This is a genomic window from Streptomyces sp. NPDC006602 (genome assembly GCF_042870385.1).
Lineage (GTDB): Bacteria > Actinomycetota > Actinomycetes > Streptomycetales > Streptomycetaceae > Streptomyces.
This window is the reverse complement of record NZ_JBIAHG010000042.1, coordinates 1-56,592: the sequence shown is the minus strand read 5'-3', so window position 1 is coordinate 56,592 and position 56,592 is coordinate 1. Positions and strand designations below refer to the sequence as shown.

Sequence of the window (56,592 nt, the reverse complement as noted above, 5' to 3'; positions counted from 1 at the left end):
ATGGTGAGCGCGGTGAGAGGCAGGGCGAGCAGCAGCCAGATGATTTTCACGGTTCCCCCAGGGGTGCGAAGCGGACGCGCGGTGTGGGGGATGCGGTTCATGGTGGCTTCTTGGCCGGCGGCCGCGAAGTGGACCGCGGAGGTCGATGCCCGCATCAGGGAGCCGCTTCCGGCTCGTCGTTGGTCGGCAGCTCTGATGCACCCGAGGGAACTTTCGTCGGTCGATGGCAAGTGGTCGCGTCCGGCGGTTCGAGAAGGATCTCGGGAAAGGCTCCGGTCAGGTCACCGCCGGCGCGGGAGCGGATCAGCACGCGGCCATCGGCCCACGAGTGCCCGGTAGCCGTCCCACTTGGGCTCAGCCGCGTGATCCGGGGGAAGGGCGGGGTTACAGGTGGGTGTGGCGAGCATCGGATCCGGCAGGGACCAGGGCGAAGGGATGGTGGACGTCTTTTACCGCGTGCCGTGGGTGCGGGCGGTGTCGCCCGGTCAGCGGATCCGCGGCAGGGCCTTGTCCGGGTGCGCGGCGTGTACGTACTTCACGGCGATGCTGGGATGGATGCCGAAGAGGCGGACGAGGTGGACCGGATCGGCGGTCTCCCGGGCCTCGTCCAGGATGCGGCTGCCGTGGCAGCAGCCCGATCTGGTCGAACGCGGCCCGCATCGCGCAGTAGCTGATCTGCGGAGAGGCCGGCACCGGGGCCAGGGTGTGAGCAACGTCCACCCTGCCGACGCTGTGCTGTCGCTGCCGGCGGGCCGGCACTCGACGGGATTACGACGGCTCGCGGTGACCGAAGCCGTCCGCGGCTCGTCCGACCAGGCCCACGATGCAGTGACACGCCGCTGCGGGAACGTGCTCGGCAAGCGCAGACTCGAAGAGCTCGTGGTCGCCGCCGCGCTCGACGTCGACAGCTTCTACCGGACCATGATCCCGGTCCCGTTTCGATGGCCAGTTGCATGGCCTGTTCCTGGTACAGCGCGACGCCGAGGGTCTTTTACAGGGCGCGGCGGGCGAGCGGGTGATGCGGGACGGGGATGTGGTGGAGTTCCGGTTCAACGTGTAGAACTCCACCACATCGCTGACCTGTGGAAATGAGATCTACAGGCAGCAGACACGCGCGGGTCGGCCGGTCGTGGCGGCCAGGTGCTGAGAATCGAGCTCGCGGGGTTCGGCGTCACCGAATCCAGACGGGTGCTCACCGCGCTGGCAGAGGTCGTCGCTCGGCAGTGGCAGTGGGCGCGGCCGCTGGTCGCACAGTGCCTGTACGCGGCTCCGTGGCTGGACGCGCTGGAAGGCCTTGCTGTGGCCGGTCCGTCGGCGTTGGCGGCGATCGCGGAGAGGAGTACAGATGCGGGAACGCGAGACCACAGGACACAGCAGTGGTGTCCGCAGGACGTCGCGCGTTCACACGTCGCTCGACTTGCGGGCATGTGCCCGCAGGCCAGTGAAGCGATCGGCCAACTCCGAGGTCAGTGCCGGCCAGACCACCGGGTCGTGCCCGGGGACGAGACGGTAGCCGCGGTCGGCGGCCAGCCGCTTCAGTCTGCGTATCGGCTCCACGGTCTCGGCCGGGTCGACACCGATGGAGCCTCCGACGGGCAGCTCGTGTTCGATGTTCTCCGTCAGGTCGGCAGCGTCGAAGGCGAAGACGAACCCCCCGCCGCCCACCGACTCGTCAAGCGTCACCACGAAGCTCTGGTGGCCCGGCGTGTGTCCGGCGGTGAGCACCGCGGTCACCCCGGGAGCGATCTCGACGTCGCCGGTGGCGGTGCGCCAGTCGATCCTGGGGTCGTCGAAGTCGATTCGGTAGATGGCGTTCCGCTCCGGCTCCGGGTGGCCGGACAGGCCGTAGTCGAGTTCGGTCTGCTGGACGTGGACGGGTACCCGGCCGGCGAAGTGCTTCAGCCCGCCGGCGTGGTCGTTGTGCAGGTGGCTCAGGCCGACGGCGTGGATCTGGTCCATGTCGATGCCCGCTTCGGCCAGTGCCTCCTCCAGGGGTTCCCCGGGGCCGGGCAGGATGGCCTTGACCGGACCCCCGTGGAAGCGCCGCCGCAGGACGGGATCATTGACCAAGGCCGCGTTGAAGCCGGTGTCCAGGAGCAGCCAGCCGCCGTCGCAGTGCAGCAGCACTCCGGGAACCGGCTCACGCAGCCGCTCGGTGCTCGGCGCGCCGAGCACCGACACCGACTTCGGCAGATCCTCCCAGCCCAGGGTCAGCAGCACGATCTCGCGCACCCCAGTGCCCATCTCTTCCCTCATTTCCGGTGGTGTGCCGGGCGTCCGGCGGGCACCAACGGTGCGCGCCGGACGCCACGGCGTCGTGTGTACGTGGTGGGCCGTCGGTTCAGCCCGCGGACAGCGCGGCCACGCTCAGCGTGAACGGCGCGGTGATCACATGGGCCTCCTTCACGCCCTTCAACCAGGGCTGGGCGACCATGAAGTCGTCCTGGTTGACCAGGTTCTCCCAGCAGCCGGACTGCGCGGCCAGCGTGCCGACCTTGGAGAACACCTCGTCGCTTCCCGTGGCCAGGCCCTGGTGGATCAGTTTCGTGATCTGCGGCGTCGAGCACTGCATGTAGTTCAGCCCGGCGCCCTCCTCGTAGCTGATGTGGGCCCACGTGTAGGGCGCCGCGGCGTCCGGCCAGCCGGTCGACAGCAGCATGTCCGGAGCACCCTTGACGTCGGTCGGCCAGGTGAAGATCTGTGATGTGGGGTACGCCTGGATCTTCACGGTGAGTCCCGCGGAGCTCAGCTGCGCCGAGATCAGGTTCGCCACCGTCTGGTTGTCCGAGGACTGCGAGTCGTAGCCGATGGTGAGCGTGCGCTGGCCCGCGGGCAGGGTGGCCGCGATCTTGCTGAGCACCGAGGGATCGTGGCTGATGCCCTGCTCGGCCTCACCCGTCGGCATCATGCGTGCCGGGTATGCCTGGTCGGCCTTGTCGGCCCGGCCGGTGAACACCGCCTTGTAGAGCGCGTCGGCGTCGATCGCCTGCAGGAGCGCCGAGCGGTTGGCCGGGCTGGTGAGCATGCCGCGGTGCGGGTTGACGTAGAGGAAGTCGGAGTTCATCGACTGCATCGAGTAGTTCTTCAGCGCGGTGTTCTTCCGGTACGACTGCACCGCCGACGCGCTCAGGTCGTGCATGACGATGGCCAGCTGCCCTTTGTTCAGGGCCAGTTGCTGGGCAGAGGGGTCCGTGTACACCGGCATGTCGACGGAGGTGAAATACGGCTTCGGGCCCCACCACCCCGCGAACGCCTTCATCGCGTAGTGGGTGCCCACCCGGGCATCGGTGAGCGTGTAGGGGCCGGTGCCCAGGTCATGTTTGCGCAGATACGTCTGGGCATGGTCCTTGCCGGCGTGGGCGACCAGCCCCGTCGGGCTCATCATCCTCGGCCCGTAGGCCGATGCCAGATAGGCCGGGAACGCGGCGTTGCTGTGCTTCAGCTTGACGGTGACCTCGTAGTCGCCCTGCGTGGTGACCGAGGCGACGTCCGACACCATGTAGGCCGGGCCCTGGTTGACCGCGAGACGGCGGTCGAACGAGGGCTTGACGGCGGCGGCGGTGAACGGCGTCCCGTCGTGGAACTTCACGCCGTGGCGGAGCTGGAACGTGAAGGCCTTGTTGTCCGGTGACGCCTTGAAACTGGTGGCGAGGTCACTGACGATCTCCGGCTTGTCGGTGCCGGGCCGGTACTGCAGCAGCCCCTCGTAGAGGTTGGTGGTGAGCAGCAGACCCTGCCCGGCGTAGTAGATGTCCGGGTCCGGCGGCTGGCCCGGGTCCTGAAGGAAACTGGCATGCAGGACGTGGTCGGTGGGTGCCGCGGCGGCCTTGGCGCCGTTCGACGAGCCGCCGCACCCGGCGAGCAGCCCGGCGCTCACCGCCACCGTCACTGCTGCCCGGGCGCGGTTGTTGCGTCTGAGTCGTCCTGTCATGCGAACTCTCCTTGTACGAGTGCTGACGATGCTGCCGCCTTCGGCCGGCCACCCAGGCCGGCGAAGGCGTCGATGATCTCCGCGGTCGATCGACGGGCACCCGTCTGCAGGTACTCCATCGCGTCCAGTGCCGCGTCGTGTCGGGCCCGGCTGGAGCCGCCGACGCAGTCCTCGACCACGCGGACGTGGTAGTCGCGCTGATGGGCGTCCGCGAACGTGTAGTGGACGCACACATCGGTGAGTCCGCCGATCAGCACCAGCGTCGAGACCCCCAGGCCGCGCAGCAGGATCTCGAATTCGGTGCCGATGAACCCGGAGTAGCGGCGCTTGACGATGTGGGCCTCGCCCGGTTCGGGGCGCAGGGTCGGCCAGAGCTCGGTCGCCTCGTCGCCCTCGATGCAGTGCGGCCCCTCGGCGCCGTCGAGTTCCCGGCCGAAGTCCACGCCGCTGCGCCGGTGCACCTCCTGGAAGAAGACGACCGGCACGCCGGCCTCACGGGCGGCCGCGACAAGCCGTTCGGCCCGTTCGATGCGGTCCTGCCAGCCGGGCATGTGCGCGATGCCGACGACCTCGGGCGGCATGGCTGTGCCGCGCTGGATGTCCACCACGATGAGCGCCGGATCGCCGACGAAGAGGGCGGGTAGGTCCACGGGTACTCCTTTCCTGGCCCGGGGCGGCCACGGTGCCGCGTCCGGTCGGTGTCAGCCGGTCTGTTGGTCCGGGCTGCCGGGCGCCGGCCGGCAGGTCACCGGTGTGCCGGTGCCCGCCGAACGCGGGTCGATGTAGTCGGGAGCGGTCAGCCCGAGCCGCCGCACCGCCGTGCCGGTGAGCGCCTCCAGCAGGCCCGCCTGGCTCCGGCACATCTGGACGGGCCCGGGCGGGCGGGCGGGCTGCCGGTGCGGTGTGCCGGCCGGTCCCCGGCGGGTGCTCAGACATTGATCCTCGGATCCGCGATGCCCTGCAGGAGGTCCACCGTCGTGTTGATCACGACGTAGCCGGCGCCCAGCAGAAGGGTCACCCCGGCGATGGCCGGGAAGTCCCCGACCGGGATGCTCTGCGCCATGTACTGGCCGACGCCCGGCCAGGAGAACACCTGCTCGATGACCAGGACACCGGCGAACATCAGGCCCGCCTGCAGACCGGTCATGGACAACGCGGGGCCCAGGGAGTTGCGGATCACGTGCCGGACCATCACCTGCCGCTCCCGCAGCCCCTTGGCATGGGCCGTGCGCACGTAGTCGCTGCGGATCGTGCCGACGAGACTCGACCGCAGTACCCGGCCGATGGAGACGGCCGGGCCGATCGCGACGGCGAGAGCCGGCAGCACCAGATGGCTCAGGGCGTCGGTGACGACGTCGAACCGCCCGGCCAGCACACCGTCGACCGTGAGCAGGCCCGTCGGACCCGTCGGAGCATCGGCGATGCCGGTCCGCCCGGTCGCCGGCAACCACCCCAGGTGCGCGTAGAACAGCAGGATCCCGGCGATCGCCAGCAGGAACGGCGGAGCCGAGGCACCGACGAACAGGACCAGCCGGAAAACCCTGGCCCCCGGCCAGCGAAGCGTCGTGCCCACAGCGAGCAGCACGGCGAGGACGAGCGCGAACGCCAAGGCGAAGAGCATCAGTTCCACGGTGGCCGGAGCGAACGTCCCCAGGTCGGCGCGCACCGGACTGCGGGTGCGGTACGACTCACCGAGATCGCCCTGGAGCAGAGCGGCGAGATAGTGCCCGAACTGGTCGGGCAGCGGCCGGTCCAGTCCGAGCAGGTGCCGCTGCGCGGCGATCGCCGGGGCCGTCGCGTTGGCACCGAGCATGGCGTGTGCCGGGTCCAGGGGGGAGACCTTCTGCAGTCCGAAAAGCACGGCGGTGAGCACCAAAAGGATCACCACCATGGCGGCCACACGCTTCGCGATGAGCTGGAGCACTGCCGTTCCTTAGGGGGTTGCGACGGGAGAGCTGAGGACGCGTGTGGATGCCCGCCGGGGGCTACCGGTCGTCCATGAGGTTGCGGATGGCATCGCCCGCGACGTTGCCGACCAGGGCCAGGAGCAGTACGGCGAGTCCGGGCATCACCGGGATCCATGAGTACTGGAGGAGGAACTGCAGGTTGCGTGCGGAGTCGGCGCCCAGTTCGGGTGCGGGTGCCGGCTGACCGAGTCCCAGGAATGACAGCCCGGCCAGGGTGAGTACGAGGTTGCCGATGTCCAGGCTCGCGGTGACCACGGCCGCCGGCAGCGCGCCGGGCGCCAGGTGCCGCAGCGCGATGCTGAACGGCCCGGCTCCGGCGAGCCGGGCCGCCTCCACATGCGGCCGGGCCGCCAGCGCTCGTGTCTCACCGCGCACGATGCGTGCGTAGAACGGCCACCACACGATGGCCACGGCCAGCAGTGTGTGGGGGAAGCTCGGCCCCAGCGCGGCCACCACGGCGATGGCCAGCACCGGCGCGGGCAGCGCCAGGAACCCGTCGGTGACGCGCATCAGCACGTCGTCCACAAAGCCGCCCACGGTCCCGGCGACGAGACCGACGGTCCCGCCGACGACCAGACCCGAGGCGATCACCGCCAGGGCCGCGAACCAACTGGTCCGCAACCCGAACAGCACCCGGCTGAGGATGTCCCTGCCGATGCTGTCGCTGCCCAGGAGGAATCCGCCCTGGCCCGGGGAGAGTTGGGGCATGCCGACCGGTTGGAGCGGGTCGTGCGGGGCGATCAGCGGTGCGAGCAGGGCCACCAGGGTGACGACCGCGAGCAGCCCCGCCAACGACCAGTTGATCCATCGGGCGGCGCCTGCGGGAAGAATCCGGCCGCCTCCCCTGCGGCGGGGAGTCGCGGCGGTCACGTGCGGTTCGGCCACGGCCATCTAGATCAACTCCGGTTTGAGACAGGCCACACCGCGCTCGCGGGCGCCCCGTAGGGGGAGGAGCCGAAGCTCCAGGTCCGCGTCGGCGCACACTTCCTCCGCCACCGGGCAGCGGGGATGGAAGGCGCAGCCCGGCGGCGGGGCCAGCGGGCTCGCCGGTTCACCGACCGCCGCCGCCGGGGTGACGCCGAAGTCCGGCACCGCACCGACCAGCGCCTTGGTGTACGGGTGGGCCGGCCGGCTCACCACGTCCTCGACAGGGCCCTGCTCGACGATGGCGCCCAGGTACATCACCGCGATCCGGTCGCCGACGATGCGCGCCACGGACAGGTCGTGTGTCACGAAGACGACAGCCATCCCCAGGTCGCGGCGGAGCCCGGCGATGAGATTGAGCACCGTCGACGCCAGCGACACGTCGAGTGCGCTCGTCGGTTCGTCGCAGAGCAGTACCTCGGGAGGAACCACGGTCGCTCTTGCCAGGGAGACCCGCTGCCGCTGCCCGCCGGACAACTGGGCGGCGCGTGCCTGCGCGACCTCGTCGGGCAGCCCCACCTGGGCGAGTGACGCCGAGATCCGCTCCTCGTGCTCCGCCCGGGGAACGTGCGCGCGCCGGAGCCGTTCGCCGAGCAGGGCCCCGACGGTCAACCAGGGAGTCAGCGAGGCGCCGGCGTCCTGGAAGACCATCTGTGGACGGGAGCGACCGGCCAGGGTCAGTTCGCCGTGGTCGAAAGGCTCCAGTCCGCACATGGCCCGCAGCAGGGTCGACTTGCCCGATCCGCTCTCCCCGACGATCGCCACCGACTCACCCGCTGCCACGTCGAGGTCGACCCCGCGCAGCGCACGCAGTTCACGCCGTCGAAGGGGACCGGTTTTCACCCGGAACGTCTTGGTGAGGTTGCGCACCCGCACGGCAGGCGGGTCGGAGGGCGCACCGTTCGGGGCCGCGAGGGCCACGGCGGGCGGCTGCGGAGCGGAGTCGGTGCTGTCCGGTGCGTCGGCCGCGGAGGCGGGCGGGGCGACCGCTGCCGGGGCCAGCAGGCACGCACTGAGATGACCGGGGGCCACCGGCACCGGGTCCGGGAGAATGCGGGAGCAGTCGTCCACGGCCAGGTCGCATCGCGGCTGGAAGGGGCAACCAGGTGGCGGTGCGGCCGGACTGGGCACCTCGCCCCGGAGTGTGGCAAGCGTCCCGGTCCGTGGCGAGGACAAGGACAGACGTGAGCGCATCAGCCCGATGTTGTACGGGTGGGCGGCGCTGCCCAGCACCGTCTCGGTGGGCCCGAGCTCGACCAGCCGTCCGGCGTACATGACCGCGATGCGGTCGGCGACCTGCGCGGCCACGCCCAGGTCATGGGTGATGAGCAGGAAGCTGCATCCGATGTCACTGACCAACGACCGCAACAGGGCCAGTACCTGCGCCTGCACCATGACGTCCAGAGCGGTCGTGGGTTCGTCGGCGACCACGAGCGACGGGTTGCCGGCCACCGCCATGGCGATCATGACCCGCTGTCGGAGACCACCGGAGAGTTCGTGCGGGAAACTGGACATCCGCCGCTCGGCGTCGGGTATGCCGACCGCCTGCAGCAGCCGCACGGCCTCCTCGACCGAGCCGGCGGCCTCCGTGACCTGCCGGCCCACGCGCATCGTCGGGTTGAGTGAGGTCATGGGGTCCTGGAAGACCGCACCGAGGTGGCTGCGGCGCACCCGCCGCCGGACATCGGGGGAGCCGCGCAACATGTCCTGCCCGGCAACGCTGACCTCGCCGGACGTGTGATCCAACGCGTCTTCCGGAAGCAGCCCGAGCATGGACATGCCCAGCACACTCTTCCCCGAGCCGGATTCCCCGACCAGGCCGAGGATCTCGCCCGGCCGTACATCCAGGCTGATGCCGCGCACTGCGTGAATCCTCCGGCCTCCGCGCCGGAAGGTGACGGCGAGATCCCGGACGTCGGCGACCGGCTCGGCGGAAGCATCGGCCCGGAGCGGTGCCGAGGCGACGGCCGCTGCCGCATCATGACGATTCATCGGCCGGCCCTCTCCCGCAGCGCGCCGCGGTGCACGCGTTCGGCCTCGGAATACGGTGGCCGCACTCGGCGTGCCCCGGACGTCCGGAACCTGGCTGCGGGACCGCAACGGCGGTTCTCGCCCTCGCCGGCCCGCACGTCGCGCCGGCCTGGCCGAGTGCCGGAGCCGAAGGTGAGCCGCTGGCCGGTGTCGCGGGCGGCCGCAGTCGTGTCAGCCGTGGGGCGTGACGCCGGGGAAGGCTCTGCGAGGGTCGGCGCCGTTCGGATGAGAGTTCCTCTCAGCATCCCGCTGTTCCTTTCTTCGTGAGGCTTGCAGAGCTTCGTGAGCTGGTGTGACGTCCTGACGGACCCGACGCAGGAGCCGTGCCGTCCACGGCAGCAGCCGTAGCCGTGATCCGCGCCTCCAGGCGCGGAGGCCGGCGCCGGAGCTCATTCGGTTCACCGACCCCGCAACCGGGGCCGAAGCCCGTTGCCGACGGCGGACTCCGGCGTCCGGGCGCGGCCTGCCGGCATCGTGAGACGAACGCCGAATCCTCGTTCCTGAAGTCCGCTCGCGCGCGATTCAGGTCAGGCGTCCAGTTCCCGGTCGCCTCCCCGGGCGGGGACTGCCGGCTGAGGCATCAGGGCGGGACCATGTCTTCGGCGGTCAGCGGCGGCGACTCCTTGCGCCCGCGTACGACGGTCTCGATGAGCGCGTCGACGATCCTTGTCAGGAGCATCTCGCCGAGGGCGGCGGACGCCTGGGACGGACGGCCTGTCACCCCGTTGCGCGTGACCTGCGCGGCGGGGTAGCTGAACACAAGGTCCGCGGTGCGGTCAGGGTCGTCGGCGCCGCTCGCCGCCGTCCGGTCCACCAGGTGCGGGGCGAGTACGTACATCAACGAGGTCTCGGCCCGGTTTCCGTGCCAGTCGACGGCGTCGCTGCTGACCTCCTGAGCCACGGTCGGATCGACCGCCCACCAGTCACGAAGCCCGATACGCACGTCGGGCAGGGCACACCGGATGTCGTCGATGGCCACCCGCAACACCGCCGTGTTGCCCACATGGCCGTTGACCAGCAGCATCCGCCGGAGTCCCGAGTGGCTCACCCACTCGGCGTAGGAGCCGATGATGGAGCGCAGCATGTCAGGGGTGAACGACAGCGTTCCGGGAAAGTCCGTGCCGTGCCAACGGCTCACCCCGACTCCGATGGCCGGGAGCACGAGCGCGCCCGTGGCCGAGCTCACCCGGTCGCAGACCGCCTGGGCGATGACCGTGTCGGTCGCGACGGGCAGGTGCGGCCCGTGCTGCTCGGTCGCTCCGACCGGCACCAGGGCGACATGACCCGGATCCGCGGCGAGCAGGTCGCCGATGGCGGGACCTGTCAGCTGTCCCCAGAACTGTGCGGCATCCACCGCGTCACCTCACATCTCCGGCTTGTCCGGGCGGTCAGAAGAACTTCAGGTAGCGGTCGCGTTCCCACTGGGACACATGGGTGTGGAACTCCTCCCACTCCCGGAGCTTCTGCTCGGCGAAGGCCCTGTGCATCTGAGGTCCCATGACGTCCAGACACAGCGGATCGTCCTGGAATGCCTCCACGGCCTCCAACAGGGTTCGCGGAAGGGACGAGATCCCGCGGGCCGACAACTCCGCGTCCGACAGCAGGTAGAGGTTGTCCGTGTTGGGCGGGCCGGGATCCAACTGCTCCCGGATGCCCTCGAGTCCGGCTGCGAGCACCACGGCGGCGGCCAGATAGGGGTTCATCGACGAGTCGGCGGCGCGGCACTCGACCCGTCCACCGCCCATCGGGATCCGGACCATGTTCGTGCGGTTGTTGTCGCCGTAGGTTCCGAACACAGGAGCCCAGGTGAACCCGGAGGCACTGCCCGATTTCACGAGGCGCTTGTAGCTGTTGACCGTGGGGGCGATCACCGCGCTGATGCTGCTCGCATGACGCAGGACCCCGGCTGTGAACTGGTATCCGAGGGTGGACAGCCCGCAACCGCGGGGATCGGCACGGTCCTCGAAGAGGTTCACGCCGTGGCTGTCCGCGAGCGACATGTTCATGTGGGCACCGCTGCCGGTCTGGTTGGCGAACGGCTTTGGCATGAATGTGCCGTAGACGCCGTGCCTGCGCGTTATCTCACCCAGCATCAGTTTGAAGAACGTCAGGCGGTCGGCCGAGGCGACCGCGTCGGTGTACGAGAAGTCGATCTCGAACTGGCCGTTGCCGTCCTCGTGGTCGAAGGAGTACACGCCCCAGCCGAGGGCGTTCATGGTGGTGACGAGTTCGTCGACGACAGGGAAGGTCCGCAGCAGGGATCGCAGGTCGTAGCAGGGCTTGGCCAGCGAGTCGGATTCCTCGATCGGCTCCGGACCCTTCTCACCGTCGCGCAGGATGAAGAACTCGGTCTCGACTCCCAGGTTGAACACGAAGCCCAGTTCCGCGGCGTGCGCCACCGAGCGCTTGAGGATCTGGCGGCTGCAGGCCTCGAACGGAGAGCCGTTCAGTTGGAGATCGCTCGGGAACCATGTGACGTCCGGCTGCCACGGCATGGCGATGCCGCCGCCGAGGTCCGGGACGGCCGACACCTCGTCGTCGTTCACCTCCTGCGGTACGGCGTCGAGGGCCGCCCCGGTGAAGAGTTCCGACCCGGACACGGCGGCGCCCAGGTGATCAAGAGGGACGATCTTCGCCTTCGGCTTTCCGTGAACGTCGACGAAGCTGATGGCGGCATACCGGACACCCGCCCCGGCCAGCTCCGACTGCAGGGTACCGACGTCGATCAGTGGCTCGTCGGCCGGTGACGGCTGACGAGCAGTGCTGGTGAGAGTGATGTCCACTTCCGCTGATGCCCTTCGGTACCGGGCCGCCGCCGCTGCGCGCGTGACCTCCCCAGGCGGACGATTCCGAATGAATCAAGCCTCTCGGTCGCCCTTGTGGCTCGAAACGTACGGTTCGCCGGTTTCCCGGGAGTTTCTGTGACGTATCGATTTTCAGTGGAGAGCCGGCCGGAGGCACCGACGGCAGGGCACATCAGACGCCTGCCGCGACCAGGTGCCGGCTACTCGACGGGCGGCATCGCGGGACCGGCGGCTTCGGCCGCCTCGTGGCGGGGGTGGCGAACTGGGCGGCGGCGCCGGTGCGGTGGCGGCATGGACAGGTGCGGACCGGCTCCACCGTGCGGTGGCCTCCGGTGCGGGCGGGGAGCAGGGGCGTCACGCCGCGCGCGAGACACTCGGCGCCGCTGACACGCGAACCGGCGGTTACGGGGCCGCTGCCAATGCGTTCCCTGTCGCCCGCCACTGTCATCGCTGGGCGCCCTACACCCTCGCGTCGCCTTCGGGCGGCGCGTCCTCGTACCGCGTTGCCTGCTGCTGAATGAGCTCGATCTCAGCGGAATCAGCCAGCAGCGACCGGACCGATGTCCAGGCGACGAAATTGGCGTAGTCGGTGGCTTCGTAGTCGCGGTAACGGAAGGGGACGTCTGCGTCGAGACGGTGCCGTGCACGATGGCGGAAGCGTTTCTGCATGCCTTCGTTGAAGGAGAGCAGGCCGAGTGCGCCAAGCTCCGCGTCGACCGGCAGCAACTGCCCCTGTGCGATGCCGTCCTGGATGATTCCGGCCAGACACTGCACCAGTTGCTGGTAGTCGCACCAGAAGTCGGCGAATGCGTCGGGCTGCTTCCCCGCGAGCTGTTCGATCTCATTGAAATCGATTGCGGACAGGCAGAGCTGCAGGGTGTCGTACCGCAGCACACGATAGAGCTTGAGGGCCGGCGAGTTCGGACCGGACGCCAGACTGTCGATGAAATCCAAGGACACCCGGTTGACGGCAAGAGTCGCCTGAAGTATCTGCTCCTTGCGCCCGAACCAGTAGTAGAGCGACTGCTGCTTCAGCCCCGCTTCCCGGGCGATCGCCGTCATGGTGGTACCGGCATATCCCCGCTCGGCGAACAGTCGCGCCGCCACGCCGATGATCACGTCCCGGGGCGGGGAGTCAGGCGACGAGCCGGAGGTCCGAGGACGCCCGACCCGACGTCCAGAGCGGGGCGTCCCGTCGGACCCGTTCTCGCTCTCCGGATTCACTGACGCCTCTCACACCGATTCGGGATTCCGCGTGGCAACGACATACCGAGATCGCACCGAGCCGGACGGGAAATGGATGTCCATGCCGGAGGGCGCTCGCACCGTCCCGGGGTCCGAGCGGTGGCCTCACGGCTACCACGGCATAGTAACCGTTGGGAATGAAGCCCACGTTTCGCCACCTGGTGTCGGGCTTCCGGGACGCGCTCGGACACCAGCTTCAGGCGGCGGATCCCGGGGCCGGGGCGAGGGTGTGGAGGGCGCCCTCGGCTTCGCTGATCTCCCAGCGGCGGACGTACGGCGCGCCGCCGGGGCCGGTGTCACAGGTCAGCAACCTGCTGCTGCCGGCCAGCTCGGGGGCGAGTGACCGGCCCTCGCGGTGCGGGAGCGTTGAGCGTTCAATGATCCAGTGATCGTCCGCGATACAGCCCATGGATATCTCGCAGTCGAGCAGCTCTCGGGCCCTACCGGGGTGCGCGGCCCCCGCGATCAGTTCCGCCAGCGAGCCCCCGGGTGGTAGCGGTTCGCGGCGGCCACGGGCGTAGCCGAACCAGGATCCGGCCCGAACCAACAGAGCACGGCAGCCGGACGGAGGGTGTATCAATTCGACGGCCGCGTAGGGCGGACCGGCTTCCGCGACGGGGTGCCAGTGCTCGACATAGGGCGAGTGCACCCCTTCCTCTACCAGCGTCGAGCCGTGCCGGCTCAGGGTGCCGGCGTCCGGCGAGGAGGCGGGCCCGAAATCAATGGCGTGTTCCCAATGAAAGGCGCCGTCGACGTGGCGCAGCTGACCGGCGAACGCCTCCTGCTCGGCAAGTCCGAGCAACTGCTCGAAGGAGAGATCCTCAAGGCTCTCCGCTGCCCGGGGACGCGGACGGTCGATGCGCTGCCGCAGATCCGCGTAGCGGGTAGGGCCCTGGACCCAGGTGACGGTGCTGGTGGTGTCGCGGCTGCCTTTGTCATCGGCGAGAAGTGAGCGCCGCCAGACGCCGGCCAGATCGGCAACGGCAGGACTGGTCTTCGGCATGGTGTTCCCTGTCGCTGGATGTGGCAGGGGGCCCCGCGGAGGCGGAATCACTCCTGATGGTGCTGCTCGCTGCGCGGGCTCCAGGCCCCTTTTGGCACCAGAGGGCCGGAGTCATCGCCCCAGGACCGGAATGTTGCACCTCGGTAAGTATGACATGAACTTTGCGCGCTGCCCTTATTGCGGCGATCAGGGCGTTCATAGACTGCTCGCCCGTTGGGTGGACCATCTGTCCAAGCGGGGCTCGTGTCACCGTTTCCCTCGTTTCCCTCGCTTCCTTCGATCCGGTTGCTCCCCCTCTGCTCCACCCGTCTCCGCCGCTGAAGGAGTAATCCCCGCTATGCACAGATCCGTTGCACTCCCGACGCCGGCTGGGTCATCTCCATGAAAGGCGGGCCGGTGACGGATGAAAGTCCCGTCCAGGAGCTGCCGCTGCGCCCACGGCTGCCGGAGACCGTGCACGTCCTGCGGGTAATCGCCGTCGGCGTCCTGGGGGAAGTGGCCGTATGACCGCGCATGGTTCCCCGGTCCGAAAGCAGACCTTCGTCTTCTCTCCGACAAGCGGCGTTCCGCCGCAGGTCGGCCCCTTCGCGCACGCCACGTGTTTCGACCGGCTCGTCTTCGTTACCGGCCAAATGCCCACCGACCCCGCGACCGGCCGGCTCGTGGACGGCGACGTGGTGGCGCAGGCCGAGCAGGTGCGGCGGAATCTGGAGGCGGTGCTCGCGCAGTTCGGCCTCACTCTCGATGACGTGCTGATGGTGAGGGTCTACCTCACGTCGTTCGACGACTTCGACAGGTTCAACTCCGCTTACGAGACCTGGTTCCGCGGCCCCCTGCCCAGCCGCACCTGCGTGGGCGTCACCGGTCTTGCTGTCGGCGCCGCAGTGGAAATCGACCTGATCGCCGGAATGCCGGAGCTCCCGTGAGGAACCACTCATGACCTTCACCGTTCTCCAACCGCACCAGGGCCCCATAGCGGGCGACCACTACCTGCCTTCGACCCTCGATACGGTCAGCTGGGGCTGGCTGCCCACGGAGGGGGACGCCTCCGCGGCACAGATGCGCTCCGGCGAGACGATCACCATCGACACCCTCTCCCACGAAGGCCTCCTGGAGGACCAGGGCCGGGACCCGCGCGCGTTCTTCGGGGGGTTCGGTGTAGCGCCGGACGCCGTGCTGCGGGACGCAGCCGACATCGCCGCCGGGCATCCGGTGCGCGACGCGGCGGTCGATGGACCGCACGTCATCACTGGTCCGATCACGGTCTCCGGTTCCCGCCCGGGTGACGTGCTGCGGCTCGACTTCCTTGAGCTCGCCCCACGGGTGCCGTACGGGGTGATCTCCAGTCGGCACGGCTACGGATCCCTGCCCGGGGAGCTTCCCCCCCTTCCGTATCCCGGGTTCGTCTCCGACGCGTCCGACCCCGAGAAGGCGGGCGCCGTCTGTCTGTTCTGCCGAGCCGCTGACGGGGTAGGCCGGCTGGAGGGCTCGGGCGGTAGGGAACTGCGCTTCCCGCTCGGCCCCTTCCTCGGCATCACTGGTGTCATGCCCGGCGGTGGAGCCCGGCTCAACTCGGTGCCCCCCGGCCCGTTCGGCGGAAACATGGACATCAAAGACCTCGTCGTCGGCGCCCGTCTCTACCTGCCCGTCCAGGTGGAGGGGGCCGGACTGTTCGTCGGGGACCCGCATTTCGCCCAGGGACACGGTGAGGTGGCACTGACCGCGCTGGAGGCATCGTTGCGCGCCACTGTGCGGGTGACGCTGCTGCCCGAGCAGGAGAGCCGTAGGTTGCTGGGACAGTTGAGCCGGCCCTTCGCGGAGACGCAGGAGTACTGGACCGCGGTCGGCCTGGACCGGGACCTCGACGAGGCGTTCCGTGCGGCCGTCCGGGAGGCGCTGCGCGTGCTCGCGGACATGTACGACGTCCCCGGCGATGTCGGATACGCGTACCTGAGTGCGGCGGCCGACTTCGTGGTGACCCAGGTGGTGGACGACGTCAAGGGCGTGCACTGCCTCATCCGCAAGGCCGACTTCGCCGCGTGGGTCTGACGCGCAGCCTGTGGGTGCCGACAACCCTGTCCGTCCGGCCGGTTGCGCTCGTCAAGGCGGATCGTCATGTCCCGTTCGGTCTCGAAACCGGCGGGCGCGGTCGTCATGAGGGTGGCGGTGAGGGAAGTGGGTCGCCGCGCCAGGCGCGTACCGGGGCGAAGTCGGTGGTGATGCCGTGCTCCAGGACGCACGTCCGTCCGGCGAAGTCACGCGTCTCCTTGACCGGGGAGGCCATGGCCACCGTGTCGTCGGCCGCGTAACGCCAGGGCAGTCCGCCGCGGGCGACCTGGGTGCCCACCCCCGCCGGCGTGTAGAAGTCGGGGATGCCCGCGCCACCGGCACGCAGCCGCTCGGCGAGCGTGCCCTGCGGCACCAGCTGCTCACTGGTGTACGGCGCCGGCGTCCGGGATCGGCTGCCGGCGTACGGCGTCCGAGATCGGCTTGGCGAGCCGTGCGCGGTCAGTCCGCCGTCCATCGGGATCTCGGCGCCGGTGATGAAGGAGGCGTCGTCGGACAGGAGGAACACCACGAGCGGGGCGACCTCCTCCACACTCCCGGTGCGGCACAGCGGTGTCCCGAGGACGTTCGCCTCGCGGAACGCGGGCGCGGCGGAGGCGGTCATGTCCGTCTCGATGAAGCCGGGGTGGATGATGTTCACGCGGATGCCGCGGGCCCCCAGCTCCATGGCGGCCGTCTGCGACAGACCGGGCAACGCCCACTTGCTGGTCGGGTACGCCACCGGGTAGTGGGCGGTCAGCGCCGCCGACGAACCGACGTTCACGATCGACGCCCCCGGGCCCATCAGGGGCGCCAGGTGCTGGATGCCGAGCAGCGGCCCGATGACGTTGACGGCGTGGACGCGGGCCATGTCCTCGGGCGACACGTCGTCGAGGCGGGCACGCCAGGTGATGCCGGCGTTGTTGACCAGGCCGTGCACCTGCCCGTACGACTCCCGCAGCTCGGCGGCGAGTTCGGCCCAGTCCTCCTCGCTGCCGACGTCGAGGCGGCGGCAGCCGGGTGCCTCGGGCCGGGCTCTCGCCCGCGACGGTGACCCGGCTGACGGAGCAGTGGACCGACGACCACACCGCCTTCCAGGCCCGCGACCTGTCGGATTCCGACTACGTCTACATGTGGGCCGACGGCGTCCACCCCAAGGTCCGCCTCGGCCAGGCCCACTCCTGCGTCCTGGTCCTCATGGGCGTGCGCCCCGAAGGCCGCAAGGAACTCATCGCACTGGCCGAGGGGCTGCGTGAATCGACCGAGTCGTGGGCGGATCTGTTGCGTGACTGCCGCCGACGCTGCATGCGCGATCCCGAACTCGTCGTCGGCGACGGCGCGATGGGCCTGTGGAGAGCCCTCGCAGAGGTATTTCCGCAGGCCAGGCACCAGAGGTGCTGGGTTCACAAGATCCGCAATGTCATGAACGCGCTACCGAAGTCGGCTCAGCCCGGCGCGAAGAAGGCCCTGCAGGAGATCTACAACGCCGAGGACCGCGACCACGCCGAGAAGGCGATCAAGGACTTCGAGCGCGCCTACGGTGTCAAGCGGCCGAAAGCGAGCAAGAAGGTCACCGACGAGGCCGACGAGCTCCTCGCGTTCTACGATTTCCCCGCCGAGCACTGGGTGCACCTGCGCACGACAAATCCCATCGAGAGCACTTTCAGCACCGTGAAGTTGAGGACCAAGGTCACCCGCGGGGCCGGCAGCCCGGCCGCGGTCCTGGCGATGGTGTTCAAGCTCGTCGAGTCCGCCCAGGCCCGCTGGCGCGCGATCACCGCACCCCACCTCGTCGCCCTCGTCCGCAACGGCGCCCGCTTCGATAACGGTCACCTCGTCGAACGCCCCGAAGTCACTGCAGCCTGACCTCACTGAGGTCGGCACCGGCCGAGGGCCGAGCTCTTGCACTGCCGCCACCGGTCGGCGCGCGCTACCCAGAGACCGAGGGATGGGCCTCGCAAAGCGCCGTCTCGACGGCAGCCTGGATGTCGCCGCTCTGGGCGTCCGAGCTCCCCGGGCCGAGGTTCACCATGACCGTGGCCTGCCTGCCGTCGATCGTGGTGCCGGCGGCCGTCTCGTATCCGAGGAAGTCACCGGTGTGTCCCCAATTAAGGCCGCCGCAGGGCAGCGGCTTGCTCTCCAGGCCGAGGCCGTACGCCCGGCCGTCCGAGCTGCCGGTCGGGCGGGTCGTCATCATCTCCTTGAGCTGGGCCGAGTGCAGCAGCTTGCCGCGTACGAGCGCGCCCAGGAACCGGTTGACGTCGGTACCGCTGGAGATCATCCCGCCAGCCGCGCCTCCGACCGAGGGGTTGATTCTGGTGATGTCCATGAGCGGCGCGTCATCGCCCGGTCGCACGTACCCGCGCGGGTGCGGTCCGGGAATCGCCGGGGGTGGCCGGGAGAACCGGCCCTCCTATCCGATAGGGCGCCGGTCACCGACGGCAGGATCGCCCAGCAGATCCTCCAAGCCGGCCGATATCCCGGCGAAGAGATCACGCCGCGGGTCGATGAGCCACTGGAGCTGGAGGCCGTCCCACATCGCGACAAGGGCCGCCGCGATCAGCTCGGGGTTCCTCCGGTTCGAGATACGACCCAGGTCCTGGTCCCTGCGTACCGCGATCGTGAAAGCGGTGACGACCCGCTCGTACCTGTCACGGAACCACTCGTGCGCCGGGTGGTCGGGAGCCGAGGCTTCCGCGGCCATCAAGGCGAGCAGCCGCAGCATCTCCTGTCTTTCCAGGTTGCGGCGAACGTACCGCAGGACCGCGTAGGCCACACCCTTTCCCCGGCTGTCCGACTCGAAGGAGTCGATGCTCGCGGAATCGGCGGTCTCGAGGACGGCCACGAGGAGCGCGCTCTTGCTGGGAAAGTGGTGCACGACGCTGGTCAGGCTGAGGCCGAGTTGCTTGGCGATCTCCCTCAGGGACCCTCCACGGTAACCGCGAGCCGCGAACACGGCGGTCGCTGAGGCGACGATCTCGGCCCTGCGCTGTGCGGTCTTGGCGTATGGGCCTCGGCGAGTGGCCGGACGGGCCGCCGTCTTCTCGGTCATGCCCCCAAGCCTAAGCGGGCGGTGCGGGGCAGTGTCCGGCCGATAATCCGCCAACATCACCCTGACTGAAAGTATGGCACCTGTTCGGTTTTCGTTGTACGGTCTCGCTGTCCCACACCACGACGTGCGGTAGAGCCGCTCACGCATCCACCGGGTGGAGAGGAGACGGACAAGGATGTCCACCTCACATTTGTCGAAAGCACTCATCGGCGGTCTGGCCGCCACACTGGTTCTGGCCGGTTGCGGCCGGTCCGACACGCAAGGCAGCGGGGACGCCAAGGGCGCTCCCATCAGCGACTCGCCCGCCAAGGGCGAGATCAACGTATGGGCCATGGGTACCGAGGGAGAGCGCCTGCCCGAGTTGGCCGCGCGCTTCCGGAAGGCCAACCCGGACGCGAAGGTGAAGGTCACTGCCATCCCGTGGCAGGACTACGCCAAGAAGGTCGAAACGGCGATCGCCTCGCAGGACACGCCGGACGCCACGCTCGTCGGATCCGCCGACCTGACGAACTTCGCCTCGACGGGCGGACTCGAGCAGGTGCCGGCCGGCCTCGTCGACACCTCGTCCTTCTACCGTGGCGCCGCTCAGAGCACCACCTTCGACTCAGGCACGTACGGCGTCCCCTGGTATGTGGACACACGCGTCCTGTTCTACCGAAAGGACCTGGCACAGGCTGCCGGGGTCTCCGCGCCGAAGACCTGGAAGGAGTACGGACCGTTCTTCAAGGCCCTCCAGAAGGAGGGCGCGAAGTGGGGCCTGTCGCTGCCCACCGGCATGGCGGCGAGCTGGCAGGGCGTGCTGCCCTTCATGTGGGAGGCCGGTGCGCGTCTCATGAACGAGAGCAGCACCGAGTTCACCTTCGACACACCCGAGGCACTCAAGGGGCTGGAGTTCTACCAGTCGTTCTTCACGTCGAAGACCGCGACCCGCAACGGGCCGATGAGTCTGGGGGAGATCGAGCCGCAGTTCGTCGCCGGTTCCACCGCCGCACTCATCTCGGGCCCCTGGGAAACGGCACTCCTGAAGGGGGCGGGCGGAGCGGACTTCGTCAAGGACAAGGTGGGGGCCGCCCCGCTCCCGAAGGGTCCGAAGTCCAACGCCAGCTACATCGGGGGAGGGCACTGGACGGTGTTCAAGGACGCGAAGAACCGCGACGGTGCCTGGAAGTTCATCCGGTGGATCTCCCGGCCCGACGTCCAGCAGGACTGGTACGAACTGTCTGGAGACCTTCCCGCCGTGCAGGCGGCCTGGAGTGAGGGGAAGCTCAAGTCGGACCCGACGCTGGCCGTCTTCCGGTCCCAGCTTCAGACCGCGCTGCCCGGCCCGAACGTCACCACGTGGAAGCCGGTCTCGGCGGTCCTCGATGCCGAGATCGAGAAGGTGGCGAAGGGGGTCTCGTCACCGAAGGCGGCCCTGGAACGGATCCAGGCGAAAGCGTCCGCGATCGGAACGGGGCAGTCCCGATGACCACGGCCACCTCCCTGGAACCCGTACGCGAGAGGTCGTCCACCGGGCAGCCGGCTCAGCAGTCGAGGGGCCGTTCCGGAAACCTGCGGCGCACACTGATCGCCTGGGCCTTCTGCTCACCCTTCGTCCTGCTGTTCGCCACCTTCGGCATCTGGCCGGTCTTCTCGTCGCTGTCGATGAGCGTCACCGACATCACCAGCAGGGACGTACAGACGCCCTTCAACGTCAGCTTCGTCGGCCTGGAGAACTACACCGCGCTCTTCGACGATCCCACCTTCGTCCGCGCCGCTTTGAACACGCTCTACTTCGTCGCCGTAGGCATACCACTGACGATGGTGCTCTCCCTCGCCGTCGCTGTCGCACTCAACTCCGGGATCCAGCGTGCGAAGGGCTTCTTCCGGGTCGCCTACTTCGCCCCGGTCGTGACGAGCATCGTGGCGGTGGCGGTCGTGTGGAGGTACCTCTACAAGTCCGACGGGATGATCAACTCGGTCCTGTCCGCCGTGGGAATCTCCGGGCCGGACTGGCTGAACGATCCGAACTGGTCCATGCCCGCCCTCATACTGATGGCGGTCTGGCGGCACTTCGGCATCCCCATGGTGATCTTCCTGGCGGGACTGCAGGCGATACCGCCCGAACTGCACGAGGCGGCCGTTGTGGACGGTGCGTCCCGCTGGCGGGCCTTCCGCAGCGTGACCTTGCCGCTGCTCCGGCCCACCACGCTGGTGGTCGCCGTCCTGCTCAGCATCAGCTACCTCCAGTTCTTCGAGGAACCGTTCGTCATGACGAGCGGTGGCCCCTTGGACAGCACGACGTCGATCAGCTACTACGCCTACCAGCAATTCGGCTTCGGAAACTACGGACTGGCGTCGGCCGCGTCCTATGTGCTGGTCACCGCGATCGCCCTACTGAGCCTTCTTCAGTTCCGCATCTTCCGAGCGAGGGCCTGACATGACCGCCACCACCACAACGACACGACCGGTCTTCCGGGACCGGCGTCCGTTCCGGCGAGTCCCTACGGCTCGTCTCGTTCTCTACGGCGCCCTCGTGCTGGGACTCCTCGCGACGCTGGCGCCTTTCGCCTGGATGTTCCTCGGTTCGGTGAAACCGACGGGTGAGATCGTCGCCCATCCGAGTTCCTGGCTTCCCCGGTCCCCGACCTTCGCCAATTTCGAACGACTGCTGTCGAAGCAGAACTTCGGGCTGTACTTCATGAACAGCACACTTGTCGCGGTGGCTTGTGTGCTGGGAAACCTGCTGTTCTGCTCGATGACCGGATACGCCTTCGCGAAGATCGAGTTCGCGGGGAAGCGTCTGCTGTTCGGCCTCGTCCTCACCATGCTGATCATCCCCGGCGTCACGACCTTCGTCCCGCTGTTCGTGCTCGTCAGCAACATGGGCCTGGGCAACTCCTACCTCGGGCTCATCCTGCCCTTCCTCGTGACACCGTTCGGCGTGTTCATCATGCGGCAGTTCATCCGGGACATCCCGGACGCCCTCGTCGAGGCGGCGCGCCTCGACGGTGCGGGCGAATCCCGGATCTTCCTCAGGGTGATCCTGCCGTTGACACGGCCGGCGCTGGCGACACTGGCGATCCTCACCTTCCTCGCGCAGTGGAACAACTTCCTGTGGCCGCTCGTCATCGCGCAGACCGAGGACCACTACACGCTGCCCGTCGCCCTCGCCCTCTTCTCCACGGGAGCCAACGGCACCAACTACGGCCTGCTGCTGGCCGGGGCGGTCACGGTCGTCACACCGATCATCCTGCTCTTCCTCGCCCTGCAACGACACTTCATCCAGGGCATCGCCAACACCGGCATCAAGTAGACCGGACCGCCGCCCGCCCGGCGGAACCGCTGCCCGTACCGACCGGCCCCCACGGTGCTGACGGCCCCCGGGTGCCCTTCGTCCTTGTCATTTCGACCGCCGCGTCGACAGACGCACACAGAACAGGAGAACCAACCATGCTTCGTCCCCAGGACGGCCCCACTCGTGAACGCCGCTCTCTCGGCGGCCTGTGGAGCTTCCGCCTGGACGCGGAGGGGGTCGGCCGTGCCGAGGGCTGGTGGCGCTCGCAGCTCGCGGGCGCCGTGGACATCCCGGTGCCGGCCAGTTACAACGACATCTTCCCGGACACGACCGTCCGTGACCATGTCGGGGACGTCTGGTACCAGACGCAGGTATGGGTTCCTGCCCGGTGGGCGGGGGAACGCACGGTACTCCGCTTCGACGCCGCGACACATCGCGCCACCGCCTGGGTCAACGAGGTCGAGGTCGCCCGGCACGAAGGCGGTTACACCCCCTTCGAGGCCGACGTCACGGCGCACTTGCTGCCGGGTGCCGAGAACCGTGTCACCGTCGTGGTCAACAACGAACTGACCTGGGAGTCGATACCACCCGGCCGAGTGGAGGAACGAGCGGACGGCCGCCGCGTGCAGCACTACTTCCACGACTTCTTCAACTACGCGGGCCTGCACCGGCCCGTGTGGCTGTACACCACGCCCCCCGTCCACATCTCCGACATCACCGTGACCACCACCGGCCTGAAGGGCACGACCGGCCTCGTCGCCTACCGCGTGGAGAGCACGGCACAAGCCGAAGAGTACGTGGTACGTGTCTCGCTGCGCGATGCCTCCGGGGCCGAGGTCCAAGCCGCCACCGGGGCGGTGGGGACCCTCAGGATCGAGGACGTGCACCCCTGGGCACCCGGAGACGGCTACCTCTACGAACTCGAGGCCACGCTGTGGAGCACCTCCGGCGACCTGGTCGACAGTTACCGGCAGTCCGTGGGGGTGCGCACTGTGGAGGTACGGGGCAAGGAATTCCTGATCAACGGAACCCCGTTCTATTTCAAGGGCTTCGGCAAACACGAGGACGCTGCCGTGCGAGGCAGGGCTCACGACGACATCCTGATGGTGCATGACTTCGCCCTGCTGGAGTGGACCGGCGCGAACTCGATCCGCACCTCGCACTACCCCTATGCCGAGGAGGTGCTGGACTACGCGGACCGACAGGGCGTGGTGGTCATCGACGAGACGGCGGCCGTCGGCCTGAACCTGAACATCGCGGGAGGCGTTTTCGGCTCCGGCCGGAAGGTGTCGACGTTCTCGCCCGACACCGTGGGTGAGAGCACATTGCGCACGCACCTGCAGGCGGTGAGGGAACTCGTGGCGCGCGACAAGAACCATCCGAGTGTCGTGCTGTGGTCCATCGCCAACGAGCCGGACAACGTCCAACCGGAGGCGCGCGACTACTTCGCGCCTCTGGCGGCTGAGGCACGTCGGCTGGATCCGTCACGTCCCGTCGCCTACGTCAACGCGCTCATGGGGAAACCGGACGAGTGCGTGGTCACAGACCTGTTCGACGTCGTGCTCCTCAACCGTTACTACGGCTGGTACTTCGGCCCCGACGACCTGGTGGCGGCCGAAACGGGGCTGGAGGCGGAACTGCGGCAGTGGGCCGCGCACGACAAGCCCATCGTCATCACCGAGTACGGAGCGGACGCCTACCCCGGACTGCGCAGCGTCGTACCCAGTCCGTGGACCGAGGAGTACCAGACCGAACTGCTCGACGTGTACCACCGGGTGTTCGACCGTGTCGACGCGGTCGTCGGCGAGCAGGTCTGGAACTTCGCAGACTTCGCCACGGCGCCCGGTGTCTTCCGTGTCGACGGCAACAAGAAGGGAGTATTCACCCGCGAACGTCGGCCGAAGGGCGCGGCGTTCAGTCTGCGCGCCCGGTGGCGGAAGGCCGACTTCGACGCAACAGACTGAACCCGGCGTACAGCCTGACTCGTCTGCCGCTCTACATTTCCGCAGGTCAGATGCAATGTTTACCTACTGAACAAACCCTTGGGGTCGAATCCGGGTCGAATCCGGGTTACAGGTATCGTCGTTTCTGTCTGCTACCCATGCGGCAAATCCGGGCATTCCGGATGTCGAATGTGGTCCAGTGTTGCTCTGTAGCAGACATCTCGGACCCTGATGCACTCGGAAGTACATGTACGAGGTGTCTTCTTTCTGGCCTGCTGTGGCTGAACTTGAGCACCAATGGCGCGTCCTCCAGCGAGCCGTGTGCGGGCCGCGATGCGTGACGTTGTTCGTGCAGCGTGTCGAGAGAGCTCTCAATGGCGCCTTCTCGGGTGTCGTGGCGACGAGCCGGACTGAACCCCCGTGTGCTGGTGAAGGGTGTCGTGAATGGGCATGGGCGCTTGTCCGCGGCACGGACTTGGTACGGCGGTTGGCTCTCCCTGTGGCCGCCGATACCTGCTGGTCTGGGCTGCTGAGGCCGACGGTCGCGTCCCGTCGGCGGGGCGTCACCGGCCGCGAACGGACGAGTTCGCCCTGCCCGGGCCTCGTGCCGGAGGGAGGACACCCTTTGCTCTGCAGGGTAGTTGGAGTCGATTACCCGCGCGCTTCGAGCGCCCCCGGTTTGCGCCCTGCGCCGGTGTGTCGCGCGCGTCATGGTGGCCGGGGCCGGCGCTCTCTTTGGCCGGTCGCGTCGTGGTGACCGGGCCGGAGCGGGCGATAACGGTGGTCATCATGACCGACGTGACCGACCGGTCGGACCCCGGGCGGCTGCGCCGGGGTCCCCGCCGAGCGGGCCGGGTTCGTCGGCGACACGGTGTGGGACATGTGGGCGGGCAGCCGCGTCGGGGTGCGCTGCCTGGGCGTCCTGTGCGGGGAGATCCCGCGCGGCGATCTGGAGGAGGCGGGCGCGGAGACGGTCTACGACGACCCCGCCCAGTTGCTGGCAGCCCTGGGCGACAGCACCCTGGCTGCCGTGCGGCAAGGGTGACGCGAAACACAACAAAGGACGGCATGCGCGGGGAACACCGATCGGTTTCACCCTGTTGAACCAGGCATGAGCACTGCACAGCACAAGATCGGCTCGGGCTTCGGCGCCGAAAGCACCGCCGACGACGTCCTCCAGGGCATCGACCTCACCGGAAAGCTCGCCATCGTCACCGGCGGCTACTCGGGTCTCGGGCTGGAGACGACACGCGCTCTGACGAAGGCGGGCGCCCGCGTGGTCGTCCCGGCCCGCCGCCCGGACGCCGCCAGGGAGGCGCTCGCCGGGATCGACGGCGTCGAACTGGACGAACTGGACCTCAGCGACCTGGAGAGCGTGCGCGGCTTCGCCGAGCGGTTCCTCGCCTCCGGCCGGACCCTGGACTTCGTCATCGACAACGCCGGGGTCATGGCCCTCCCCGAGACGCGGGTCGGACCCGGCTGGGAGGCCCAGTTCGCCACGAACCACCTGGGTCACTTCGCCCTGGTGAACCGCCTGTGGCCGGCGATCGAGCCCGGTGGCGCCCGCGTCGTCTCCTCCTCCTCGCGCGGCCACCACTGGTCCGGCATCCGCTGGGACGACGTCCAGTGGCGCCACGGCTACGACAAGTGGCACGCGTACGGACAGTCCAAGACGGCGAACGTGCTGTTCGCCGTGCACCTGGACAAGCTCGGCCGGGACGCCGGCGTACGGGCCTTCTCACCCCACCCCGGTGACATCATGACCCCGCTGCAGCGCCACCTTCCCAAGGAGGAGATGGTCGCGGCCGGCTGGATCGACGAGAACGGCAACGCCCTGAACCCCGAGCTCCTCAAGACCCCCGAGCAGGGCGCGGCCACCCAGGTGTGGGCGGCGACCTCCCCCCAGCTGGACGGCCTGGGCGGCCTGTACCTGGAGGACTGCGACGTCGCCGAGCCCGCCCTGGCGGACGGCGAGACGGGCGTGAAGGACTGGGCGATCGATCCCGAACAGGCCGCGCGCCTATGGGAGTTTTCGGCGGAGCTCACGGGCGTCAACGCGTTCGCCGCCTAGTACTCCAGCCGGACTTCTGTATTTCTCCTGGTCAACGGCCTGGCGGTGGGGAATGTAGCGGGGGTATGGCCTGGATGGGACGGTATTGCGCCGACCGTCCCACCAACGTGTGCCCACGCCGCACGTAATGACAGCGTCGTGCTCGTGCCTGGTGGCGACGCCTCCAGCGGGACCAGTTCACCGCGTGGTCGCGGCGTGCAGGATGGCGGCGGGGTTGAGCTGCCAGCAGACGACGGATCTCGGCTGGTGTGAGGGCCACGAGGTCGGGCGTGTCGGCGGTAGTAGGCGATCTCATCGGGTCTGCTGATACTGCGCCGGGCCAGCGCCCAGCGGTGATGGGTGGGCCGCTCGCCGTCGAAGTCCTCGATCACCGGGAGCTGGACGGCAGCCCAGTGATAGACACGCGGGCCCTTGGCGTCGTCGCCGCACGAGCGCTTCTCCCATGCGTCGTCGGGCGCCTGCGTGAAGAGGTGGTCGACACGGCCAAAGCGCGTACCTGCTGGGACTTCGGGACGGCCAGCACGTAGCCGACGGCGGATTCTTCCAGCATCCGGCGAAAGCGCCATTCCTGGCCGTAGGCGGCATCCGCGGTCACCCAGGCGATCGGCAGCGGCGAGGCGAGTGCACGCAGCACCATGGCCCTGGCCAGTTCCGGTTTGGTGGCGAAGGTCCTCTCATCGGGAATCTTGGCGGCGCGACAGCGGCCTCGTCCGTCCAGGACTTGGGCAGATACAGCTCGCGGTCCACCAGGGCGCGTCCGCGGGTGGTGGCGTAGGCGGCCCAGTCCTCGATCTTCTCCAGGAACGCGTCGATGGCCTTCGGCCGCGGCGCGTGCGCGTAGGGATTACGGCCACTGTCACGGGCCTGGACGTAACGCTTGACGGTCTTGGGGTCCTGCCCCGTCAGCTCGGCTGCCGACCAGACGGTCTTCGTCAGGTCGTACGCCTCAAGGATTTCCGGCTTCGTCACGGGACCTCTCCGGCCGGTTACTGCTGCATGCAAACATCAGCAAACCGGACGGAGGGGTCCGCTTCGGATAAGAGGGGGTCGGGAACACCCCACCAGGAATTCTGACCATCAGCCTGGACTCGACTGGCCGCCCACCTGGAGCTTGGCATGGCCGCCGTCAGGCGCACAGCCGCGCTGGGTTGCCGACGGTCCAGGTGTCCTCGCGCCACTGGCGGTGTCGATGTAGATGCTCTGGTGCGCGACGCCGGCACGGATCCCTGACCCGGATCGCGTTCGGGTTCCGCTGACCCGAAAGCCCTCGTCGCCCTTCGCCGTGCTCGCCACTCGGTGGCTACTGCCCCGCGCCGCCCGGCCGGTGTGTGATCCCGAAACAAGTTCTGCCGAGGGTGCGTGTGGTCTCCGCGCCGCGCTCCCTCGGGGCGAGAACGTGCCCGATGCCACGCTGTGTCATTCAGCGACTTCGGGTCTGGTGCTCAGGAGAGTCGCCCCCCTTGACATCGACTGATCGTAGGTATGTGATGAGCGGCACCTTACTAGATGGCACGGCGTTTCATTAGGTGGCACATGTCTTGGAGGGTCATGGAAGTTCTTCGCGCTGCGGATGGGCGGGTGCTGCTCAGCGACCGGCTGAACCGCATTCCTGTCATGACGCGGTCCCACAAGCGCTGGCTGGTTGTGCTGGCAGCCCTGCTGCTGGTCGACATGGCGGACCTGAACACTTTCGCGTTCGCCGCGCCCGCCATCCGGGCCGAGTGGGGGATGTCCGTGCAGGACGTCGCAACCATCACTTCGGCGTCATTTCTGGGCATGTTCGCCGGCTCCATCGTGGGCGGGCGTCTGGCTGATCGATTCGGTCGCAAGCGGGTGATCCTCGGCGCGGTGGCCTTCTTCTCCGCGTTCTCGCTGCTGTCTGCGTTTGCGGTCGGCGTTGCCGATCTCGCGGCATACCGTGTCCTGACCGGCTTTGGTCTTCAGGCGATGACGGTTGTGGTGTTGACCTATGCGTCGGAGATGTTTCCGCTGTCACGTCGTGGGCGTGCCCAGACGTGGATCGTGGCTATCAGCCTGCTCGGCGTGCCGACGATGGCGTGGTTCGCACGCTGGGTCGTGTCGACAGGCCCGTCGGCCTGGCGCTGGATCTTCGTCCTGGGCGGCTCTGGCTTGGTCCTGATCCTGCTCACCGCTCGTTGGCTTCCGGAGTCGGTGCGCTGGCTGCAGGGAAACGGCCACGGGGACCGGGCCGAGGACATTGTCCAGCGGATCGAGCAGGAGGCTCCGAGCAGGAGGCTCGGGAGGCCACGCGCGCCGAGCTGCCGCCGGTGGTCGTTCAGCCGGTGGTCGCCGCCGGGCGACCGCTCGACCTGGTCCGGGGTGGCTACCTCAAGCGGACCGTCGTGCTCTGTCTGGCGATGTCGCTGGCCCTTTCCGGCTTCTACGGCTACAACTCCTGGGTTCCGACCCTGCTTACCGAGCACGGCTTCAGCACCTCCCAGAGCCTTGCCTATTCCTCGGTGATGTCGCTGGCCACCGTGCCCGGCGCCCTGTTCGCTCTTCTGTTCATCGACCGCATGGAGCGGCGGACCGCGGTCCTGATCCTGTACACGGTGGTCGCCGGCCTGATGCTCGTCTTCGGGCTCACCGACAGCGACACGGTGCTGCTGGCGAGCGGGCTGTGCATCACGCTGCTGCTGCAGGCCTCTACGCCCTGCATGTACGCCTACCTGCCGGAGATCTTCCCGACGAGCCTGCGGGCCCTGGGCGCCGGTCTCAGCAACGGCACAGGGCGACTCGCCGTGTTCGGAACGACCTTCCTCGTTGCCGCGCTGCTGACCTGGATCGGTTTCACCGGTGTCTTCCTCTACCTGGCGGGCGTCGTCCTCCTGGCCGGGTTCACGATCGGCCTGTTCGGTGAGCGCACCCGCGGACGCAGCCTGGAGGAGATCGCCAGCTCCGTGGGCGCAGCTCGCGGGCGTTCGGGCGTCGACCCCGCGGTCGCCCCGGCTGGTTCCTGAACCGACTGCGTCGAGATCACGGAAAGTGAGACCAAGGATGGTCACCATCCTTCCCAGCACAACCTCGCCGACAGGGGTTGCCGCACTGATCGCCGAGCGCGTCCGTCGGCATCCGGACCGGTGGTGCGTGGTCACGGACGAGGAGCGCCTCTCCTACGAGCAGGTGTGGGAGCGGTCCGGCGAGCTGGCTGACAGGCTACGCGGGGCGGGACTGGGCCCGGGCCACAAGATCGCGATCTTGAGCCCCAACAGTCCCGACTGCGTGGTGGCGATGGTGGCCGTCCTCCGTCTCGGTGCCGTGTGGCTGCCGGTCAACTACCGCGACTCAGTCTCGATCATGCGCGACACCTTGGGCCGGCTCGGAGGTCATGCCCTACTCGTCGCCCCGACGTTCACCAGCAGCCTGGGCGAGTTGATCGACGGGGTGCCGTGCATCGGCGCGGCCTTCGTCCTCGGTTCGGGCCGGCGGGTGCACACCGGCACGATCACCGCGCCTGAGCCGGGGGACCGGGATCTCGCTGCGATCTTCACGACCGGCGGCACCACCGGAGCACCGAAGGGGGTCGTGTTCACCCACGAGCGGCTCTCGGCGCTGATCCGCGCCTACGCCCAGATCTCCGCTCGCGACGCGGATGTCTACCTCGCGGCGGCGCCGCTGACCCACGTGGGCGGCCGGATCTGCCTCGGGGTGTTGGCCAGTGGCGGGACGACGGTGGTACTGCCTGGCTTCGATGAGCAGGCAGTGTTCGAGGCCATCGAGCGGCACCGGGTGACGACCTTCACCGTCACCCCCACCATGCTGTACCGGCTGCTGGATCACCCTGACGCACGGAGTCGAGATACCAGTTCGCTGCGTGCCCTGGTCTACGGGGGCGGGCCAACCGCGCCCTCTCGGATCAGGCAGGCGCTGGAGGTTTTCGGCCCTGTCCTGGAGTCCGGATTCGGACAGACCGAGGCGCCCATGTTCATGACGAGGATGAGCCCGGTAGAGCATGTCGACGTGCGGGGTCGCCCTGTATCCGAGGACCGACTTCGATCCGTGGGGCGGCCGACTCAGGTCTGTGACCTGATGATCGTCGACGAGGCCGGCACTCAACTGCCGGCCGGCCAGATCGGCGAGATCGCCGTCAGGGGAGACTTCACCATGGCGGGCTACTACCGGGACCCGGACGCTACCCGGGCACGACGCGCCGGGCAGCACTGGCGGACCGGAGACCTGGGCTACCTGGATCCCGCAGGGTATCTGACGATTCAGGGACGGGTCACCGACATGATCATCACCGGAGGATTCAACGTCTACCCGGCCGAGGTCGAGAACGCTGTCCTGGAGATCCCCGGTGTCCGCGAGTGCGCGGTGTTCGGGATGCCTGACGACGAATGGGGCGAGCGGGTTGTGCTCGCGGTCGCCCTCCACCCCGGAGCCGAGCTCACCGCCGAGGCGATGCGAACCGCACTCAGGCAACGACTCGGTGGAGTGAAGACGCCGAAGGACATCAGAATCGTCGACGACCTGGCCCGGAACGCAAACGGCAAGATCCTCAAGCGAGACATCGCACTAGCCCTCTCCTCGACACGCTAGAGCCGGCGGCCACCTCCTTGGCGTGGCGATCGCAGCCGGCTCTGGCCACGCGATCGCCTAGGGGGCGCCGGGCGAAATGTGGCTCACCCCGACCCTGGCCGAGGTCCGGGGCTTCCTCCCAGACGCGGACGGTTCAACCACCGGCAGATGGTCTTCACCGAACAGCGACGGCACGAACAACCGAGGGAGCCGACTTTCATGAGGGCGGGACGCACAGAATGAGCAGCCGGCTTGATGCGGCCATGCCCGAGGCGGACGGTGCCGAGGCCAGGTTGGCGGCCGAGTCCGCGGCGCTGCGGTGGGAGGACATTCCCGAGGATGTCATGGAGATCGCGGTCGACTGCGTCCTGGATGCGATGGCCGTTGCGCTTGGGGCCTCGCAGGACGAAACGGTCCGCCTGGTGACTCGGGTCACCGACACCGGCCCCTGCACACGACTGGCCGATGGGGCGTCAGTTGGGGCACGTTCCGCCGCCTTGGCAAACGCCACAGCGATTCACGCTCTTGACTTCGACGATTGGCTACCGGCGGGCGGCTTGCACCCGTCCGCGCCCCTCCTGCCGGCCGCGCTGGCCCAGGCCGAGAGCGCCCCGCCGTCAGCCTCGGGCGACGCCACCGGTCGAAGGCTGCTGACCGCATACATAGCCGGCTTCGAGGCGCAGGCGCGGATCGGTGCCGCCATGGCGCCGGGGCACTACGCGGCAGGGTTCCATCCAACCGCCACGGTCGGGACCTTCGGAGCCGCGGCCGCGGTAGCCCACCAGCTCGGACTCGGGCCCGCTGCCATCCAACGCGCATGGGGTTTGGCCGCGACCCAGGCAGCAGGGTTGCGCGCGGTGTTCGGCACCATGGGGAAGCCCCTGCAGGTCGGGCGTGCTGCCGAAACCGGCCTGCTCGCTGCTCGACTGGCTGCGGCCGGGGCCACCGCTCCGGCCGACGCCGTGTTCGGGCCGCGCGGGTTCGCGACCACCCATTCCAGCACGATCGATCTCACGCCGGCCATGGTCCCGTTCGCCGAGCAGTGGTATCTGCGCGATGTGCTGTTCAAGCGCCACGCGGCCTGTTTCGGAACGCACGCGACCATCAACGCCTTGCTGGAGCTCCGGCGAGGAGTCGACCCCACGCGCGTGGACGCGATCGAGCTGACCGTACCGGAACTGCTGCGCACCGTCTGCGCGATTCCCTTACCGCGCACGCCTTTGGAGGCGAAGTTCAGCCTGGCCTTCACCGCAGCACTCGCCCTGGTGAAGGGCCGCTGCCAGGTCTCGGACTTCGCCCCGGAGCAGGTGCGAGACACGTTCCTGCTTTCTGTGGCGGAGCGTGTGCGGGTCCGGTTCGTCGCGGACCTCCCCCCGCAGCAGACGCAGATGCGGCTCCATCTGGCCGATGGCACGACCCGATGGGCAATCAGCGACTCGGCGCAGGCCCCAACCCGGGCGCAGCGGCGCATGATCGTGCGAGAGAAGTTCACCGCCCTCGCTCCCCCCGCTCTGGGAGCGGAGCGCGCGAAGGCTCTCCTGACCGCGATCGAAGGACTCCCCGTCGCAACCACCATGTCCCAGATCACCGCCTCGATCCGCCCGGCTTGAGGACCAGGCCGCGACGGTATCGGGGCCGGGACCCGTCGCCACCCAGCCCTTGCAGCACAGCAAGGGAAAGAGACCCCGATGAACATTTCCTACAGCGGCCGCACGGTGGTCATCATCGGCAGCGCCGGAGGATTCGGTACCGCCACGGCCTGAGCCTTCGCCGATGCCGACGCCAACGTCGTCCTGTCCGACATCGACTTCATCCGGGTGAAGCAGGTTGTGGAATGGTTGCCGTCGGACCTGGCGGTCTAGACCAACGTCCGTCCAGGCTTTCGCGTCGACGCAGTCAACCCAGTCGTCTCCCAGACCGGCTGATCCGAACATGCACTTGGCGTGGAGGAACTGGCCGAGGCGGCCCGGGCGCAGCTCACCTCGAACATCCCGATGGGCCGCATCGCCGTACCGCGCAAGACGTCGCCTCAGCAGTCGTGTTCGTTGCCTCGGACCAGGCCGGCATCCTCACCAGCGGTGTCTCGACGTCGACGGAGGCCGCTCCATCAAGGGACCGCTCCGTCGAGTGTCCGGGGGTCATTCAGCGAGCGCCTGGCTGATGACACCCGCGGTTTCGCGTACCCAGGTCCCCCATTCGGGGATTCGGGCCGGGGCGAACCGGATGTCCGGCATGCTGATCGCCACCGTGGCGATCGGACGCCCGGACGGGTCGGTCACCGCGGAGCCGATGGCGCACACGTGCGCACGGTTCTCGGAGATGTTCACCCCGTAGCCACGCTCTCGTGCCTCGAGGACCTGGTGCAGGAGCTGCCTGGGATCGACGACCGTGTTGGGCATGGCCTTGTCCAGCGGCCGCGCAAGCATGGCCTCGACCTCCTCGTCCGGCAGCGCTGCCATGAACGCTTTGCCGCTGGCGCTGGTGTGGTAAGCCGTGCTCGCGCCGATCGGGTTGAAGGTGCGGACCGGGTGGACCGAGTCGACCCGTTCGATGAGAACCAGCCGTGCGTCACCATCGGGCACCGAGAAGTGAATCGTCTCTCCAGATCGTTCACCGAGGGCGGTCAGATGCGGCAGGGCGATCTCGCGCAGAGTTCTTGAGGGGGCGCTGCGCCGGGCTATCGCGAGGAGTCGCGGGCTCAGCTGCCAGCGCGTGATCGGCTCGTTGGAGGTCTCCGCCCATCCTTCCTGCTGCAGGGTGCGCAGCAGTCGTTGCACCGTGGACTTCGCCAGGTCCACCTGACGGGAGAGCTCGCCCACCCCGACCGGCTGATCAGATCCGGCCATTGCTTCCAGGACGCGGAGCCCGCGGATCAGCGTCTGGGTGCCCGGCTGACCCTCGGTCGGCAACTTTTGGAGCGTCGACGCTTCCTGCTGTCGTGCGCTCGTCATGATCTCGGTCCTCCAGATTCGTGGCCTGACGGCATTTGCCTGCAGTCGTCATCCTCGCACACTGGTCCATTCAGTGGCACGCCACCGCCGAGACTCACCGTCGCGACCCATCAAATCGGCGTCAGTCACCTGAATCCTGGTCTCGCCTCTTGACATAGGGACATCACCCTCTCAGGATCGTGCCAAAAGGCGACACGGTATGCCAAGCAATGGAACGGCGAGATCTTGATGACAGACAGCCCGGCGAACTGGCCATTGATTCCTCGGGGTACGGCGTTCGAGGACCACGTCGCGGGGCGGGTCTTCGACCACCACTGGGGCCGGACCGTTCACGCGAGTGACAACGTGGTCTTCAGCACGCAGACGCTGGCGTTCAACCCCGTGTACTTCAACCGGGACTCCGCGCTGGCCGCGGGACATCCGGACGAGGTGGTCAACCCGCTCCTGGTCTTCGCGGTGGTATTCGGGCTGAGCGTGGAGGACCTCAGCGAAGCGGGCGGGCCGTTCCTGGGCGCGACCGAGATCAAGTACCTGCGCGACGTCTACCCCGGGGAGACCCTGTACGCCTCGAGCACCGTGGTCGAGGCCCGCGCCTCCGATTCGCGCCCCGACACCGGCATCGTCACCTGGCACACCGTCGGGCGTGACGCCGCGGGTCGACCCGTGATCGAGTTCAACCGCACGAACCTGGTACGCCGGCGGACCACCACACAGAACGTCCTCGCCGTCCCGGACGGCTACGCCGAGGACTTCGAGGTGGGTGCCCGGTTCCGCCACGCCCGAACCCGCACGGTGACCGACCTCGACCTGAACGGCCTGACGCTGCTGGTCATGAACAGCGCGCCCGGCCACTTCAGCGAGCAGGCGATGAGCGCCACGCCGTTCGGTCAGCGGATCAACTTCGGCGGTCTCACCCTGGCCCTGACCGTGGGACTGGCCACGCAGGACACGACCGGGCAGGCCGTGCGCGAGCTGGGCCTGGACCACATCCAGTTCCCCGTACCCGTCCGGCACGGCGACACCGTGGGGGCCGCGACCGAGATCCTCGCCGTCGAGCCGACCGATGGCGGCGAAGCGGTGGTGACCTTCCGGCACCTGGGCGTCAACCAGCGTGGGGAGATCGTCTGCCAGGCCACCCGCCAGGTCCAGGTCCGCCGCCGAGCGGCGGCACGGGCGCTGCAGCCGACTGCCTCGACCACCGACACACGCACAGAAAGCTGAGCACCTTGACGAACGTTCGCCCCCTGCGCCCCCGCCGCTCCTGCATGGCTGTTCCCGGCAGCAGCGAGAAGATGATCAAGAAGGCCCAGGGCCTGCCGGCCGACCAGATCTTCCTCGACCTCGAGGACTCGGTGGCCCCCCTTGCCAAGCCCGCGGCCCGCGCCACCATCATCGAGGCGCTCAACCATGGCGACTGGACGGGGAAGACCCGCGTGGTGCGCGTCAACGACGCCGACACCCGGTGGGCCCACGAGGACGTCCTCGAAGTCGTCCGCGGCGCCGGAGCCAACGTGGACTGCCTGATGCTGCCCAAGGTCGAGAAGGTGGCACACATCCACTGGCTCGACGTCCTGCTCACCCAGGTGGAACGCGAGCAGGGACTGCCCGAGGGCCGGATCGGCATCGAGGCGCAGATCGAGGGCCCGGCCGGCCTCAGCGAGATCGAGGCGATCGCGACCGCCACGCCACGCACCGAGACCCTCATCTTCGGACCCGGCGACTTCATGGCGGCCATGAAGATGCCCGTGCTCACCATCGGCGCCCCCGGCGCCTCCGGCTTCGACCCCTTCGACACGGTCCTGATGACCATCGCCATGACCGCGCGCAAGCACGGCCTGCAGGCCATCGACGGCCCGTTCGCGCTGATCCGGGACGTCGAGGGCTACCGAGCCTCGGCCGAGCGCGCCGCGGCGTACGGCTACGACGGCAAGTGGGTGCTCCACCCGGGCCAGCTCGACACCGCCAACGAGGTTTTCGCACCCACTCAGTCCGACTACGACAAGGCCGAGCTCATCATCGAGGCCTACGCCCACTACACCTCCGAAACCGGCGGCGGGCTGGGAGCGGTGATGCTCGGGGACGAGATGATCGACGAGGCCAGCCGCAAGCTGGCCCTGGTCACCGCCGAACGCGGCCGTGTCCTGGGCATGCACCGGACCACGCGCTTCGAGCCGGAGGCGTGAATCATGACCCTGGCCTTTGGCCACTGGATTGGCGGCCGTAGCACCCCCGCACGGACCGGGGGACGTCTCACCAGCACCAACCCCGCCGACGGGACCCCGGTCGCGACCATCGCGCAGGGCACGGTCGAGGACGTCGCGGAGGCAGTCGTCGCGGCCTCCGCAGCCGCCGGTGCGTGGCGCCGCCAGAAGCCGATCGCGCGGGGCCGGCTGCTGCTGAAACTGGCCCACGCCATCGTCGAGCACACAGACGAACTGGCCCGGCTCGAGGCCGCCGAGACCGGCAAGCCGGCCTGGCAGGCACGGATGGAGATCACCGGCGCCGCCGGGTACTTCGAGTTCTACGGGGGCCTGGTCAACTCACTGCACGGAGAGACGATCGACCTGGGACCAGGACATCACTGCTTCACCCGCCGCGAGCCGTTCGGTGTGGTCGGGGTGATCACGCCCTGGAACGCGCCCCTGAACCAGGCGGCGCGCGCGGTCGCCCCCGCTCTCGCCGTGGGCAACGTGGTCGTCCTCAAACCCTCCGAGATCACCTCCGCAACGTCGCTGAGGCTGGCAGAGCTCGCCACAGAGGTGGGCTTGCCGGACGGGGTACTCAACGTGGTCACCGGCGACGGCCTGGGGGCGGGCAAGACACTCGTCGAGCACCCGCAGGTGCGCAAGATCGTGTTCACCGGATCCGTGCGCGCCGGCCGCGAAATCGGCCGCATCGCCGCGGACCGGATCATCCCACTCACCCTGGAGCTCGGCGGCAAGTCGGCCAACATCGTGTTCGCCGACGCCGACCTGGGCCGGGCGGTGGCCGGCTCGCTGAACGCGTTCGCCCTCAACACCGGCCAGGTCTGCTCCGCCGGCACCCGACTGCTGGTGCACCGCTCGATCCACGACGAGTTCGTCGAGCGGCTGGTGGAGGCAAGCCGCGCCCTCACCGTCGGTGACCGGCTCGGCCCGGTGACCACCGCCGCGCAGTACGAGAAGGTCCTCGAGTACTTCGACATCGCACGCAAGGACGGGGCTACGGCGGTCACCGGCGGCGACGCCCTGCCGGACGACGAGCGCGGAGCCGGCTACTTCGTCCCGCCCACGATCTACACCCAGGTCGACAACTCCATGCGCATCGCCCGGGAAGAGGTCTTCGGACCCGTGGTCGTGGTGATCCCCTTCGACACCGAGGACGAGGCCGTCGAGATCGCCAACGACAGCGACTACGGCCTGGCCTCCGGGCTCTGGACACGCGACATCTCGCGCGCCCTGCGGGTCGCCGACCAGCTCGAGGCCGGGCAGGTCTACGTCAACACCTGGCTGGCCGGCGGGATCGAGGCCCCGTTCGGCGGCTACAAGCAGAGCGGATACGGCCGGGAAAAGGGCGTGGAGGCAATGCACCACTACACCCAGGTCAAGTGCGTGACGGTGGAACTATGACACTGCTGACCCCGGCCCAGGAGGCGCTGCGCGATCAGGCCCGCGAGTTCACCGCCGGCGAGGTACTGCCGGTCGCGAACAGGCTGGATCCGCTCCAGCAGGACATTCCCCGGTCGCTGGTCGACGCGATGGCCGAACAGGGCTATTTCGGGATCATGATCGACCGGGAACACGGCGGCCTCGGGCTCGGCATGACCGAATACTGCCTGGTCACCGAGGAGCTCGCCCGCGGCTGGATGAGTGCGGCCAGCATCATCGCCCGCGCGAACGGCACCGGGTCGCAGGTCGCGGACCCGCAGCGGCGAGCAGACATCCTGCGCCGGCAGGCGGCCGGACAATGGATATCCGCCGGCGCGTTCAGCGAACCCCAGGCCGGATCCGATCTGGCCGCCGTCGAATGCCGCGCCGAACGCCGAGGAAACGCCTACGTCCTCAATGGTGAGAAGCGCTGGTGCGGCTGGGCCGAAGCCGCCGACGCCATTGTGGTCCTGGCACGCACCGCGGGCGGCCGCCGCGAGGGTCTCGACCTGTTCCTTGTCGAGAAGGAGCGCAAGTCGTTCCCGCCCGGCATCACCGGAACTCCGATACCCAAGATCGGCTACCACGGGATCACCTCGTGGGAGCTGCAGATCAAGGATCTGGAGGTTCCCGCCGACAACCTCCTGGTCGGGCCCAACGGCGAGACCGGCGCGGGATTCGAAATGTTCGCCACCCTGATCAACTGGGGTCGGCTGCACACCGCGGCCAGGGCCGTCGGCGCGGCCCGGGGGGCGTTGGAGGACGCCACCGCGTATGCCCAGCAGCGGGTCCAGTTCGGCAAGCCAATCGCGTCCTTCCAGGGCATCAAGTTCCGGCTGGCCGACATGGCGACCCAGGTGGCCGCCGCCCGTGCCCTCTACCTGCAGGCAGCGGCGCGGTTCGACGCAGGACTCGACAGCCGACAGGACTGCTCGATGGCGAAGCTGTTCGCCAGCGAGGCCGCGGAGAAGGTGGCCAGTTCCGCGATGCAGGTCCTGGGCGGCAACGGCTACACCACCGAGTACGCGGTCGAGCGTCACTGGCGAGACGCCCGGCTCACCCAGATCTTCGAGGGCACCTCGGAGATCCAGCGCACGATCATCGCCCGACACCTGCTCAAGAACGCCTGACCAAGCTGACCGAAAGGAAGGACACCGATGTCCGTCCTACCCCTCAACCTCGCGGCGCTCGACGCCGAACTCGGACGCGATCCGGAGTTCGTGCTGCACGCCCGCCACCTGACCACCGCCATCCGGGTGCTGATCGGGCAGACGCAGAGCTTCCGCATCGTGATCCGGGACGGCGCCCTCATCGAGACCGACCCCGTCGTCACCCCGTTCGACTCCTACGACATCCAGCTCGCCGGCAGCGAGGAGCAGTGGGAGGCACTGCTCTCGCCCGTCCCGCCCGCCTTCTACCAGGATTTCTACCCGGCGATGCTGCACCACGGCTTCCGCGTCGAGGGCGACATGGAGACGATCATGGCCTACTACCCGGTGATCCGGCGCCTGGCCGAGATCCTCCGCGCGGTGACGAACGCGGGGGCGTCGGCATGAGCGCGCGCATCCCGGACGTGACCGGCCGCTACCTCTACCTCGACGTCCAGGGCGTCGAGTACCGGGTGTACTTCGAGGAGGCGGGGACCGGGATCCCCGTCGTCCTGCAGCACACCGCGGGCTGCGACAGCAGGCAGTGGCGGCACGTCCTCGAGGACCCGGACTTCACCTCGCGCTACCGGCTGATCGCCCCGGACCTGCCGTTCCACGGGCGGTCGCTGCCACCGGAGTCCCAGGAGTGGTGGACCGAGGAGTACCGACTCCACCAGGACTTCTTCCTCGCGTTCCACGACGCCCTGGTGGCGGCGCTCGAGCTGGAGTCCCCGGTCTACGCGGGGTGTTCGATGGGTGGGCACCTCGCTCCGGACCTCGCCCTGCACCGCCCCGGCCTGTACCGTGCGGCGATCGGGCTGGAGGCCGCGCTGCACAGCCACGGCGTCGAGCGCATCCTGCCGTGGCTCCACCACCCGCGGATCAACAACGACTCCAAGCCCGCTCTGATGTACACCCTGTGCGCCCCGCAGAGCCCGGAGCGCTACAAGCGGGAGACCGCGTACGTCTACAGCCAGGGCGCGCCCCCCGTGTTCAAGGGCGACCTGCACTACTACGTCGTCGAGCACGACCTGACCGAGTCCGCGCAGAAGATCGACACCTCGCAGACCGCGCTGCACGTGCTCAACGGCGAGTACGACTGGTCGGCGTTCCCGGCCGCGGGGGAGGAGCTCGCAGCGGAGGTCGACGGGGCCACGTTCACGCTGATGGAGGGCGTCGGGCACTTCCCGATGTCAGAGAACCCCAAGGCGTTCAAGTCCTACTTCCTCCCGCTGCTGGAGCAGGTGACCGCCTCATGACGGGCGGACCGCTGGCCGGAGTCCGCGTCATCGACCTGACCCACGCCCTCGCCGGGCCGTACGCGACCATGCTGCTGGCCGACCTGGGGGCGGACGTCCTCAAGGTGGAGCCGCCTTCGGGCGACCTCGCCAGGCGTGCCGGGCCCTATCCGCCAGGCGACGACGGCCGGGAGTTCGGCGGCTACTTCCAGAGTGTGAACCGCGGCAAGCGCAGCATCGTGCTGGACCTCAAGACCCCCGAGGGCTCCGAGATGCTGCGACACCTCGCCGCCGAGGCGGAGGTACTCGTCGAGAACTTCACCCCCGGCGTCATGGAGCGACTCGGCCTTTCCTATGAGTCGCTGGCGGCAGTCAACCCGCGTCTGGTGTACGCCGCTCTGCGCGGCTTCGGCGACCCGCGCTCCGGGAAGAGCCCCTACCAAGCATGGCCGGCCTTCGACGTAGTGATCCAGGCGATGGCCGGAATCATGGGCGTCACCGGCACCGAGGACGGCACGCCGATCAAGGTCGGGCCGGGGGTGGGCGACATCTTTCCCGGCACCCTGCTGGCGCTCGGCGTGAGCTCTGCCCTCTACGAGACCCGAGCCAGCGGCCGGGGGCAGTTCGTGGACGTGGCCATGTACGACGCGATCCTGTCGCTGTGCGAGCGCATCGTGTACCAGCACTCCTACACGGGCGAAGTTCCCAGGCCGCAAGGGAACCGGCACCCACTGCTCAGTCCTTTCGACATCCTGCCGGCGACCGACGGCTGGGTCGCGATCGCGGCACCCAATGACAACCGTTGGCACCGCCTGTGCGAGCTCATCGGTCGCCCCGACCTGGCCGCCGACCCCGGGTTGGCCACCAACGACCTGAGGGTCTCCAGGCGCGGCGAGGTGTACCAGGCTCTTGAAACCTGGACCCGGGACCGGACCAAGGCGGACATCCTTGCCCGCCTGGGCGGCCACGTGCCCGTCGGGGCGGTACGCGACGCAGCCGAGATCATGGCCGACCCCCATGTGGCGGCACGCGACATGGCGGTCTCGCTCGAGCATCCCGGCACCGGGACAACGTTCACGGTGGCCGGGCAGCCTTTGAAGTTCTCGCGCACCCCGGCGGTTCCACGTCACCGCGCGCCACTGCTCGACGAGCACGGCAGTCAGGTGCGCGCCGGCCTCGACCACCAGCGCGGTGCACCCCACCCGACGACCGAACCCGATCTCAGCCACAGGTCCGCCTGACCTCGAACGCGGCCCGTCGGCTGGCTCCCGGCTCGATTGACACGCTCCTCAACCAAACCCCAGCAAGGACTTGCCCCATGAGCACCACCACCCCTACCGCCACCCGCACTGCCATAGTCACCGGCGCGGCCCGCGGCATCGGCGCCACCGTCGCCAGACGGCTCGCCGAGGACGGCTTCGCCGTCGCTGTACTCGACCTGGACGAGGCGGCCTGCAAGCCGGTCGTGCAGGAGATAGAGGCCGCTGGCGGCCGCGCCCTGGCCGTGGGCGTCGACGTCACCGACGAGGCGGGCGTGCAGGCCGCCGTGGAGCGGGTCGCCGCAGAGCTCGGCGAGCCCGGCGTGCTGGTCAACAACGCCGGCATCACCCGCGACAACCTGCTGTTCAAGATGACCACCGACGACTGGGACGCGGTGATGAACGTCCACCTTCGCGGCTCGTTCCTGATGGCCCGCGCAGTCCAGGGTTACCTGACCAAGGCCGGCTGGGGCCGGATCGTCAACCTCTCCAGCACCTCCGCCCTGGGCAACCGCGGCCAGGCCAACTACTCCGCCGCGAAGGCCGGCCTCCAGGGCTTCACCAAGACGCTCGCCATCGAGCTCGGCAGGTTTGGCGTCACCGTGAACGCGATCGCCCCCGGGTTCATCGAGACCGAGATGACCGCCGCCACGGCCGAGCGGATCGGCGTGCCGTTCGAGGAGTTCAAGGCCGCCGTCGCGGCCGAGACTCCGGTCGCCCGCATCGGCAAGCCGGACGACATCGCGCATGCCGTGTCCTTCTTCGCCGGCGAGGGCGCCGGCTTCGTCTCCGGCCAGGTGTTGTACGTCGCCGGCGGACCGAAGGCCTGACCCGGACCGGCCAGTTGAAGGAGAGGAGTTCGGACATGAAGGTCTTCCAGGGCATCGAAGAACTGCAGCAGGCGGTCGGCACCCACTTGGGGTACTCCGACTGGCACACCGTCACCCAGCATCAGATCGACACGTTCGCCGAGGCGACCGGCGACCACCAGTGGATCCACGTCGACCCCGAGAAGGCGGCGAAGGGCCCGTTCGGCGGCACCATCGCCCACGGCTACCTCACCCTGTCCCTGGTGCCGATGCTGGTCTGGCAGATCTACCAGGTCGACGGGCTGACGATGAGCGTCAACTACGGCGCCAACAAGCTCCGCTTCCCCGCACCGGTCCCGGTCGACTCCAAGGTGCGGGCGGGTGCCGACCTGCTGTCGGTGATGCCCGGCGCCGGCGGTCACCAGGTCATCACCCGGGTCACCGTTGAGCGGGAGGGCGGCGACAAGCCCGTGTGCGTGGTGGAGACCGTCAGCCTGTCGGTGCCCTGATGATCCGGGAGGAAACGGTGACCGCTGCTCACGCGCGGATGCCGTCCCTGAGAAGTCTGGCGAGTGCGGCGCATCCGGTCATGGTGCCGGCCCTGGGCGCCCCGGTACGCGACGAGACGCCGTGATGACGCGCCGGCGGACGCCAGCAGCCACGGCGGAAGTCCGTCGCACAGTGCGAGCGCGCCGGGGAGAGCCGGAGGGAGATCTCCGCGCGTTCGTCAGCGCGACCAGCGAGTGAGCCGGCGCCGGAAGTCGTGCCCGGCCCCCAACCCGTGAGAAGGAACCCGTGAGAAGGAAAACGATAGGCCAGGACAGGATTGTCATCCTCGATGGCGCGCGCACACCGATCGGCAGCTTCGGTGGCAGGTTCAAGGAGGTGCCCGCCCACCAGCTGGGCGCGGCCGCGGCGCGGGCCGCCATCGAACGCAGCGGCGTCTCGGCCGAGAACATCCAGGCGGCGGTCGTCGGATGCGTAGGTCAGGTAGGGGCCGATGCCTACAACGCGCGCCGAGTCGCGATAGAGGCCGGCCTGCCGCTGAACGTGCCTGCCCATTCGGTCAACCGACAGTGCGGTTCGGGCCTGCAGGCCATCTGGTCCGCCGCCATGGAGATGCAGTGGAGCGGGCTTGACTTCACGTTGGCGGCCGGCAACGAGTCCATGACCCGGATGCCGTTCTACGACTTCAACGCGCGCAACGGCTACAAGTTGGGCGACCACCGGCTGGTGGACGGAACGGTCATGATGCTCACCGACCCGTTCCACGACATCCTCATGGGCGTCACCGCCGAGAATGTCGCGGCCAAGTACGGGATCTCGCGCGCCGAGCAGGACGCGTTCGCCCTGGAGTCCCAGCGACGAGCCGCGACCCCCGAGGCCAAGGCCGTATTCGCCGAGGAGATCGTCACGGTTCACGGGGACAGCCCTCGGCCGTGGACAGTCGGCGAAGACGAACATCCCAGGCCCGACACCTCGCGAGAGGCCCTGGCCGGACTGCGGCCCGCGTTCGCGCCGGACGGCACGGTAACCGCGGGCAACGCATCGGGCATCAACGACGGCGCTGCCGCCGTGGTTCTCGCCCGGGAGTCCGCGGCGACCGAACGCGGCCTCACTTCGCTGGTGTCCCTCGAGGCCGTCGCCACCGCCGGAATCGAGCCCGAGCTGATGGGCTACGCACCCGTGCCGGCGCTGGCCGCACTGTTCGCCAAGACGGGCACGAGCCCGTCCGACATCGACACCATCGAGCTGAATGAGGCCTTCGCATCTCAGGCCGTCGCGGTGATCCGAGACGCCAAGCTGGACCCGGCCAGGGTGAACCCGTATGGCGGTGCGATCGCACTCGGCCACCCCGTGGGAGCCACCGGCACGATCCTGGCCCTGCGCGTCGCCAAGGACCTGGTACGGCGTGACCTCGAGCTCGGGATCGTCACCATGTGCATCGGCGGTGGCCAAGCCCTCGCCGCGCTGTTCCGACGGGTCGCGTGATGGTGCCCGGTTCGCGCGGAGTCCGGTTCGAAACCGACGGGACGGTGGGCCGCGTCGTCCTCGACCGGCCGGAGGCAGCCAACGCCTTCGACCTGCCCGCGGCCCGTGCCCTCGGCGAGGCCGTCACGGCCGCTGAGAGTCCGACGGTCCGGGCTGTGACCGTCACCGGCGAAGGCAAGCGGTTCTGCGCCGGGGGAGACGTGGCGTCGTTCGTGGCGACGACCGACCGACCGTCGTACCTGCAGAACCTGGCGACCGAGCTCGAAGCGCAGCTGCGCCGGCTCGCGGCGCTGCCAAAACCGGTGGTGGCCGGCGTGCATGGTGCAGTTGCAGGGGCCGGCCTGGCCTTCATGTTGAACTCGGATCTGGTCGTCGCGGGTCGCTCCACGAAGTTCGCCTTCGCCTATCCCGGCATCGGGCTCACCCCCGACTGCGGCGTGTCCTACCTGCTACCACGCGCCGTCGGCCAGCAGCGCGCCCTCGAGCTGGCGCTCAGCGGCCGGGTGCTCGCCGCGGACGAGGCGTGTGCCTGGGGGCTGGTGAGCGAAGTGGTCGACGACGAACAGGTTGCGCCCCGCACAGGCGAGTTGGCGGCCCGGCTCGCGAACGGCCCCATGCTGGCGTTCGGCGCAGCGAAGCGGCTGATCCGCGACTCCTGGGAGGTCTCGCGCGCCGACAACGCCGAGGACGAGGCGCGCACCATCGCGCGAGCGGTCGCCAACGACGAGGCCGAGCGTCTGATCAAGGAGTTCCTCAGCCGCTGAGGGGCCGCTCCCACTGACAGAAGGACGAACTCGTGCACCGGCCCGAGGTTTCCCCTGACGTTTCGAGCCATGGCAGAACTCCCCGCCACCCGGCTCGCCCGGCGCTGCTGCACTCTCCCGCACCGCGCCACCCAATCTCTCCACTGAACGACGAAAGGCAGTCAGACATGACCACGACCGCGCCTCCTCAGGTGACCAGCACGACCAAGGTCCCCCACCACCCGATGTGGATCAACGGCGCGCCCGTCGACTCCGACGAGCACTTCGAGATCCGCAGCCCCGCCACCGAGGAGCTGGTGGCGACGGTGGCCAAGGGCGACACCAGCCACATCGACGCCGCCGTCGCGGCGGCCAAGGCGAGTTTCGAGTCAGGTGTCTGGCGGGACAGGACACCTGCCGAGCGGGCCGCCGTCCTCGACGCCGTCGCCGACCGGCTCGACGCCCGCAACGAGGAGTTGGCGCAGCTGCAGGCGATGGAGAACGGCGCTCCGTTGCGCGTGGCGCGGTGGGCGCACATCGGACTCCCGGCCGCGCAGTTCCGGCACTTCGCCGAGCTGGCCCGGACCTATCAGTGGGTCAAGCCGGCCCCGGTGCTCGCCAGCATGTCCACCGGCGGCATGGTGCGCCAGGAGCCTGTCGGAGTCTGCGCGGCGATCGTTCCGTGGAACGTTCCGCTGCAACTGGCCGTCAACAAGGTCGGTCCCGCGCTCGCGGCCGGCAACAGCGTGGTCGTCAAACCCGACGAGCACGCACCGCTGACCGTGCTCGAGCTTGCCGCAGAGCTGGAGCGGGCCGGCTTGCCGGCTGGCGTGTTCAACGTCGTCACCGGCCTCGGTGAGGAGGTCGGTGCCCGACTCACAGAGCATCCCGACGTCCGCAAGATCGCCTTCACCGGCTCCACGGCCGTCGGTCGCGAGATCATGTCGCTCGCCTCCGGGACGGTCAAGCGCGTCACGCTCGAGCTGGGCGGCAAGGGCCCGAACATCGTGCTCGACGACATCAGCGAGGCTGACATGGCGCGGGTCGTCGACGGCTGCCTGTTCGCGTTCCTCACGTTCTCGGGCCAGGCGTGCGAGTCGGGCACACGTCTGCTCCTTCCGGCAGCACTGCACGACGACTTCGTCGAGCGGATGGTGCGGCGGGTCGCCGATCTGCGGATCGGGCACCCGATGGCCGACGACACCGATCTCGGCCCGGTGTTCTCCCGGGCGCAGCGCGACCGCATCCTCGGGTACATCGCGTCCGGTCTGGAGGAGGGCGCAACGCTGGCCTGCGGGGGCAAGTCTCCCGCGGGACCGCAGTTCGAGCAGGGCTTCTGGATCGAGCCGACGATCTTCACCGGAGTCACCAACGACATGCGGATCGCGCGGGAGGAGATCTTCGGCCCGGTCGTGGCGGTGATCAAGTACGAGACGATCGACGAGGCCATCGCCATCGCCAACGACACGATCTACGGTCTGTCCGGAGGCGTGTGGAGCAGCAGCACCGACCGCGCCGTGAGCGTGGCGGAGAAGATCGACGCGGGCATGGTCTGGATCAACGACTTCCACGTGCTGGACAGCCGTTACCCGTTCGGTGGGATGAAGCAGAGTGGCCTGGGCCGCGAGCTCGGCCCGGACGCGCTCGACGAGTACACCGAGACCAAGCAGGTCACGTATGCCCTGGGCCGCCGCGAGGACGAGAAGCCCTACGCGCTGCTGTTCGGGATCGACCTGTGACCGCGTCCAGGGCCGCGCTGCTGCGCAAGCCCGGCTCGGCATTCGCCATCGAGCAGATTCAGATCGCGGACGATCTCCGACCGGACGAAGTGTTGGTCGAGATCCACGCGGCCGGCATCTGCCACACCGACGTCACGACAGCCACCACGGCGGTCGAGGCCCAGCTGCCGATGGTGCTCGGCCACGAGGGAGCCGGGGTGGTGGCGGCGGTCGGCAGCGCGGTGAGACGTGTCGGCGTCGGTGACCGCGTCGCGCTCAGCTTCGCCAGCTGCGGCAGCTGTCGATACTGCACCTCGGGCGAGCCGAGCTACTGCGTGAAGACAGCGGCGCTGAACCTGTCGGGCGGGCGGCCGGACGGCAGTACGCCGTTGGCCGACGCTGACGGGGCGGCAGTGGGGTCGTTCTTCTTCGGCCAGTCCTCCTTCAGCCGCCATGCCGTGACCTACGAGCGCAACTGTGTACCGATCGGTCCGTCGATCGACTTCTCGGTGGCGGCTGCCATGGGCTGCGGCTTCCAGACCGGTGCCGGGACGGTGCTGCGCGCGCTGAAGGTGCGGCCGCGCAGCTCGGTGGCGGTGTTCGGCGTCGGCACGGTGGGGCTCAGTGCCCTGATGGCAGCGAAGATCGCCGGTGCCGAGACCATCGTCGCCGTCGACCCGATGCCCGCGCGCCGCGAGCTCGCTCTTGAGCTGGGTGCGACCCACGCGTTCGACTCCGCGGCCGACGTGCCGACGGCGATACGAGAGGTGGTCACGGACGGCGTCGACTACGCCGTCGACTGCGTCGGTCACCAGCAGGTGCTCGCGAGCGCGCTCGCGAGCCTCGGAGTCCGGGGGGCCTGCGCGACGATCGGCATGAGTCAGGGGTGGGGGCCCAATCTGGTGCAGATCGATCTCACCGATGTGCTGCTGAGAGGCCTCACCGTTCGCGGGGTGCTGGAAGGCGACTCGGTCCCGGAGGACTTCATCCCGGAGCTGATCTCCTACGCCGTCGAGGGCCGGTTCCCGGTCGACCGTCTGGTGTCGGAGTTCCCGGTCGATCGGATCGACGAGGCGATCGCGGCCATGAAGGCCGGCGATGTCGTCAAGCCGGTCCTCACGTTGTCGCGACTCGCGCCTCCGTCGAGTCGTCATTTCTCCACCACTGAGGAGGCATCACACCCATGCAGTTGAAGGACAAGGTCAGCGTCATCACCGGAGGCGCTTCAGGCTTCGGTGCCGCAGGCGCATTGCGATTCGCCCAGGCCGGCAGCGCCGTCGTCGTCGCGGATCTCAACGAGGAACTCGGAGAGAAGGTCGTCAAGGAGCTACTTGTTGAGGGCCACGACGCGTCGTTCGTCAGAACGGACGTGACCAGCGAGGAGGACAGTCGTCGTCTGGTCGAGACGACGTTGGAGCGCCACGGGCGGCTCGACGTGTTGTGGGCCAACGCCGGGCTGGCGCACGGCGCCTATGCCGTCGACGAGATCGATCTCGGGTTGTTCGACACCCTCATGAAGGTGAACGTGCTGGGGCCGATCCTCAACGTGCGAGCCGCGCTGCCTGCGCTCAAGGAGTCACGGGGCAACGTGGTGATCACGGCGTCGCTCTCCGGCATCAAGGGGCGTCCGGACCTGTCGATCTACCAGAGCTCGAAGGGCGCTGCGGTCATGTTGACCCGCTCGCTGGCCGCCGAACTCGGCCAGTTCGGCATCCGGGTCAACTCCGTCTGTCCGCTTGCCTCGAACACCGCGATGATGTCGACCTTCCTGGAGAACCGACAGCAGGATCCGGCTGCATTTCTCGAGGCCGTCGCCCAGTCCGTGCCGCTGGGGCGGCTCGTGTCACCGGACGACGTCGCCTATGCCGCGCTGTTCCTGGCCTCGGATCACGCGGGCATGGTCACGGGCGTGAACCTGCCCGTGGACGGCGGCGCCTCGACGTAGTCGACGGTCGGCGAGGCGGCGCTGTCCAGAGGGGGGCGCCGCCTCGCCGTGCCATGCCCGATCGAGGGACGAGGCGGTTCGCGGCGGTGGGGAGACCCGTTGGGTGTTTCTCCAGCGGCGAGCGGTTGGTTCGCGTTGATGACTGCAGGCCAATTACTGGACCACGTGATTCCGATTGGTGACCGACTTCCAAAGTCTCCTGATCACCCTGGTCGGAGCGTGGCTCGCCCGGGCCGGTGCGTGGCTGCCCGCCGTCACCACTCGTCCTCGCCTTGCGATCAGCGCAACCGAGGACCGGTTCCTCCCCTCGTGCGAAGCCGCCGGCAGGCAGACTGCACTCCGTCGTCGTCGGCCACGATCACGTCACCGGGTCGGACGGTGGTGCCGGCGACGACGGCGGGCCCGTTCACCGAGCCGGGGCCGGCCTTCACGGTGCCCTGCGCCGAGACCGCTCGCGACAAGGCGGGGAAGCCCATCGCCGTCAGCCTCGGCGACATCCCGTACGACCGCGTCCATGAGCAGTCCCCTCACACCCCGCGCGGCCAGCTGGACGGGGAAGAGCTCACCGAACACGCCGTCGGTGGACTTGGCATGTGGTGTGGGTGGCCGACCCTGGGCGGTGGGGGAACCTTCCCGAAGCCGGGTCATCGGCCCGCGGTCGCCCACACGCCAGGCCGGCACCGCTCGATCGATCGTGTACGCCACCAGCAGTGGACCCGTCAGCGCCGCGCCCCCGCTGCAGCAGCATCAGGACGCCGGCCAGCCAGCGGACAGTAAGGCGGTCTCCCGCGACGACATCCGCACCGGCGACCTTGTGGCGTTCAGCCTCAACGGCGGCGGATGGGACCACATCGGGGTCGTGGCTGCGATGCAGCGGGGAGAGCGGGCGGAATGCCCGGTCTGCGGGCGGTCGTGGACGGTAGGGGGGAGCGGTCGAAGGCTGCGGTGTATTGCTCGGACCGCTGCCGGGTGCGGGCCTGCCGTCGGCGGCGGGTGTTGCGGAACGGCATTTCGGAAACGCCATGGCTGAATGCCTCCCGAAACACCTCTAACACCCCTTCCTTTGCAGGGTAGTTGGAGTTGATTACCGCGCGCTTCGAGCGCCCCCGGTTTGCTCCCTGCGCCGGTGTGTCGCGCGCGTCACGGTGGCCGGGGCCGGCGCTCCCTTTGGCCGGTCGCGTCGTGGTGACCGGGCCGGACCCGGGCGATAACGGTGGTCATCATGACCGAGTGACCCACCGGCTAGGGACTTCACCCGGCAGCGTTACGAATAGCTCGTCACCCAGGCCAAGGAGCTGATCGCGCAGATCGCCCGATCGCAATTCGCCCTGGGTGACATGGCGTCGAAGGGGGCCCGCCCGAGCGACGGGTGGGAGGCGGATCGGGCCGGGATGCTCGCACCGTCGCCGTCAACCCGTCGTCCTGGAGGCAGGTCCACATCCGCCTGGGCGTGACCACTACGTCCGCGTTGACACCGGCGGCTACTCCGTCGACCCCGCGGCGATCGGCGGGATGGTGACCGTGCTCCGCGGCAACGACGAGCTCATCGTCCTGGCCCGGGGTGGCGAGATCACGCCATGGCATTCCCACTGCTGGGCCGCCACCAGACCTTCACTGACCAGCATCAGTTCCTGCTTGAGCTTGCACTCGGAAACTGATCGGTTTACTGTGGTGGAAACCGATCGGTTTCTGATTCTTGTGGAGGCAGTCATGACCGCTTTGAAGGGCGCGAACGTCTTCGTCACCGGTGGCAGCCGGGGCATCGGCAAGGCGCTGGTGGAAGAGCTGTACGTGCGCGGTGCCGGCAAGGTCTACGCCACGGCCCGGGACCCGCGCACGGTGACGCACCCCGACGCGGTCCCGGTGGCGCTGGAGGTCACCGACCCGGCGTCCGTGGCGGCGGCCGCCGCGCAGGCGGACGACGTCGCCGTGCTGATCAACAACGCGGGTGCGTCGGTCGGCGCCTCCTTCCTCGGCTCCCCGGTCGACGACGTACGCCGGGAGTTCGAGACCAACTTCTACGGCCCGCTGCTTCTCGCCCGCGCCTTCGTGCCGGTCATCGAGCGCAACGGGGGCGGCCACATCCTCAACGTGCACTCCGTGCTCTCCTGGCTGGCCCTGGGCAACTCCTACAGCGCCTCCAAGGCCGCCCTGTGGTCGCAGACCAACTCCCTGCGCCTGGAGCTTCAGCCGCGCGGCATCGCCGTCACCGGACTGCACATGGGATACGTGGACACGGACCTGGCGGCCGGCGTCGACGCGCCCAAGTCCGACCCGCGTGACATCGCCGCCCTCGCCCTCGACGGCATCGAGACGGGCGCCCACGAGGTACTCGGCGACGACCTCACACGGCAGGTCAAGGCGGGCCTCGCCGGCGACCTGGCCGGCCTGTACGCCCAGTTGGCGAAGTAGGGCGCGGTCACAGCAGGGGCCCGCAGGCCGCGCGCCAGCGGTGTCATCCCTCCCTGCCGGTCTCACAACCGAATCACCCATCCATTGTTCACACGCCAGGAGTCGGCGAGATGCCCAACCATGAGTCACGTCCTACGATTCACGTTCCGGGGACCACCAGCCACACCATCGCCCCGCGCGCGGGACGCCACAGCCGCGAGGGAACGCTGCGCTACCTCAAAGCGGGCACCGGCGCGCCTCTGGTTTTGCTGCACACTCTGCGCACGCAGGCCGAGCACTTCCGCTTCCTCATGCCGATGATCTCGCACCAGTACACCGTGTACGCCCTCGATCTGCCGGGGATGGGCTACTCCGAGATCGTGCCCGACGCGTCGTACGACGAGCCGGCGCTGCGCGCGGGCGTCAAACGGCTCCTGACCGAGCTGGACCTCCACGACGTGACATTGGTCGGGGAGTCGTTGGGCGGGGTGCTCGCCCTGACCACCGCGGCCGATCTGCCGGAACGGATACGGCGCGTCGTCGCCGTGAACGCGTACGACTACCGAGACGGAATCGCCCGGTCCAGTGTCCTCGCTCGCGTGGTGATCGGCGGGATTATCGCTCCGGGGGTGGGTCCGTTGATCGCCCAGCAGGAGCCCAAGCCCGTCCTGCGCAAAATCCTGCAGGGCGGCGTGGGTAACAAGACCGCTTTCCGGGAGGACTACCTGGACGAGCTCCTCCAGTCAGGCAGGCGTCCCGGCTTCCCGACCGTCGCCCGCGCTCTGTACCGCAACATGCCCAGCCTCATCGCGGCCCGCTCGCGCTACCCCGAGGTCAAGGCCCCCGTCCACCTCGTCTACGGGGAGAACGACTGGTCCCGGCCCTCGGACCGCGAGGCCAACAAGAAGCTGCTGCCCGCCGCCGACTTCACACAGGTGCCGGGAGCGAACCACTTCATCGCACTGGAGAGGCCGGAGGTGGTGGCCGACCTGTTGAACGCGGTGGCGTGACCGCCTCCACAGTGCGGTGACCCGCTCGGCGGTCTTCTCGGGTGCTCCCGTGTAGCCGGTGAGCCACAGCAGCGGGCTGTCCGGCACGCTGAGGGCCACCCGGCCGAGCGTGCCGGGCGGGGCGGGTTCGTTCCGCTCCTCGTACAGCACTTCGGCGGACCAGCCGGGCAGCGGCCGGCCCATGGAGCCGGGCGGCACCGGTGTCCGGACGGCGTCGGCCCAGGCGGCGGCGATGATCATGCCGTGTTCGGTCTGTCCGTAGTGATCGCGTACGGCCACGCCGAGGGCCTGCTGCGACCAGGAGACGACCTCCGGGGTGAGCGGTTCACCGGCGGAGGAGGCCCGCCGCAGCCGTAGCCCGTCGGGGACCGGATCGGACGCGGCCCGCAGGCTGCGGTAGACGGTCGGTGCGGCCGTGAAGTTGGTGACACCAAAGGCCTTCATGACCTGCCAGGTCAGGGCGGGGCTGAAGCCGGCGTGCAGCAGCAGGCTGCGGCGTGCGGCCGCGAGCGGGCCGTTCCCGCTCGGCCTGGAGCGTCGGGGCGGGGTTGTCGGTGAAGAACGGGCGGTAGCGCCAGGGAACAGCTCCCCCTGTTCACCCATTACGACGGGTTCGGCCAGGTCCCGGACCCGGCGCCGGTCAGCTGGGCGGTGACCCGCTCGCACTTCTTGCGGCCGGTGAAGGTGCCGGGGTCGGGCACCGCGGTGGGATAGGTGGTCTGCCGCCAAGCGCTCGCCCGGAATGCCCAGGACGGCCCGCCCGGCGCTCGCCAGTCGGCGCACTCGTGTCCACCGTGCAGCAGGCCGGAGGAAAGATCATTCCGCAGCTCTGGCACGTGAGCTCTGCCCGTACCGAGGGTCAGAGCCCGTTCTCATGGCACCGGCCGTCGGCCCGTCCGCACTCCCCCTCGACAGCTCGACCAAGGGGAATGCCCTGGTCGCTCTTTCGGCTGGAGCGGAACACAGAACTTGCTTCTCGGTCCGGGCTTGCAGGACCGCGACACCGCGAAGGCGAATTGGAGGTTGAACTCATGACACAGGTGACACAGCGACCGCCTTTTGGCGAGGACTCACCGGCCAGTGGGTCCCGGCCAGTTGACCGTGTCCGTCATCGGACGGTTCAGGCAGGCGGACTGGAGGTTCCGATCCTTGAGGCCGGTAGCGGACCGCTGGTCCTCTGCCTCCACGGTTTTCCCGACCATGCCGCCAGCTGGGCAGGGCTTCTCGACCGCCTTGCACAGGAAGGGTATTGGGCGGTCGCGCCCGCACTGCGCGGATACTGGCCCGGTGGTGCGGCGCCCGACGGCTCCTATCGTACGTCCTCGATGGGCCAGGACGTCCTGGCCCTGATCGAAGCGCTCGGGCGCGAGCAGGCGGACCTCATCGGTCACGACATCGGTGCTGCTGCGGCGTACGCGGCTGCGAGCCTCGACGCGACACGTGTCCGCAAGCTTGTCGGTATGGCGGTTTCCTATGGCCCTCAATTGGGAGCCGCATTCGTCACTGACGGTGATCAGCAGCGACGCAGCTGGTACATGTTCTTCTTCCAGACAGCCATGGCGGAGGCGGCCGTCGAGCTCGACGACTTCGCCTTCATCGACCGGCTCTGGCGGGAATGGTCGCCCGACTACGAGCTGCCGGATGCGGAGCGGGCCGCGCTCAAGGAAACCCTCCGTGCCCAGGAGTCCTGACCGAGATGCTGGGCTTCTACCGCCAGTTGTTCACGCCCCCCGCGGACGAGGCGACCCAATCCCTGGAAGCCCGGGCGCGCGGTGCCATCACCGTCCCGTCGCTCTACCTCCATGGGGCCGACGACAACTGTATGTCCGTGGAGTTGAGCGACGGCATGGCTGCCCTGTTCACGAACGGCTTCGAACGCATCGTCGTACCCAGCGTAGGGCACTTCCTGCACATCGAGCAGCCCAAGACGGTCGCCGACCACGTCCTGGGCTTTCTGAACAGCTGACGCCCCTCCAGCCAGCCAGGGCTCGAATCATTCCTCCACCGCCCGCCCGCCGAGTTCGTCGGCCGCTGACCCCGGCGGGCGGGCGCGGCAGTCCCTCAATGCGTCCGCCCACCGGATCCCTGGCGTCGTTCCTCGAAGGGCAGCACGATGAATTCGGATGGGTGCGGCTCGGTTTGAGAGACGGTGATCAGCGGGGGTTTCGCGTTCCGGTGGTCCGGTAAGTCCCTGGGTGGTGCGGGGGTTGAGCCCGGCGCGGTTGCGTCGGCGGCATCGCTGGGAGGGGCGTATGGATTCCCAATGACGTTGTCAAGCCGGAGCGGTGACGCCTCGTGACTGGGTCATGCCGCTGTGGCAGCGGGTTGGGATGTGACGGCTTCGAAGGTCCGATGGTCGCGTATCAGGGCCCAGAGTGCGTTCAGGCGGCGTCTGGCCAGCGCGAGGACGGCCTGCTTGTGGGACTTTCCCTCGGCGCGTTTGCGCTGGTAGAAGGTCTTGGACTGGGGACAGTGCACGGTGGCGACCTGGGCGGAGAGGTAGAATATCCGCAGGAGCCGTCGGCTGTAGCGTCTGGGCCGGCGCAGGTTGCCGCTGATCTTTCCCGAGTCGCGGGGAACGGGGGGCGAGTCCAGCGACGCCGGCGAGCCGGTCGGGGGTGCCGAAGGCGGTCATATCACCGCCGGTCGCGGCGATGAACTCGGCGCCGAGCATGTCGCCGATACCGGGCATGCTGGTGATCACTTCGGCGTCGGGATGCTCGCGAAACCGGCTCTCGATGAGGGCGTTGGCCTGGGCGATCTCCTCGTCGAGGGCCATCACCTCCCTGGCCAGGGCGTGGACCATCTTCGCGGCGGTCTTCTCCCCGGGGACGACAGTGAACTGGGCTTCGGCGGCGATGACCGCGGCGTCAGCGGCGCTCTTGGCGACGTTCAGGGTGCGCACGCCGTGGTTGGCGACGTTCAGGGTGCGCACGCCGTGGTTCTTGAGCCAGGTGGCCAGCCGGGCCCGGCCGATCCGGCGCAGGGCGGCCGGGGTCTGGTACCCGGTCAGCAGGATGAGCGCGGTCTTGGAGGTGCTGTAGTCGAAGGCCCGTTCCAGGGCGGGGAAGTACTCCAGGATCTGCGCGCGGAGCCGGTTGATCGCCCTGGTGCGGTCCCCGGACAGGTCCATGCGACGTGCGGGGAGGATCTTCAGGCCGACCGCGGTCTCGCGCTTTTGCCGTCGCCCCGGTAGGAACCGGAGGCGTGACGCACGGTCCGGCCAGGGATGTAGAACAGCCGCTGGCGGCAGGGGCGTTACCGTCGGGCGCTGGTCGCATTCTGAGGGCTGCGCCAGGCGATGGCGCCAACCGCAGGCATTGCATCAGGTCTCGTTCGTGGTCACGTGGACCCCGTCGTTGCGGCGGCGGGCCGACGGCTGATCACGCTCATGGCAAGCACCCCGAGAGCGGGACCGGGGGCAAGAAGCAGGAAGCCATACTGCCAGCCGACTGTTTCGGCCAGAACCGGAACAAGCTGGATGCTCACGGTGGTGAGGCCGAAGCCGATCGCGGTCTGGGCGGTGAGGGCCGTACCCACGAACCGGGTGTCGGCGACCTCGGACAGCATTGTGGAGAAGACCCCGGAGTCAGCGATGACGGCAGCGCCCCAGAGCGCACAGAAGACAAAAAGGAGCGTCGGGCCGGCGCGGAACGCCAGTGGTGAGAGCAGGCAGCACAGTCCGCTGACGGCGAGGGCGGCGACGGCGGTCGGCGGTCGTCCGAAGCGGTCGGCCCCCCAGCCGCCGAGCAGGCATCCGATCACGCCGGCGACGCCCATCGCGAGGAACATGGTGATCTCGGCCGAAGCCGGAAGTTCGGGCCCGCTCGGGGCAGCGAGGAGGAACGCCGGGAGCCAGGTCCAGAGGGCATAGAGTTCCCACATGTGCCCGAAGTAGCCGAGATTGGTCAGCCGCGGGCCGCGTTCTCGGAACATCGTCACGGCGTACCGGGGGTAGCGGGTGTGAGCGGAGGCGCTCAGGTAAGGACCTGGCCGGACCAGTGCCAACACCATCAACGCGCCCAGCAGCCCGATCCCGGCTGCAGCCAACAGGACGGCTCGCCACGGCAGACCGGCAATCCCACTGATCAGATGGGGGAGCGCCGAACCGAGAGTGAGCGCCGCGACCAGGATCCCCACGGCCCGGCCCCTGGCGGAGCTCGCCGACCACGAAGCCATGAGTTTGATGCCGACGGGGTAGACGCCCGCCAAGAAGACTCCCGTGAGGAACCGCAACCCGATGGCGCCGGCCATGTTGGACACGACCAGCGCGAACAGAAGCGTGCACAGGGCGGCGGCTGCGGCGCCGGCTGCGACCACCAGATGCGGCCGGAACCGGTCGGGCAGGTTGAGTGCGGCCGAACCCACGGCACCGACGACGAACCCCAACTGCACCGAGCCCGTGAGCCAGACAGCTGCGGTCGACGAGATCCCCCATTCCTGGCGCAGTGTGGGCACCACCGCCGACACGGAGAACCAGACCGCGAGCGCGAGAACCTGCACAGCGGCGATCGCGCCGCGTTGGACTCGGGGGTTCACCGAGTCCCCCGAGCCGAGTGACCAGACGAGCTGCCGGTACGCGCGACTCGCGCGTCAGGAGGACCCAACGCACAAAGTGTTGGGGCGAACATCCCCTGCCGAGGCATCTCGGCCGCAGGACTTTCCGCTTGGGACGGAGTCCGGCTGCCATGACAGCCGCATGTCGAAAGAACTCGGTGATCGAGGAGTCGAGGCTCTGCCATCTGCACCCCCTTCCGTGTGCTGCCACTGACGATGAAAACAAGCAACTCGAGAAAGAGCTGTGCCTCTTTCTGGACCTTGGAGTTGTCGGCGACGGTTGAATCCTGGCTCTTCCAAGATTTCCGTGAAGCCGGTCATGCCTCCGTGCGCCAGTGACGCTCCGTCATGGATGGCGGGATGCTCGATCAG

General features: G+C 68.8%; 46 protein-coding genes and 10 pseudogenes. 32 read left to right on the top strand and 24 right to left on the bottom strand.

What is annotated here, in order from left to right:
- Positions 1–95: 95 nt before the first annotated feature.
- From ACFYO2_RS44145 to ACFYO2_RS44090, 12 genes and pseudogenes are all read right to left on the bottom strand, one after another.
- Positions 96–185: pseudogene (locus ACFYO2_RS44145) on the bottom strand (ADP-ribosylglycohydrolase family protein); the annotation flags it as partial.
- A 1,216-nt stretch (positions 186–1,401) separates the two neighbouring features.
- Entirely contained in the window at positions 1,402–2,244 is an 843-nt protein-coding gene (locus ACFYO2_RS44140; RefSeq protein WP_388361640.1) for an N-acyl homoserine lactonase family protein, read from the bottom strand.
- Positions 2,245–2,341: 97 nt separating this feature from the next.
- Complete coding sequence (locus ACFYO2_RS44135; RefSeq protein WP_388361638.1) at positions 2,342–3,931, bottom strand: ABC transporter substrate-binding protein; 1,590 nt, start codon at positions 3,929–3,931, stop codon at positions 2,342–2,344.
- Positions 3,928–4,581 carry a cysteine hydrolase family protein gene (locus tag ACFYO2_RS44130; RefSeq protein WP_388361635.1) on the bottom strand — a complete coding sequence of 218 codons (654 nt, stop codon included), beginning with the start codon at positions 4,579–4,581 and terminating at the stop codon, positions 3,928–3,930. The genes ACFYO2_RS44135 and ACFYO2_RS44130 overlap by 4 nt, the downstream gene beginning before the upstream one ends.
- Positions 4,582–4,632: 51 nt before the next feature.
- Positions 4,633–4,794, bottom strand: coding sequence for a hypothetical protein (locus tag ACFYO2_RS44125; protein ID WP_388361633.1), 162 nt, complete (start codon positions 4,792–4,794; stop codon positions 4,633–4,635).
- A 65-nt stretch (positions 4,795–4,859) separates the two neighbouring features.
- Positions 4,860–5,855 carry an ABC transporter permease gene (locus ACFYO2_RS44120; protein WP_388361630.1) on the bottom strand — a complete coding sequence of 332 codons (996 nt, stop codon included), beginning with the start codon at positions 5,853–5,855 and terminating at the stop codon, positions 4,860–4,862.
- A 61-nt stretch (positions 5,856–5,916) separates the two neighbouring features.
- Entirely contained in the window at positions 5,917–6,789 is an 873-nt protein-coding gene (locus ACFYO2_RS44115) for an ABC transporter permease (protein WP_388361627.1), read from the bottom strand.
- Positions 6,790–8,814 (bottom strand): dipeptide ABC transporter ATP-binding protein, encoded by a 2,025-nt coding sequence (locus ACFYO2_RS44110; RefSeq protein WP_388361624.1) that lies wholly within the window; start codon positions 8,812–8,814, stop codon positions 6,790–6,792. It abuts the gene before it with no gap.
- A 619-nt stretch (positions 8,815–9,433) separates the two neighbouring features.
- Positions 9,434–10,207: a creatininase family protein gene (locus ACFYO2_RS44105; RefSeq protein WP_388361622.1), complete on the bottom strand. Its 774-nt coding sequence runs from the start codon at positions 10,205–10,207 to the stop codon at positions 9,434–9,436.
- 34 nt (positions 10,208–10,241) lie between these two features.
- Positions 10,242–11,636, bottom strand: a complete 1,395-nt coding sequence (gene glnT, locus ACFYO2_RS44100) for a type III glutamate--ammonia ligase (protein ID WP_388361620.1) — start codon at positions 11,634–11,636, stop codon at positions 10,242–10,244.
- Between the two features lie 480 nt (positions 11,637–12,116).
- Entirely contained in the window at positions 12,117–12,776 is a 660-nt protein-coding gene (locus tag ACFYO2_RS44095; RefSeq protein WP_388361618.1) for a TetR/AcrR family transcriptional regulator, read from the bottom strand.
- Between the two features lie 322 nt (positions 12,777–13,098).
- Positions 13,099–13,905 carry a hypothetical protein gene (locus ACFYO2_RS44090; protein WP_388361615.1) on the bottom strand — a complete coding sequence of 269 codons (807 nt, stop codon included), beginning with the start codon at positions 13,903–13,905 and terminating at the stop codon, positions 13,099–13,101.
- Between the two features lie 503 nt (positions 13,906–14,408).
- On the opposite strand from ACFYO2_RS44090, the gene ACFYO2_RS44085 reads away from it, so the two are divergent.
- The gene (locus ACFYO2_RS44085; RefSeq protein ID WP_388361613.1) at positions 14,409–14,831 is read left to right on the top strand and encodes a RidA family protein; all 423 of its coding nucleotides are present in this window, start codon (positions 14,409–14,411) and stop codon (positions 14,829–14,831) included.
- Between the two features lie 10 nt (positions 14,832–14,841).
- On the top strand, positions 14,842–15,954 hold the full coding sequence (locus ACFYO2_RS44080; RefSeq protein WP_388361610.1) for an acetamidase/formamidase family protein: 1,113 nt from the start codon (positions 14,842–14,844) through the stop codon (positions 15,952–15,954).
- Positions 15,955–16,084: 130 nt separating this feature from the next.
- On the opposite strand, the pseudogene ACFYO2_RS44075 reads toward ACFYO2_RS44080, so the two are convergent.
- Together ACFYO2_RS44075 and ACFYO2_RS44070 are read right to left on the bottom strand one after the other, a co-directional pair.
- A pseudogene (locus tag ACFYO2_RS44075) lies at positions 16,085–16,333 on the bottom strand (CoA-transferase); the annotation flags it as partial.
- A gap of 1 nt (position 16,334) precedes the next feature.
- Positions 16,335–16,984 (bottom strand): annotated as a pseudogene (locus ACFYO2_RS44070) (SDR family NAD(P)-dependent oxidoreductase); the annotation flags it as partial.
- Between ACFYO2_RS44070 and ACFYO2_RS44065 the strand changes: the two are divergent.
- Positions 16,981–17,817: pseudogene (locus ACFYO2_RS44065) on the top strand (IS256 family transposase); the annotation flags it as partial. The pseudogenes ACFYO2_RS44070 and ACFYO2_RS44065 sit on opposite strands and share 4 nt — an antisense overlap.
- A gap of 64 nt (positions 17,818–17,881) precedes the next feature.
- On the opposite strand, the gene ACFYO2_RS44060 reads toward ACFYO2_RS44065, so the two are convergent.
- Together ACFYO2_RS44060 and ACFYO2_RS44055 are read right to left on the bottom strand one after the other, a co-directional pair.
- Positions 17,882–18,334 carry a serine hydrolase gene (locus ACFYO2_RS44060; protein ID WP_388361648.1) on the bottom strand — a complete coding sequence of 151 codons (453 nt, stop codon included), beginning with the start codon at positions 18,332–18,334 and terminating at the stop codon, positions 17,882–17,884.
- A 30-nt stretch (positions 18,335–18,364) separates the two neighbouring features.
- The gene (locus tag ACFYO2_RS44055; protein ID WP_388361607.1) at positions 18,365–19,003 is read right to left on the bottom strand and encodes a TetR/AcrR family transcriptional regulator; all 639 of its coding nucleotides are present in this window, start codon (positions 19,001–19,003) and stop codon (positions 18,365–18,367) included.
- A 175-nt stretch (positions 19,004–19,178) separates the two neighbouring features.
- Here ACFYO2_RS44055 and ACFYO2_RS44050 point away from each other — a divergent pair, with 175 nt between their 5' ends.
- The 6 genes and pseudogenes from ACFYO2_RS44050 to ACFYO2_RS44025 all read left to right on the top strand — a co-directional run bounded on the left by ACFYO2_RS44050 (position 19,179) and on the right by ACFYO2_RS44025 (position 26,294).
- Positions 19,179–20,471 carry a sugar ABC transporter substrate-binding protein gene (locus ACFYO2_RS44050; RefSeq protein ID WP_388361605.1) on the top strand — a complete coding sequence of 431 codons (1,293 nt, stop codon included), beginning with the start codon at positions 19,179–19,181 and terminating at the stop codon, positions 20,469–20,471.
- Positions 20,468–21,421, top strand: coding sequence for a carbohydrate ABC transporter permease (locus ACFYO2_RS44045; RefSeq protein ID WP_388361603.1), 954 nt, complete (start codon positions 20,468–20,470; stop codon positions 21,419–21,421). The genes ACFYO2_RS44050 and ACFYO2_RS44045 overlap by 4 nt, the downstream gene beginning before the upstream one ends.
- A 1-nt stretch (position 21,422) precedes the next feature.
- Positions 21,423–22,298, top strand: a complete 876-nt coding sequence (locus ACFYO2_RS44040) for a carbohydrate ABC transporter permease (protein ID WP_388361600.1) — start codon at positions 21,423–21,425, stop codon at positions 22,296–22,298.
- A gap of 137 nt (positions 22,299–22,435) precedes the next feature.
- Positions 22,436–24,244: a beta-glucuronidase gene (gene uidA / locus ACFYO2_RS44035; protein WP_388361597.1), complete on the top strand. Its 1,809-nt coding sequence runs from the start codon at positions 22,436–22,438 to the stop codon at positions 24,242–24,244.
- Between the two features lie 808 nt (positions 24,245–25,052).
- Positions 25,053–25,268 (top strand): annotated as a pseudogene (locus tag ACFYO2_RS44030) (HAD family hydrolase); the annotation flags it as partial.
- A 66-nt stretch (positions 25,269–25,334) separates the two neighbouring features.
- Positions 25,335–26,294, top strand: a complete 960-nt coding sequence (locus tag ACFYO2_RS44025; RefSeq protein WP_388361595.1) for an SDR family NAD(P)-dependent oxidoreductase — start codon at positions 25,335–25,337, stop codon at positions 26,292–26,294.
- Positions 26,295–26,661: 367 nt separating this feature from the next.
- Here ACFYO2_RS44025 and ACFYO2_RS44020 read toward each other — a convergent pair whose 3' ends face one another.
- Both ACFYO2_RS44020 and ACFYO2_RS44015 read right to left on the bottom strand, forming a co-directional pair.
- On the bottom strand, positions 26,662–26,943 hold the full coding sequence (locus tag ACFYO2_RS44020) for a transposase (RefSeq protein WP_388361645.1): 282 nt from the start codon (positions 26,941–26,943) through the stop codon (positions 26,662–26,664).
- Positions 26,886–27,263, bottom strand: a complete 378-nt coding sequence (locus tag ACFYO2_RS44015; RefSeq protein WP_388361592.1) for a hypothetical protein — start codon at positions 27,261–27,263, stop codon at positions 26,886–26,888. Before ACFYO2_RS44015 ends, ACFYO2_RS44020 begins: the two co-directional genes overlap by 58 nt.
- Positions 27,264–27,800: 537 nt before the next feature.
- On the opposite strand from ACFYO2_RS44015, the pseudogene ACFYO2_RS44010 reads away from it, so the two are divergent.
- From ACFYO2_RS44010 to ACFYO2_RS43995, 4 genes and pseudogenes are all read left to right on the top strand, one after another.
- A pseudogene (locus tag ACFYO2_RS44010) lies at positions 27,801–28,529 on the top strand (MFS transporter); the annotation flags it as partial.
- 53 nt (positions 28,530–28,582) lie between these two features.
- Positions 28,583–29,275 (top strand): MFS transporter, encoded by a 693-nt coding sequence (locus ACFYO2_RS44005; RefSeq protein WP_388361589.1) that lies wholly within the window; start codon positions 28,583–28,585, stop codon positions 29,273–29,275.
- A gap of 37 nt (positions 29,276–29,312) precedes the next feature.
- Positions 29,313–30,854 carry a class I adenylate-forming enzyme family protein gene (locus ACFYO2_RS44000; protein WP_388361586.1) on the top strand — a complete coding sequence of 514 codons (1,542 nt, stop codon included), beginning with the start codon at positions 29,313–29,315 and terminating at the stop codon, positions 30,852–30,854.
- Positions 30,855–31,072: 218 nt separating this feature from the next.
- A complete protein-coding gene (locus ACFYO2_RS43995; protein WP_388361583.1) occupies positions 31,073–32,443 on the top strand; it encodes an MmgE/PrpD family protein in 1,371 nt (456 codons plus the stop codon).
- Between the two features lie 528 nt (positions 32,444–32,971).
- Here the strand turns inward: ACFYO2_RS43995 and ACFYO2_RS43990 are convergent.
- Complete coding sequence (locus ACFYO2_RS43990; RefSeq protein ID WP_388361581.1) at positions 32,972–33,784, bottom strand: IclR family transcriptional regulator; 813 nt, start codon at positions 33,782–33,784, stop codon at positions 32,972–32,974.
- Between the two features lie 228 nt (positions 33,785–34,012).
- Between ACFYO2_RS43990 and ACFYO2_RS43985 the strand changes: the two genes are divergently transcribed.
- The 14 genes from ACFYO2_RS43985 (at position 34,013) to ACFYO2_RS43920 (ending at position 48,262) form a co-directional block, all read left to right on the top strand.
- Positions 34,013–35,005, top strand: coding sequence for a MaoC family dehydratase (locus tag ACFYO2_RS43985; RefSeq protein ID WP_388361578.1), 993 nt, complete (start codon positions 34,013–34,015; stop codon positions 35,003–35,005).
- A gap of 5 nt (positions 35,006–35,010) precedes the next feature.
- Entirely contained in the window at positions 35,011–35,967 is a 957-nt protein-coding gene (locus ACFYO2_RS43980) for an HpcH/HpaI aldolase/citrate lyase family protein (protein ID WP_388361575.1), read from the top strand.
- 3 nt (positions 35,968–35,970) lie between these two features.
- Positions 35,971–37,392, top strand: a complete 1,422-nt coding sequence (locus ACFYO2_RS43975; RefSeq protein ID WP_388361572.1) for an aldehyde dehydrogenase family protein — start codon at positions 35,971–35,973, stop codon at positions 37,390–37,392.
- On the top strand, positions 37,389–38,540 hold the full coding sequence (locus tag ACFYO2_RS43970) for an acyl-CoA dehydrogenase family protein (RefSeq protein WP_388361570.1): 1,152 nt from the start codon (positions 37,389–37,391) through the stop codon (positions 38,538–38,540). Before ACFYO2_RS43975 ends, ACFYO2_RS43970 begins: the two co-directional genes overlap by 4 nt.
- Before the next feature lie 27 nt (positions 38,541–38,567).
- Positions 38,568–38,966 (top strand): hypothetical protein, encoded by a 399-nt coding sequence (locus ACFYO2_RS43965; RefSeq protein WP_388361568.1) that lies wholly within the window; start codon positions 38,568–38,570, stop codon positions 38,964–38,966.
- Positions 38,963–39,817: an alpha/beta fold hydrolase gene (locus ACFYO2_RS43960; RefSeq protein ID WP_388361565.1), complete on the top strand. Its 855-nt coding sequence runs from the start codon at positions 38,963–38,965 to the stop codon at positions 39,815–39,817. The genes ACFYO2_RS43965 and ACFYO2_RS43960 overlap by 4 nt, the downstream gene beginning before the upstream one ends.
- A complete protein-coding gene (locus ACFYO2_RS43955; RefSeq protein WP_388361562.1) occupies positions 39,814–41,037 on the top strand; it encodes a CaiB/BaiF CoA transferase family protein in 1,224 nt (407 codons plus the stop codon). The genes ACFYO2_RS43960 and ACFYO2_RS43955 overlap by 4 nt, the downstream gene beginning before the upstream one ends.
- A gap of 77 nt (positions 41,038–41,114) precedes the next feature.
- Positions 41,115–41,885, top strand: a complete 771-nt coding sequence (gene fabG / locus ACFYO2_RS43950; RefSeq protein ID WP_388361559.1) for a 3-oxoacyl-ACP reductase FabG — start codon at positions 41,115–41,117, stop codon at positions 41,883–41,885.
- A 35-nt stretch (positions 41,886–41,920) separates the two neighbouring features.
- On the top strand, positions 41,921–42,373 hold the full coding sequence (locus tag ACFYO2_RS43945; protein ID WP_388361556.1) for a MaoC family dehydratase: 453 nt from the start codon (positions 41,921–41,923) through the stop codon (positions 42,371–42,373).
- A gap of 286 nt (positions 42,374–42,659) precedes the next feature.
- Complete coding sequence (locus ACFYO2_RS43940; protein ID WP_388361554.1) at positions 42,660–43,856, top strand: thiolase family protein; 1,197 nt, start codon at positions 42,660–42,662, stop codon at positions 43,854–43,856.
- On the top strand, positions 43,856–44,620 hold the full coding sequence (locus ACFYO2_RS43935; RefSeq protein ID WP_388361552.1) for an enoyl-CoA hydratase/isomerase family protein: 765 nt from the start codon (positions 43,856–43,858) through the stop codon (positions 44,618–44,620). Before ACFYO2_RS43940 ends, ACFYO2_RS43935 begins: the two co-directional genes overlap by 1 nt.
- A gap of 167 nt (positions 44,621–44,787) precedes the next feature.
- Positions 44,788–46,338 carry an aldehyde dehydrogenase family protein gene (locus ACFYO2_RS43930; protein ID WP_388361550.1) on the top strand — a complete coding sequence of 517 codons (1,551 nt, stop codon included), beginning with the start codon at positions 44,788–44,790 and terminating at the stop codon, positions 46,336–46,338.
- Positions 46,335–47,510 (top strand): NAD(P)-dependent alcohol dehydrogenase, encoded by a 1,176-nt coding sequence (locus ACFYO2_RS43925; RefSeq protein WP_388361547.1) that lies wholly within the window; start codon positions 46,335–46,337, stop codon positions 47,508–47,510. The genes ACFYO2_RS43930 and ACFYO2_RS43925 overlap by 4 nt, the downstream gene beginning before the upstream one ends.
- Positions 47,501–48,262: an SDR family oxidoreductase gene (locus ACFYO2_RS43920; RefSeq protein ID WP_388361544.1), complete on the top strand. Its 762-nt coding sequence runs from the start codon at positions 47,501–47,503 to the stop codon at positions 48,260–48,262. Before ACFYO2_RS43925 ends, ACFYO2_RS43920 begins: the two co-directional genes overlap by 10 nt.
- Positions 48,263–48,597: 335 nt before the next feature.
- Here ACFYO2_RS43920 and ACFYO2_RS43915 read toward each other — a convergent pair.
- Positions 48,598–48,862, bottom strand: a pseudogene (locus tag ACFYO2_RS43915) (4-carboxy-4-hydroxy-2-oxoadipate aldolase/oxaloacetate decarboxylase); the annotation flags it as partial.
- Positions 48,863–49,594: 732 nt separating this feature from the next.
- On the opposite strand from ACFYO2_RS43915, the pseudogene ACFYO2_RS43910 reads away from it, so the two are divergent.
- The 3 genes and pseudogenes from ACFYO2_RS43910 to ACFYO2_RS43900 form a co-directional block, all read left to right on the top strand.
- A pseudogene (locus ACFYO2_RS43910) lies at positions 49,595–49,852 on the top strand (hypothetical protein); the annotation flags it as partial.
- Positions 49,853–49,972: 120 nt separating this feature from the next.
- Positions 49,973–50,674: an SDR family oxidoreductase gene (locus ACFYO2_RS43905; RefSeq protein ID WP_388361642.1), complete on the top strand. Its 702-nt coding sequence runs from the start codon at positions 49,973–49,975 to the stop codon at positions 50,672–50,674.
- Between the two features lie 110 nt (positions 50,675–50,784).
- Entirely contained in the window at positions 50,785–51,663 is an 879-nt protein-coding gene (locus ACFYO2_RS43900; RefSeq protein WP_388361542.1) for an alpha/beta fold hydrolase, read from the top strand.
- Between the two features lie 150 nt (positions 51,664–51,813).
- Here the strand turns inward: ACFYO2_RS43900 and ACFYO2_RS43895 are convergent.
- A pseudogene (locus tag ACFYO2_RS43895) lies at positions 51,814–52,107 on the bottom strand (AMP-binding protein); the annotation flags it as partial.
- A gap of 158 nt (positions 52,108–52,265) precedes the next feature.
- Complete coding sequence (locus ACFYO2_RS43890; protein ID WP_388361539.1) at positions 52,266–52,499, bottom strand: hypothetical protein; 234 nt, start codon at positions 52,497–52,499, stop codon at positions 52,266–52,268.
- A 93-nt stretch (positions 52,500–52,592) separates the two neighbouring features.
- Between ACFYO2_RS43890 and ACFYO2_RS43885 the strand changes: the two genes are divergently transcribed.
- Together ACFYO2_RS43885 and ACFYO2_RS43880 are read left to right on the top strand one after the other, a co-directional pair.
- Positions 52,593–53,354, top strand: coding sequence for an alpha/beta hydrolase (locus ACFYO2_RS43885; protein ID WP_388361537.1), 762 nt, complete (start codon positions 52,593–52,595; stop codon positions 53,352–53,354).
- Between the two features lie 5 nt (positions 53,355–53,359).
- Entirely contained in the window at positions 53,360–53,629 is a 270-nt protein-coding gene (locus tag ACFYO2_RS43880; RefSeq protein WP_388361534.1) for an alpha/beta fold hydrolase, read from the top strand.
- A 338-nt stretch (positions 53,630–53,967) separates the two neighbouring features.
- Here the strand turns inward: ACFYO2_RS43880 and ACFYO2_RS43875 are convergent.
- Both ACFYO2_RS43875 and ACFYO2_RS43870 read right to left on the bottom strand, forming a co-directional pair.
- Positions 53,968–54,909 (bottom strand): annotated as a pseudogene (locus tag ACFYO2_RS43875) (IS110 family transposase); the annotation flags it as partial.
- 96 nt (positions 54,910–55,005) lie between these two features.
- The gene (locus tag ACFYO2_RS43870; RefSeq protein ID WP_388361531.1) at positions 55,006–56,202 is read right to left on the bottom strand and encodes an MFS transporter; all 1,197 of its coding nucleotides are present in this window, start codon (positions 56,200–56,202) and stop codon (positions 55,006–55,008) included.
- Positions 56,203–56,592 lie beyond the last annotated feature (390 nt).

What these genes read in the sequence shown, in the direction of transcription:
- ACFYO2_RS44140 (WP_388361640.1), bottom strand. Translation starts at nt 2,244, where the DNA reads ATGGGCACTGGGGTGCGCGAGATCGTGCTGCTGACCCTGGGCTGGGAG.
- ACFYO2_RS44135 (WP_388361638.1), bottom strand. Translation starts at nt 3,931, where the DNA reads ATGACAGGACGACTCAGACGCAACAACCGCGCCCGGGCAGCAGTGACG.
- ACFYO2_RS44125 (WP_388361633.1), bottom strand. Translation starts at nt 4,794, where the DNA reads ATGTGCCGGAGCCAGGCGGGCCTGCTGGAGGCGCTCACCGGCACGGCG.
- ACFYO2_RS44115 (WP_388361627.1), bottom strand. Translation starts at nt 6,789, where the DNA reads ATGGCCGTGGCCGAACCGCACGTGACCGCCGCGACTCCCCGCCGCAGG.
- ACFYO2_RS44110 (WP_388361624.1), bottom strand. Translation starts at nt 8,814, where the DNA reads ATGAATCGTCATGATGCGGCAGCGGCCGTCGCCTCGGCACCGCTCCGG.
- ACFYO2_RS44090 (WP_388361615.1), bottom strand. Translation starts at nt 13,905, where the DNA reads ATGCCGAAGACCAGTCCTGCCGTTGCCGATCTGGCCGGCGTCTGGCGG.
- ACFYO2_RS44085 (WP_388361613.1), top strand. Translation starts at nt 14,409, where the DNA reads ATGACCGCGCATGGTTCCCCGGTCCGAAAGCAGACCTTCGTCTTCTCT.
- ACFYO2_RS44080 (WP_388361610.1), top strand. Translation starts at nt 14,842, where the DNA reads ATGACCTTCACCGTTCTCCAACCGCACCAGGGCCCCATAGCGGGCGAC.
- ACFYO2_RS44055 (WP_388361607.1), bottom strand. Translation starts at nt 19,003, where the DNA reads ATGACCGAGAAGACGGCGGCCCGTCCGGCCACTCGCCGAGGCCCATAC.
- ACFYO2_RS44050 (WP_388361605.1), top strand. Translation starts at nt 19,179, where the DNA reads ATGTCCACCTCACATTTGTCGAAAGCACTCATCGGCGGTCTGGCCGCC.
- ACFYO2_RS44045 (WP_388361603.1), top strand. Translation starts at nt 20,468, where the DNA reads ATGACCACGGCCACCTCCCTGGAACCCGTACGCGAGAGGTCGTCCACC.
- ACFYO2_RS44040 (WP_388361600.1), top strand. Translation starts at nt 21,423, where the DNA reads ATGACCGCCACCACCACAACGACACGACCGGTCTTCCGGGACCGGCGT.
- uidA (WP_388361597.1), top strand. Translation starts at nt 22,436, where the DNA reads ATGCTTCGTCCCCAGGACGGCCCCACTCGTGAACGCCGCTCTCTCGGC.
- ACFYO2_RS44025 (WP_388361595.1), top strand. Translation starts at nt 25,335, where the DNA reads ATGAGCACTGCACAGCACAAGATCGGCTCGGGCTTCGGCGCCGAAAGC.
- ACFYO2_RS44000 (WP_388361586.1), top strand. Translation starts at nt 29,313, where the DNA reads ATGGTCACCATCCTTCCCAGCACAACCTCGCCGACAGGGGTTGCCGCA.
- ACFYO2_RS43995 (WP_388361583.1), top strand. Translation starts at nt 31,073, where the DNA reads ATGAGCAGCCGGCTTGATGCGGCCATGCCCGAGGCGGACGGTGCCGAG.
- ACFYO2_RS43990 (WP_388361581.1), bottom strand. Translation starts at nt 33,784, where the DNA reads ATGACGAGCGCACGACAGCAGGAAGCGTCGACGCTCCAAAAGTTGCCG.
- ACFYO2_RS43985 (WP_388361578.1), top strand. Translation starts at nt 34,013, where the DNA reads ATGACAGACAGCCCGGCGAACTGGCCATTGATTCCTCGGGGTACGGCG.
- ACFYO2_RS43975 (WP_388361572.1), top strand. Translation starts at nt 35,971, where the DNA reads ATGACCCTGGCCTTTGGCCACTGGATTGGCGGCCGTAGCACCCCCGCA.
- ACFYO2_RS43970 (WP_388361570.1), top strand. Translation starts at nt 37,389, where the DNA reads ATGACACTGCTGACCCCGGCCCAGGAGGCGCTGCGCGATCAGGCCCGC.
- ACFYO2_RS43965 (WP_388361568.1), top strand. Translation starts at nt 38,568, where the DNA reads ATGTCCGTCCTACCCCTCAACCTCGCGGCGCTCGACGCCGAACTCGGA.
- ACFYO2_RS43960 (WP_388361565.1), top strand. Translation starts at nt 38,963, where the DNA reads ATGAGCGCGCGCATCCCGGACGTGACCGGCCGCTACCTCTACCTCGAC.
- ACFYO2_RS43955 (WP_388361562.1), top strand. Translation starts at nt 39,814, where the DNA reads ATGACGGGCGGACCGCTGGCCGGAGTCCGCGTCATCGACCTGACCCAC.
- fabG (WP_388361559.1), top strand. Translation starts at nt 41,115, where the DNA reads ATGAGCACCACCACCCCTACCGCCACCCGCACTGCCATAGTCACCGGC.
- ACFYO2_RS43945 (WP_388361556.1), top strand. Translation starts at nt 41,921, where the DNA reads ATGAAGGTCTTCCAGGGCATCGAAGAACTGCAGCAGGCGGTCGGCACC.
- ACFYO2_RS43935 (WP_388361552.1), top strand. Translation starts at nt 43,856, where the DNA reads ATGGTGCCCGGTTCGCGCGGAGTCCGGTTCGAAACCGACGGGACGGTG.
- ACFYO2_RS43930 (WP_388361550.1), top strand. Translation starts at nt 44,788, where the DNA reads ATGACCACGACCGCGCCTCCTCAGGTGACCAGCACGACCAAGGTCCCC.
- ACFYO2_RS43920 (WP_388361544.1), top strand. Translation starts at nt 47,501, where the DNA reads ATGCAGTTGAAGGACAAGGTCAGCGTCATCACCGGAGGCGCTTCAGGC.
- ACFYO2_RS43905 (WP_388361642.1), top strand. Translation starts at nt 49,973, where the DNA reads ATGACCGCTTTGAAGGGCGCGAACGTCTTCGTCACCGGTGGCAGCCGG.
- ACFYO2_RS43900 (WP_388361542.1), top strand. Translation starts at nt 50,785, where the DNA reads ATGCCCAACCATGAGTCACGTCCTACGATTCACGTTCCGGGGACCACC.
- ACFYO2_RS43885 (WP_388361537.1), top strand. Translation starts at nt 52,593, where the DNA reads ATGCCCTGGTCGCTCTTTCGGCTGGAGCGGAACACAGAACTTGCTTCT.
- ACFYO2_RS43880 (WP_388361534.1), top strand. Translation starts at nt 53,360, where the DNA reads ATGCTGGGCTTCTACCGCCAGTTGTTCACGCCCCCCGCGGACGAGGCG.